50 protein-coding genes and 1 tRNA gene (1 of these 51 running past the window's edge) are annotated in these 56,504 nt (G+C 67.6%); 18 read left to right on the top strand and 33 right to left on the bottom strand.

The features are described from left to right. Together ACYQ2W_RS07750 and ACYQ2W_RS07745 are read left to right on the top strand one after the other, a co-directional pair. On the top strand, positions 1-1,114 hold the 3' portion of the coding sequence (locus ACYQ2W_RS07750) for a GspE/PulE family protein (protein WP_459864969.1). Its footprint begins 1,466 nt before the window's first position; only the last 1,114 of its 2,580 coding nucleotides appear in the window; the start codon falls outside the window, past its left edge; it ends in the stop codon at positions 1,112-1,114. Positions 1,115-1,271: 157 nt separating this feature from the next. Continuing rightward, complete coding sequence (locus tag ACYQ2W_RS07745; RefSeq protein ID WP_459864967.1) at positions 1,272-3,494, top strand: CHASE2 domain-containing protein; 2,223 nt, start codon at positions 1,272-1,274, stop codon at positions 3,492-3,494. Positions 3,495-3,971: 477 nt separating this feature from the next. On the opposite strand, the gene ACYQ2W_RS07740 is transcribed toward ACYQ2W_RS07745, so the two are convergent. From ACYQ2W_RS07740 to ACYQ2W_RS07720, 5 genes are all read right to left on the bottom strand, one after another. Then, positions 3,972-5,324: a TolC family outer membrane protein gene (locus ACYQ2W_RS07740; protein ID WP_459864966.1), complete on the bottom strand. Its 1,353-nt coding sequence runs from the start codon at positions 5,322-5,324 to the stop codon at positions 3,972-3,974. Positions 5,325-5,359: 35 nt separating this feature from the next. Beyond that, positions 5,360-9,145 (bottom strand): Ig-like domain-containing protein, encoded by a 3,786-nt coding sequence (locus tag ACYQ2W_RS07735; RefSeq protein WP_459864964.1) that lies wholly within the window; start codon positions 9,143-9,145, stop codon positions 5,360-5,362. Positions 9,146-9,556: 411 nt separating this feature from the next. After that, the gene (locus tag ACYQ2W_RS07730) at positions 9,557-10,864 is read right to left on the bottom strand and encodes an HlyD family type I secretion periplasmic adaptor subunit (RefSeq protein ID WP_459864962.1); all 1,308 of its coding nucleotides are present in this window, start codon (positions 10,862-10,864) and stop codon (positions 9,557-9,559) included. Next, entirely contained in the window at positions 10,861-12,984 is a 2,124-nt protein-coding gene (locus ACYQ2W_RS07725) for a type I secretion system permease/ATPase (protein WP_459864960.1), read from the bottom strand. Before ACYQ2W_RS07725 ends, ACYQ2W_RS07730 begins: the two co-directional genes overlap by 4 nt. Positions 12,985-12,990: 6 nt before the next feature. Next, complete coding sequence (locus ACYQ2W_RS07720; protein ID WP_459864958.1) at positions 12,991-13,563, bottom strand: tetratricopeptide repeat protein; 573 nt, start codon at positions 13,561-13,563, stop codon at positions 12,991-12,993. Positions 13,564-13,866: 303 nt separating this feature from the next. Between ACYQ2W_RS07720 and ACYQ2W_RS07715 the strand changes: the two genes are divergently transcribed. After that, positions 13,867-15,576 (top strand): hypothetical protein, encoded by a 1,710-nt coding sequence (locus ACYQ2W_RS07715; RefSeq protein WP_459864956.1) that lies wholly within the window; start codon positions 13,867-13,869, stop codon positions 15,574-15,576. Positions 15,577-15,746: 170 nt separating this feature from the next. On the opposite strand, the gene ACYQ2W_RS07710 is transcribed toward ACYQ2W_RS07715, so the two are convergent. The 4 genes from ACYQ2W_RS07710 to nfo all read right to left on the bottom strand — a co-directional run bounded on the left by ACYQ2W_RS07710 (position 15,747) and on the right by nfo (position 19,379). Beyond that, positions 15,747-16,766 carry a CDP-6-deoxy-delta-3,4-glucoseen reductase gene (locus ACYQ2W_RS07710; RefSeq protein ID WP_459864954.1) on the bottom strand — a complete coding sequence of 340 codons (1,020 nt, stop codon included), beginning with the start codon at positions 16,764-16,766 and terminating at the stop codon, positions 15,747-15,749. 358 nt (positions 16,767-17,124) lie between these two features. After that, positions 17,125-17,940, bottom strand: coding sequence for an adenosylmethionine decarboxylase (gene speD / locus ACYQ2W_RS07705; protein WP_459864952.1), 816 nt, complete (start codon positions 17,938-17,940; stop codon positions 17,125-17,127). A 99-nt stretch (positions 17,941-18,039) separates the two neighbouring features. Beyond that, positions 18,040-18,459 (bottom strand): OsmC family protein, encoded by a 420-nt coding sequence (locus ACYQ2W_RS07700; protein ID WP_459864950.1) that lies wholly within the window; start codon positions 18,457-18,459, stop codon positions 18,040-18,042. A 74-nt stretch (positions 18,460-18,533) separates the two neighbouring features. Then, a complete protein-coding gene (nfo, locus tag ACYQ2W_RS07695; RefSeq protein ID WP_459864948.1) occupies positions 18,534-19,379 on the bottom strand; it encodes a deoxyribonuclease IV in 846 nt (281 codons plus the stop codon). Positions 19,380-19,508: 129 nt separating this feature from the next. Here nfo and ACYQ2W_RS07690 point away from each other — a divergent pair, with 129 nt between their 5' ends. Beyond that, complete coding sequence (locus tag ACYQ2W_RS07690; RefSeq protein ID WP_459864946.1) at positions 19,509-20,174, top strand: protein-L-isoaspartate(D-aspartate) O-methyltransferase; 666 nt, start codon at positions 19,509-19,511, stop codon at positions 20,172-20,174. Between the two features lie 144 nt (positions 20,175-20,318). On the opposite strand, the gene ACYQ2W_RS07685 is transcribed toward ACYQ2W_RS07690, so the two are convergent. The 9 genes from ACYQ2W_RS07685 to rpe all read right to left on the bottom strand — a co-directional run bounded on the left by ACYQ2W_RS07685 (position 20,319) and on the right by rpe (position 28,804). Further along, on the bottom strand, positions 20,319-20,714 hold the full coding sequence (locus tag ACYQ2W_RS07685; RefSeq protein ID WP_459864944.1) for a bacteriohemerythrin: 396 nt from the start codon (positions 20,712-20,714) through the stop codon (positions 20,319-20,321). A gap of 159 nt (positions 20,715-20,873) precedes the next feature. Then, positions 20,874-21,680, bottom strand: coding sequence for an indole-3-glycerol phosphate synthase TrpC (trpC, locus tag ACYQ2W_RS07680; RefSeq protein ID WP_459864942.1), 807 nt, complete (start codon positions 21,678-21,680; stop codon positions 20,874-20,876). Between the two features lie 79 nt (positions 21,681-21,759). Continuing rightward, complete coding sequence (locus ACYQ2W_RS07675) at positions 21,760-23,100, bottom strand: AsmA family protein (RefSeq protein WP_459864940.1); 1,341 nt, start codon at positions 23,098-23,100, stop codon at positions 21,760-21,762. 156 nt (positions 23,101-23,256) lie between these two features. Beyond that, the gene (gene trpD, locus ACYQ2W_RS07670; protein ID WP_459864938.1) at positions 23,257-24,276 is read right to left on the bottom strand and encodes an anthranilate phosphoribosyltransferase; all 1,020 of its coding nucleotides are present in this window, start codon (positions 24,274-24,276) and stop codon (positions 23,257-23,259) included. Positions 24,277-24,409: 133 nt separating this feature from the next. Next, positions 24,410-24,988: an aminodeoxychorismate/anthranilate synthase component II gene (locus ACYQ2W_RS07665; protein WP_459864936.1), complete on the bottom strand. Its 579-nt coding sequence runs from the start codon at positions 24,986-24,988 to the stop codon at positions 24,410-24,412. Between the two features lie 57 nt (positions 24,989-25,045). Next, positions 25,046-25,423, bottom strand: coding sequence for a GxxExxY protein (locus ACYQ2W_RS07660; protein ID WP_459864934.1), 378 nt, complete (start codon positions 25,421-25,423; stop codon positions 25,046-25,048). 96 nt (positions 25,424-25,519) lie between these two features. Further along, the gene (gene trpE, locus ACYQ2W_RS07655; RefSeq protein WP_459864932.1) at positions 25,520-27,016 is read right to left on the bottom strand and encodes an anthranilate synthase component I; all 1,497 of its coding nucleotides are present in this window, start codon (positions 27,014-27,016) and stop codon (positions 25,520-25,522) included. 270 nt (positions 27,017-27,286) lie between these two features. Beyond that, positions 27,287-27,955: a phosphoglycolate phosphatase gene (locus ACYQ2W_RS07650; RefSeq protein WP_459864930.1), complete on the bottom strand. Its 669-nt coding sequence runs from the start codon at positions 27,953-27,955 to the stop codon at positions 27,287-27,289. Between the two features lie 156 nt (positions 27,956-28,111). After that, positions 28,112-28,804, bottom strand: coding sequence for a ribulose-phosphate 3-epimerase (rpe, locus tag ACYQ2W_RS07645; RefSeq protein WP_459864928.1), 693 nt, complete (start codon positions 28,802-28,804; stop codon positions 28,112-28,114). A 145-nt stretch (positions 28,805-28,949) separates the two neighbouring features. Here rpe and ACYQ2W_RS07640 point away from each other — a divergent pair, with 145 nt between their 5' ends. The 3 genes from ACYQ2W_RS07640 (at position 28,950) to ACYQ2W_RS07630 (ending at position 32,151) form a co-directional block, all read left to right on the top strand. Further along, positions 28,950-30,032 (top strand): DUF3530 family protein, encoded by a 1,083-nt coding sequence (locus tag ACYQ2W_RS07640; protein ID WP_459864926.1) that lies wholly within the window; start codon positions 28,950-28,952, stop codon positions 30,030-30,032. A 131-nt stretch (positions 30,033-30,163) separates the two neighbouring features. Further along, complete coding sequence (locus tag ACYQ2W_RS07635) at positions 30,164-30,619, top strand: CopD family protein (protein ID WP_459864924.1); 456 nt, start codon at positions 30,164-30,166, stop codon at positions 30,617-30,619. Positions 30,620-30,795: 176 nt separating this feature from the next. Then, entirely contained in the window at positions 30,796-32,151 is a 1,356-nt protein-coding gene (locus ACYQ2W_RS07630) for a DegQ family serine endoprotease (protein ID WP_459864922.1), read from the top strand. A gap of 198 nt (positions 32,152-32,349) precedes the next feature. Here ACYQ2W_RS07630 and rfaD read toward each other — a convergent pair whose 3' ends face one another. The 6 genes from rfaD to ACYQ2W_RS07600 all read right to left on the bottom strand — a co-directional run bounded on the left by rfaD (position 32,350) and on the right by ACYQ2W_RS07600 (position 38,529). After that, positions 32,350-33,294, bottom strand: a complete 945-nt coding sequence (gene rfaD / locus ACYQ2W_RS07625) for an ADP-glyceromanno-heptose 6-epimerase (RefSeq protein WP_459864920.1) — start codon at positions 33,292-33,294, stop codon at positions 32,350-32,352. Positions 33,295-33,328: 34 nt separating this feature from the next. Beyond that, positions 33,329-34,756 carry a bifunctional D-glycero-beta-D-manno-heptose-7-phosphate kinase/D-glycero-beta-D-manno-heptose 1-phosphate adenylyltransferase HldE gene (gene hldE, locus ACYQ2W_RS07620; protein WP_459865000.1) on the bottom strand — a complete coding sequence of 476 codons (1,428 nt, stop codon included), beginning with the start codon at positions 34,754-34,756 and terminating at the stop codon, positions 33,329-33,331. A gap of 9 nt (positions 34,757-34,765) precedes the next feature. After that, a complete protein-coding gene (locus tag ACYQ2W_RS07615; protein ID WP_459864917.1) occupies positions 34,766-35,383 on the bottom strand; it encodes an SPOR domain-containing protein in 618 nt (205 codons plus the stop codon). 6 nt (positions 35,384-35,389) lie between these two features. Beyond that, the gene (gene argS, locus ACYQ2W_RS07610; protein ID WP_459864915.1) at positions 35,390-37,150 is read right to left on the bottom strand and encodes an arginine--tRNA ligase; all 1,761 of its coding nucleotides are present in this window, start codon (positions 37,148-37,150) and stop codon (positions 35,390-35,392) included. Between the two features lie 214 nt (positions 37,151-37,364). Beyond that, a complete protein-coding gene (locus ACYQ2W_RS07605; protein WP_459864998.1) occupies positions 37,365-38,024 on the bottom strand; it encodes an energy-coupling factor ABC transporter permease in 660 nt (219 codons plus the stop codon). Positions 38,025-38,292: 268 nt separating this feature from the next. Beyond that, positions 38,293-38,529, bottom strand: a complete 237-nt coding sequence (locus tag ACYQ2W_RS07600) for a DUF1289 domain-containing protein (RefSeq protein ID WP_459864912.1) — start codon at positions 38,527-38,529, stop codon at positions 38,293-38,295. 224 nt (positions 38,530-38,753) lie between these two features. Between ACYQ2W_RS07600 and ACYQ2W_RS07595 the strand changes: the two genes are divergently transcribed. From ACYQ2W_RS07595 to ACYQ2W_RS07560, 8 genes are all read left to right on the top strand, one after another. Next, a complete protein-coding gene (locus tag ACYQ2W_RS07595; protein ID WP_459864910.1) occupies positions 38,754-40,016 on the top strand; it encodes a sensor histidine kinase in 1,263 nt (420 codons plus the stop codon). 22 nt (positions 40,017-40,038) lie between these two features. After that, a complete protein-coding gene (locus ACYQ2W_RS07590) occupies positions 40,039-41,412 on the top strand; it encodes a PP2C family protein-serine/threonine phosphatase (RefSeq protein ID WP_459864908.1) in 1,374 nt (457 codons plus the stop codon). Positions 41,413-41,741: 329 nt separating this feature from the next. Next, complete coding sequence (rtcA, locus tag ACYQ2W_RS07585; RefSeq protein WP_459864906.1) at positions 41,742-42,779, top strand: RNA 3'-terminal phosphate cyclase; 1,038 nt, start codon at positions 41,742-41,744, stop codon at positions 42,777-42,779. Between the two features lie 475 nt (positions 42,780-43,254). Beyond that, positions 43,255-44,139, top strand: coding sequence for a phosphoribosylaminoimidazolesuccinocarboxamide synthase (locus ACYQ2W_RS07580; protein WP_459864904.1), 885 nt, complete (start codon positions 43,255-43,257; stop codon positions 44,137-44,139). A gap of 9 nt (positions 44,140-44,148) precedes the next feature. After that, a complete protein-coding gene (locus tag ACYQ2W_RS07575; protein WP_459864995.1) occupies positions 44,149-44,343 on the top strand; it encodes a type II toxin-antitoxin system HicA family toxin in 195 nt (64 codons plus the stop codon). A 5-nt stretch (positions 44,344-44,348) separates the two neighbouring features. Continuing rightward, on the top strand, positions 44,349-44,672 hold the full coding sequence (locus ACYQ2W_RS07570) for a type II toxin-antitoxin system HicB family antitoxin (RefSeq protein ID WP_459864993.1): 324 nt from the start codon (positions 44,349-44,351) through the stop codon (positions 44,670-44,672). 263 nt (positions 44,673-44,935) lie between these two features. Further along, complete coding sequence (locus ACYQ2W_RS07565; protein ID WP_459864902.1) at positions 44,936-45,148, top strand: hypothetical protein; 213 nt, start codon at positions 44,936-44,938, stop codon at positions 45,146-45,148. Next, positions 45,138-45,527, top strand: a complete 390-nt coding sequence (locus tag ACYQ2W_RS07560; RefSeq protein ID WP_459864900.1) for a type II toxin-antitoxin system death-on-curing family toxin — start codon at positions 45,138-45,140, stop codon at positions 45,525-45,527. The genes ACYQ2W_RS07565 and ACYQ2W_RS07560 overlap by 11 nt, the downstream gene beginning before the upstream one ends. 276 nt (positions 45,528-45,803) lie before the next feature. On the opposite strand, the gene ACYQ2W_RS07555 is transcribed toward ACYQ2W_RS07560, so the two are convergent. After that, positions 45,804-45,998, bottom strand: a complete 195-nt coding sequence (locus ACYQ2W_RS07555; RefSeq protein ID WP_459864898.1) for a hypothetical protein — start codon at positions 45,996-45,998, stop codon at positions 45,804-45,806. Between the two features lie 366 nt (positions 45,999-46,364). Here ACYQ2W_RS07555 and ACYQ2W_RS07550 point away from each other — a divergent pair, with 366 nt between their 5' ends. Further along, positions 46,365-46,799: a type II toxin-antitoxin system HicB family antitoxin gene (locus ACYQ2W_RS07550; RefSeq protein WP_459864895.1), complete on the top strand. Its 435-nt coding sequence runs from the start codon at positions 46,365-46,367 to the stop codon at positions 46,797-46,799. A gap of 204 nt (positions 46,800-47,003) precedes the next feature. Here ACYQ2W_RS07550 and ACYQ2W_RS07545 read toward each other — a convergent pair whose 3' ends face one another. After that, positions 47,004-47,456 carry a hypothetical protein gene (locus tag ACYQ2W_RS07545; RefSeq protein WP_459864893.1) on the bottom strand — a complete coding sequence of 151 codons (453 nt, stop codon included), beginning with the start codon at positions 47,454-47,456 and terminating at the stop codon, positions 47,004-47,006. Between the two features lie 327 nt (positions 47,457-47,783). Further along, positions 47,784-47,978: a hypothetical protein gene (locus tag ACYQ2W_RS07540; protein WP_459864891.1), complete on the bottom strand. Its 195-nt coding sequence runs from the start codon at positions 47,976-47,978 to the stop codon at positions 47,784-47,786. A gap of 140 nt (positions 47,979-48,118) precedes the next feature. On the opposite strand from ACYQ2W_RS07540, the gene ACYQ2W_RS07535 reads away from it, so the two are divergent. After that, entirely contained in the window at positions 48,119-48,403 is a 285-nt protein-coding gene (locus ACYQ2W_RS07535) for a helix-turn-helix domain-containing protein (protein ID WP_459864889.1), read from the top strand. A 246-nt stretch (positions 48,404-48,649) separates the two neighbouring features. On the opposite strand, the gene ACYQ2W_RS07530 is transcribed toward ACYQ2W_RS07535, so the two are convergent. The 6 genes from ACYQ2W_RS07530 to rpsU all read right to left on the bottom strand — a co-directional run bounded on the left by ACYQ2W_RS07530 (position 48,650) and on the right by rpsU (position 54,989). Further along, positions 48,650-49,381 carry a 16S rRNA (uracil(1498)-N(3))-methyltransferase gene (locus ACYQ2W_RS07530; RefSeq protein ID WP_459864886.1) on the bottom strand — a complete coding sequence of 244 codons (732 nt, stop codon included), beginning with the start codon at positions 49,379-49,381 and terminating at the stop codon, positions 48,650-48,652. Positions 49,382-49,734: 353 nt separating this feature from the next. Further along, positions 49,735-49,811, bottom strand: a tRNA-Ile gene (locus ACYQ2W_RS07525). A gap of 279 nt (positions 49,812-50,090) precedes the next feature. Further along, the gene (gene rpoD / locus ACYQ2W_RS07520; protein WP_459864883.1) at positions 50,091-51,911 is read right to left on the bottom strand and encodes an RNA polymerase sigma factor RpoD; all 1,821 of its coding nucleotides are present in this window, start codon (positions 51,909-51,911) and stop codon (positions 50,091-50,093) included. A gap of 297 nt (positions 51,912-52,208) precedes the next feature. Next, on the bottom strand, positions 52,209-54,038 hold the full coding sequence (gene dnaG, locus ACYQ2W_RS07515; RefSeq protein ID WP_459864880.1) for a DNA primase: 1,830 nt from the start codon (positions 54,036-54,038) through the stop codon (positions 52,209-52,211). 255 nt (positions 54,039-54,293) lie between these two features. Next, positions 54,294-54,746: a GatB/YqeY domain-containing protein gene (locus ACYQ2W_RS07510; protein ID WP_459864877.1), complete on the bottom strand. Its 453-nt coding sequence runs from the start codon at positions 54,744-54,746 to the stop codon at positions 54,294-54,296. Between the two features lie 15 nt (positions 54,747-54,761). After that, a complete protein-coding gene (gene rpsU, locus ACYQ2W_RS07505) occupies positions 54,762-54,989 on the bottom strand; it encodes a 30S ribosomal protein S21 (RefSeq protein WP_459864874.1) in 228 nt (75 codons plus the stop codon). 340 nt (positions 54,990-55,329) lie between these two features. Here rpsU and tsaD point away from each other — a divergent pair, with 340 nt between their 5' ends. After that, positions 55,330-56,346, top strand: a complete 1,017-nt coding sequence (gene tsaD / locus ACYQ2W_RS07500; protein WP_459864871.1) for a tRNA (adenosine(37)-N6)-threonylcarbamoyltransferase complex transferase subunit TsaD — start codon at positions 55,330-55,332, stop codon at positions 56,344-56,346. The last annotated feature ends 158 nt before the right edge of the window (positions 56,347-56,504 follow it).

The following is a 56,504-nucleotide window of genomic DNA, read 5'->3' as shown; positions in this document are numbered from 1 at the left end:
CAACCGGCTGACCCACGACCTCACCTCCCACCCCCACGGCATCTTCCTGGTGGTCGGCCCCACCGGTTCGGGCAAGACCACCACCCTGCACGCGGTGCTCGGCAACATCAACGACCCGGGGCGCAAGATCTGGACCGCCGAGGATCCGGTGGAGATCACCCAGCCGGGTCTCCAGCAGGTGCAGGTGCTGCCGAAGATCGGTTTCACCTTCGCCGCCGCGTTGCGCTCTTTTCTCCGCGCGGACCCCGACGTGATCATGATCGGTGAGATGCGCGACAAGGAGACCGCCCACGCCGGCGTCGAGGCCTCGCTCACCGGCCACCTGGTCTTCTCCACCCTGCACACCAACTCCGCCCCGGAAACCGTCACCCGTCTGCTCGACATGGAGATCGACCCGATCTCCTTCGCCGACGCCCTGCTCGGGGTGCTCGCCCAGCGCCTCATGCGCACGCTGTGCAAGGAGTGCAAGAGCCCCTACCACGGCAGCGCGGAGGAGCACCGCTTCCTCAAGCTCCATTACGGCGAGCAGCACTGGGACGAACTGCATATCGTCGACCCCACGCCGGGCGCCGAGGGGCAACTGGTCAGCGAGGAGGAGATGAAGCAGGAACTCGCCAAGCTGGCGATCCTCAAGGAGATCCGCGAGGCGCTGGCCGAGGGGAAGGTGCTGGTCGAGGATGCCAACGGCAAGCGGGTGGCGCTACGCCCGGACGAATTGGAGAAGGTGAAGGGGCAGGTGACGCCGGTGGACCCGCGTCTGACCTTCATCCTGCACAAGGGCACCGGCATCAAGGGGGGCAGGCCGTGCGAGAAGTGCGGCGGCAGCGGCAGGGTCGGCAAGGAGGAGTGTTCCGCCTGCGCGGGACATGGCGTCACCGGCGGCAGCTCCTGCCCCAATTGCGGCGGCAGCGGCTACAAGGGACGTATGGGCATCCACGAGCTGCTCGAAAACAACCAGCACATGCGCGAGATGATCTACCGCAAGGCCACCGCCGCCGAGATCCAGGCCCAGGCGATGTCCGACGGCATGCGCACCCTGATGCAGGACGGCATCGCCAAGGTGCTCCAGGGGATGAGCGATTTCGAACAACTGCAGCGGGTGGTGGCCGGGTAGCCTTCACGAACCGATGTCACCGCCGGGCGAGTTTTCCAACCGCAGATTTACGCAGATGTGCGCAGATTGGTCTCTCAATTAATCTGCGTACATCTGCGGTTCACACTCTTTGTAAAGCAGTTGCCGGGCCCACCGCCCCTCAACGGAGACCCTCCCCGTGTTTCGACGCCACATCGTCCGCATCGGCCTGAGCCTGCTGGTCACCCTGCTGGTGATCGCCGCCGACATCTTCTACCAGTTGCCGATCCTCCAGCGCCTGGAGCACATCGCCTACGACACCCGGCTCAAGCTGACCCTGCCCGGCGGGGTCGATAAGCGGGTGGTGATCGCCGACATCGACGAGCGCAGCCTCGCCGTCGAGGGGCGCTGGCCCTGGCCGCGCAACCGCCTGGCCAGGCTCCTCGACCAGCTCTTCGACCACTACGGCATCGCCGTGCTCGGCTTCGACGTGGTGTTCGGCGACGAGGACACCGGCACCGCCCTCGGGGTGCTCGACCAACTGGCCGGCGGCCCGCTCAAGGACGACCCGCAGTTCATCGACCAGTTCCAGCGCATCCGCCCCTCGCTGGAGTACGAACGGCTTTTCGCCGAGGCGATCAAGGACCGGCCGGTGGTGATGGGCTACTACTTCCAGACCCGCATCCGCCCGCAGGACGCCACCACCGGCGGCAAGCTCCCGGAGTCGCTGCTCACCCTCGACGGCTCCGGCCTGGAGCGCATCCCCTTCGTCCAGGCCCAGGGCTACGGCGCCAACCTGGGCATCCTGCAGGAGGCCGCCATCACCGCCGGCTTCTTCGACAACCCGCTGGTGGACGACGACGGCGTCTACCGCCGGGTGCCGCTGCTCACCCAATACCATGGCCAGCTCTACCAATCCCTGGCCCTGGCGGTGACCCGCCTCTACACCGGCAACGAGATCGTCGAGCCGCTGGTCTACTTCGACGACACCGGCACCCGCGCCGAAGGGCTGGAGGGGGTCCGCCTGGACAACCTGACCATCCCGCTGGACTACCGCGCCGCCGCCCTGGTGCCCTACCGCGGCGGCCAGGGCAGCTTCCCCTACGTCTCGCTCACCGACATCCTCGACGGCACCGCCGACCCCAAGGTGCTGGAAGGAGCGATCGTGCTGCTCGGCGCCTCCGCCCCCGGCCTCCAGGATCTGCGTTCCACCCCCGTGCAGAACGTCTACTCCGGGGTAGAGGTGCACGCCAACCTGGTCGCCGGCATGCTCGACGGCTCGATCAAGAGCCAGCCCGGCTACGTGCTCGGTGTCGAATTCGTGCTGATGCTGGGGATCGGCCTGGCGATGACCCTGCTGCTGCCGGTGCTCAGCGCGGCGTGGTCGACGCTGTTCAGCCTGTTCCTCGCCGCCGGCGCCATCGCCATCAACCTGGTCGCCTGGAACGCCAACGTGGTGATCCCTCTCGCCCCCACCCTGCTGCTGGTGCTGCTGCTGTTCCTGTTGCAGATGTCCTACGGTTTCTTCGTCGAGGGCCGCGGCAAGCGCCAGCTGACGCGCATGTTCGGCCAATACGTGCCGCCCGAGCTGGTCGACGAGATGAGCCTCAACCCGGATGAGCTGGGTGTCGGCGGCGAGTCGCGCGAGATGACCGTGCTGTTCTCCGACGTGCGCAGCTTCACCACCATCTCCGAGGGGCTCAAGCCGCAAGAGCTGACCCAGCTGATGAACGAGATGCTCACCCCGATGACGCGGATCATCCACCAGCATCGCGGCACCATCGACAAGTACATGGGCGACGCCATCATGGCCTTCTGGGGCGCACCCCTGCAGGACCCCGAGCACGCCCGCAACGCGCTCAAGGCGGGGCTGGCGATGCTCGCCGAACTGCCGCAGATCCAGCGCGACTTCGAGGCCAAGGGGTGGCCGCCGATCCGCATCGGCGTCGGCCTCAACACCGGCATGATGAACGTCGGCAACATGGGCTCCGAGTTCCGCATGGCCTACACCGTGCTGGGCGACGCGGTGAACCTCGGCTCCCGTCTGGAGGGACTGACCAAGCAGTACGGCATCTCGATCATGGTCAGCGAATACACCAAGGCGGCGGTGCCCAATTTCGCCTACCGCGAGCTGGACATCGTGCGGGTGAAGGGCAAGGACGAGCCGGTGGCGATCTTCGAGCCGATCGGCCCGGCCGACGAACTCTCGCCGGAGGAGGCGAAGAACCTCAAGCTCTACGAAGAGACGCTGAAGCTGTTCCGCGCCCAGCACTGGGACCAGGCGGAGATGCAGCTGATCAACCTCAAGCAGGCCGAACCGGCGCGCAAGCTCTACGACGTCTATCTGGAGCGCATCCAGCACTATCGGGAGAGTCCGCCGGGGGCGGATTGGGACGGCGTCTTCACCCACACCACGAAATAGACCTCGGGCGGGCTCTAGCGAGCCCGCCCGAGGTCTATTTCGTAATTGGGTGTTGATGGTGGACGATGGCACGCCGCCGATGCAGAGGCGTAGGTCGGCGCTACCGGGCCGACGCGAACGAGGGCAGCAGACTCATCGCCACGATGACCGTTCCGATCGGTGGTGAACGGTGAGGAACCGTTCAAGATCCAGCCACCCCACTTGGCCCTGCCAATAGACCATCGCTTGGCAGCTACCGACCTTGCCCTTCCCGGATGGAACGTGTACCCGAGACCCTTGCCGTCGACGCCCACCCGGCGTCCCGCTCGGAAAGGACGGACCACCCCAGACGACGGTGCCTCCGTTTGCGTCGCCGCAGTAGCGGCGACCTACGCGCAATTTACCGCCCCGCCATGACGAAGGGCATGAATCCCTTCATGCCCTTCGTTCCCCTTCGCCTTCCCTTCATGGTGAAGGGCTTCGGCGTTCAAACGAGCGTCAGCTCTCGCCGCCCTCCCACGTCGGCGGCGTCAGCCCCTCGACGTCGAGCAGCTGGCTGGTGGCGCCGAGCACCCGGTAGACGCCGAACGCCTCGGTGTAGACCCCGGTGAGCAGCTGGGTCCGCGCATCGAACAGCTCGCGTTCGGAGTCGAGCAGGTCGAGCAGGGTGCGCTGGCCGAGGGTGAACTGCTCGCGGTAGGAGTCGCGCACCTCGATCGAGGACTTCACCCGGGCGCGCAGGTCGGCGAGGCGGTCGCGGGCGTTCATCAGCGCGTTCCAGGAGAGCCGCAGGTTCTCCTCGACGGCGCGCCGGGTGCGCTCGATCACCTGCTTGGCGCGGCTGATGTTGTAGGCCGCCTCCTGGCGGCGGGCGACGTCGGCGGAGCCACGATAGGCGTTGTAACGCAGCCGCAGCATCGCCGAGAGGTCGGCGTTGCGGCCGGCGACGCCGTCGATGTTCTGGTTGTCGGTGGCCCCCACCTCCAGGTCGAGGCGCGGCATGAAGGCGGCCGAGGTGGCCTTGTAGGCCGCCTTCGAGGCGGCCAGCTGGGCCTCCACGGCGTACAGTGCGGTGTTGTTGGCGACCGCCCGCTGCAGCCCCTCCTCCTCGTTGGTGGGGAGCAGGTCAGCCGGGCTCTGCGCCTTCTCCAGGTGGCCGGGCTTGGCGCCCACCACGCGGGCGAAGCGCGCCTCGGCATCCTTCAACTTGCCCTGCAGCTGGGTCAGGTTGGAGCGCGCCTGGGCCAGCCGGCTCTCGGACTGCTGCACGTCGGCCTTGCGCCCGGCCCCCTGTTCGTAGGAGAGGCGGGTCTGCTCCAGCACCTTTTCGTGGGTCTTCAGGTTCTCCTCGCCAAGGGCCACCAGCTCCTGGTGGCGCAGCACGTCGAGGTAGACCTCGACGCCGCGCAGCACGGTCACCTCGGTGGTCTGGGCGAGTTGCGCCTGGCGGTAGCGCACCAGGGAGGCGCGCTGGTCGACGGCCCCCGAGGTGGCGAAGCCGTCGAAGATCATCTGGCTGAGGTTGAGGCTCACCTCCTCGCGATCTAGCCACAGGCTGTTGTAGCCGGCGGCGCGGGTGGTGGAGTTGTCGCTCTCCTCGCGCCCCTTGCCGAGCGCGACGTCGATGGTCGGCAGGTAGCCGGCGCGGGCCTGGCGCAGCCGTTCGCCGGCAGCAGCCCCCTCCCACTTGTTCACCTGGATGTCCGGGTTGCTGCGGATCACCTCCTCCAGCACCGCCTTCATCCCCTGGGCGGTGGCGGGACCGGCGGCCAAAGTGGTGGCCAGCGCGGCGACCAATCCGAAGATGGGCGCGGCCTTCGGCCGCACCCTCCAGTTCGGGCCTCTTCTCATGTTCTTCCCCATTTGCGTGGTCTTGTTCTTGGTGGTCAGGCGATGTTCAGCGAGACGGTGGCCGTGGCGGTGTGGCCGAAGCCGTCGTCGATGGTGTAGCTGAAGCTGTCGGTGCCGCTGTAGCCGGCGGCCGGCAGGTAGTTCATCTCGCCGTTGTTGGCGATGGTCAACGTGCCATGGGCCGGCTGGCTGAAGCCGATGACGTCGAGCAGGTCGCCGTTCGGGTCGTGGTCGTTGTCGAGCACGTTGGCGATGATCGGGACGTCCACCGCACCGATGTAGAGGTCGTCGCCGGCGTGGGGCGCGACGTTGGTGGTGGGGGCGGTGGCGTCGACGAGGAGGTGGACGGTGGCGATGGTGCTCCCCCCCTGCCCGTCGTCGACCTGGTACTGGAAGGCGTCCTCGCCGCTGAAGCCGTCCAGCGGGGTGTAGGTGAATTGGCCGTCGGCGGTCAGCGCGAGATTGCCCAGCGGATTGCTGACCAGGGTCACGCTCAACGGGTCGCCGTTGGGATCCTGGTCGTTGGTCAACACGTTGCCGCTGAGTGGGGTGCCGGTGAGCACGGAGAAGTTGTCGTCGCCGGCCACCGGCGGGCTGTTGCCGCCGTCGGCAGGCGTGGCGGTGCCGCCACCCACCTCGATCTCCACCCACTCCACCTGGATGCCGCCGCGGCCATCCTCGGCGGTGTAGCTGAAGAAGTCGTTGCCGACGAAGCCGGCCTCGGGGGCGTAGGTGAAGTCGCCGCCGGTGGTGAGGATCGCCAGCCCGTGGTTGGGCAGTTGCTGGAGCTGGGCGGTGAGGGGATCGCCGTCGGGGTCGGTGTCGTTGCCCAGCACGTTGCCGCTTGCCTGGGTGCCCCGGGCCACGCTGTAGAAGTCGTAGCCGGTGACCGGCAGGTTGTTGGCGGGGTCGGCGCCGGGTTGGACGCCGCCCACGTCGATGGTGACCTGGGCGGTGTGTTGGGCGCCCAAGCCGTCGTCGACCACGTAGGTGAAGGTGTCGACCCCGCTGAAGGCGGCGTTGGGGGTGTAGGCGAAGCTGCCGTCGTCGTTGACCACCACGGCGCCGCCGGCCGGCTGGGTGTAGCTGATCAGGGTGAGCGAACCGCCCGCCGGCAGCAGCATCCGGTCGTTGTCGAACAGGTTGCCGCCGAGGGGGGTGGCGAGCGGCGTGGCGTAGAGGTCATCGCCGCCGGCAGCGTTGACGCCGGCCCCCACATCGATGTCGACGTAGGCGTCGTAGTGGCCGCCGAGACCGTCGTCGACGCTGTAAATGAAGTAGTCGTGACCGCTGAATCCGGGCTCGGGGGTGTAGGTGAACTGGCCGTCTGCGGCCGCTTGCAGGGTGCCGGCCAGGGGTTGGCCGAAGGTCACGCTGGGGGTGGCACCGGCGGCGAGCAGCGCGCCGTCGTTGTCCAGGACGTTGGCGCTCAGCGCGGTGCCGCCGTCGATCTGATAGACGTCGCCCACCTCGGCGGGGGCCTGGCCGCTGCCGCCGATGTCGAACCCGACGAAGGAGGTGAGCGAGCCGCCGAGACCGTCGTCGACGACGTAGGAGAAGCCGTCGCTGCCGACGAAGCCCGCCTCGGGGGTGTAGGTGAAGGTGCCGTCCGCGGCCACCACCACGCTGCCGTGGCTCGGCTCGTCGTGACCGGTCACCCGGGGGTTGGCGCCCGCCGCGGCGACGGCCTGGTCGTTCTCCAGCAGGTCGCCCTGCAACGGGGTGTCGGCGGTGACCTGGTAGTACTCGTCGAGCCCCGCATTGGTGACCGCTTCCGCCTCCACGTCGATCGTCACCTGGGCGGTGTAGCGGCCGCCGAGGCCGTCGTCGGCGGTGTAGCTGAAGGTGTCGATGCCGCTGAAGCCGTCGCCGGGGGTGTAGGTGAAGTCCCCGTTCTGCGCCACCTGCACCGCCCCGCCGACCGGTTGGGTGTAGTCCACCACCGTCGGGGTCGCCCCCGCCGGCAGTGCGCCACCGTCGTTGCTCAGCAGGTTGCCACTGGTCGGGTGTCCCGCATCGGTATGGGCGAAATCGTCGATGCTCCCCGGCGGCGTCGGGTTCCCTCGCCCCACCTCGATCTCCACCTCCGCCGGGAAGTGGCCGCCGAGCCCATCGGAGAGCACGTAAGTGAAGCGGTCGGTGCCCTGGAATCCGGCCTCGGGGGTGTAGACGAAGTCGCCGTCACGCTCCACCTCCAGGGTTCCATGGGCCGGTGCGGTGTGGCCGAGGATGAAGGGGTGAACCCGGTCGGGAGCGTGGTTGAGGTCGTTGTCCAGCACGTTGCCGCTGACCACCTCGCCCGCGGCCGTGTCGAACTCGTCGTCCACCGCGGCGAGGGTCTCGGTGAGCGGCTGTACGACGTCGCTCTCCTCGACCGCTTCGGGACGTTCGACGGCGTCGGCCAGCGGATGGTTTTCGAGCAGTTCCGCCATGGGCTCCTGCGCCGCCGCGGCCGCCCCGGGGAGGCCGACCAGGGGCGGGGGAGGTCCCTCCTCCTCCTCGCCCCCGGGAACGGCCCGCCCATCCAGGGGGGCGAGCCCCTCGACCCCGGCGAAGGCGCGTGGCCCCTCCAGCTCCGGCCCGTCCCCGTGGCCGTCGCCCCCCTCCCGGGCCACCTGGAAAAGCGGCCGCCCCGCCGCATCCAGCAGCAGGCCCTCGCCCTCTTCGCCGCCGGGGGGGCCGTCGCGCTCCTCCGCGGTGTCGCCCTCCTCCCCCCTGCGCTCGCCGCGAGCGGCTCGCTCGCCCTCGTTGCCTTCGCCCCGGCCCTCGCCCTCCGGCTCGGCCGCGCGCCCTTCAGCGCCCCTCTCTCCGGCGGGCCCGCCATGCCCCGGGGCGGCGGGCGCCTTGCCCTCGCCGTGGGTGGCGGCGGGGATCTCGCCGGTGGGCGGCTCCTGACCCTGCGGCGTCTCGCCGTTGCTCGGCGGCGGCAGGCTCTCCTGGAAGCGCTGGATCATCTCCGGCGGCGCCTCGAAGATCGCCGCCACCCCCTCGGGGCTGACCAGGGTGGCGGTGCCGGGTTCGAGCAGGGTGACCATGCCGAGGCCGTTGATGTCGGCCACGTCGATGATGCCCGAGTGGTGGACCAGGGTGGTGTTGCCCTGCGCGTCCACCTCGCCCTCGATGTCGCTGCCGCGGATGCCGATGGTGGCGGTGGGGGTCTTGATGGTGGCGTAGGGGTGGTCGTCGTGACCGAGTTTGCCCAGCTTGCCGCTGATGTAACGGAAGAAACCGAGGGTAACGCTGGCGGCGAAGGAGCCGAGGCCTGCCTCCGGCTGGTAGACGTAGCCGTCGATCACCGCACGGGCGTTGCGGCCGAGGAAGAAGGCGGTACCGTCATCGAAGAGGATGCGCAGGAAGGCGCCGTCGGCGGTCTGCACGGTGTCGTTGAGGTAGATCGGGTCCCCCTCCGCGAGGGGTCGTACCTGCCCATCTGCCCCCTTGGCGGTGGCGACGCCGCGCAGGCTCTTGACGCTGCCGATGGCCTCGGCGGCGGGGGGCGGGCCGGCCACCATCAGCGGCGCGCCGTAGCCGGCGGCGTGGGCGCCTACCAGCTTGGCGACGGTGTCGAAGGTGAGCCCGGCGCCGCCGGGGGCGTAGAGGGTGGGGTGGCTGGCGCCGGCGAAGTAGCCCTCCACCGTGTGGCCGATGCCGTCCGGTCCGGTGATCCGCAGGTCGTCGCCGTCACGGCTGTAGTCGCCGCGCAGCAGCAGCCCGGCGTCGGGCAGGGTCACCCCGTCCGGCCGATCGGCGGAGGTTCCGCTTTCGGCGATCCGCTCCAGATAGTGGCCGTCGTCCTCACGCGCAGTTGATTGCATGGTCATCGCCCGCTCCTCCCGCGGTGGCGGCACGGCCCCGTGGGACGGGGCGTCTCGCACGGGGTCGCCGGATGGGGGTGGCCCCGAAAATTTTTAACGAAAAACGAATAATTGATGAAAAAGTGTACTCGACCCCACGGGGAATGGGGAGGCCACCGGGCAGACAAAGTGCTGCGTCGATCCGGCCCGGCGTAGGCCTCGAGGCGCGTGCCCGGCTTGTTGCCCACGAACGTCGAGCGCAGGGCGGACTAGCGGTAGCGTAATCCGCCGGGAACGAAGGCGCCTTCGCCGGCGGCAGCTCCGATGCGGCGGATTACGCTATCGCTAATCCGCCCTACGAAGAGGCCGCGTCATACCTTAACGACGTGATGCTTAAATCTCCCTTATGAGCGACGCACCCGAAAGGGTGGGGGCCCCTCAGCGCTCGCGCAGCGCCTCGCGGTGGGCGCGCAGGATCGGCTTGAGCAGGTAGTCGAGCACCGTCTTGTGGCCGGTGAGGATGTCCACCGTGGTGGTCATCCCGGGGATGATCGGCAGCGGCTCCTCGTCCGTGCCGAAGCGGGCGCGCACGGTGCGCACGCGGATGCGGTAGAAGCTCTCGCCCTGCTCGTCGACCAGGGTGTCGGCGCTGATCTGCTCCAGTTTCCCCTCCAGGCCCCCGTAGATCGAGAAGTCGTAGGCGGTGAACTTGACCATCGCCCGCTGGCCGGGGTGGAGGAAGGCGATGTCCTTGGGGCGGATGTGCGCCTCCACCAGCAGGCTCTCCTCCTCGGGGACGATCTCGACGATCCCCTCCCCCGGTTGCACTACCCCACCGAGGGTCTTCACCCGCAGCGTCTTGACGATGCCGGTGACCGGCGAGCGGACCGTGGCGCGGGTGACGCGGTCCTCGCTGCCACGGTTGAGCGCCTGCGCCCGGTCCAACTCCCCCTGAAGGGCGTTGAGGTCGGCCAGGGCCTCGCCGCGGTAGGAGGCCTTGTACTCCTCCACCTTGCGCCCGACCTCGCCGAGCGCCGCCTGCGCCCCCTCGATGTTGAGCAGGGTGCTGCCCAGCTCGCCATCGAGGTCGTTCACCTCGCGTTCCAGGCGCAGCAGCTCCACCTCCGAGATCACCCCCCGCTCAGCCAGCGGCCGGGTGATCTTCAGCTCCCTGCGCGCCAGTTCGAGGCTGCGCCGGAGCTTGCCCTGGCGGTTCTCCAGCTCCCTCAGCGCCTGGCGCCGCTGAGTGGTCTGCTGGTCGAGGATCGCCAGCGCCGAGGCGTATTCACGCTTGCGCGACTCGAACAGCGCGCGCTCGCCGGCCACCAGCTGCGGCTGGCGCTCGCTGACCTCCTTGGGCGGGACGAAATCGGTGCCGTCGACCTCGGCGCGCAACCGCGCCACCCGCGCGGTGAGCTCCAGATACTGCAACCGCCCCTCCTCGAAGGTGGAGGCGTAGCGGGTATCGTCGATGCGCAGCAGTACCTGCCCCTCCGTCACCCGGTCCCCTTCGGCCACCAGGATCTCGCGAACGATGCCGCCGTCGATGTTCTGCACCACCTGCACGTGACGCGAGGGGATCACCTTGCCCTGGCCGCTGGTCACCTCGTCGAGGGTCGCCCAGTGGGCCCAGGCCAGGCCGCAGACGACAAACGCGACCACCGCCGCGAGCAGCAGGTGGGCGCCGACCCGCGGCCCCTCCAGGGCGAGCCGCTCGCTCTCCGACCAGTCGCGGGAGGCCTTCATCCGCGCCCCTCACCGCCGCCGGCGCTCAGCTTGCGCAGCACCTGCTCCTTCGGCCCGTCGGCGGTGACCCGGCCGTGGTCGATGACGATCAGCCGCTCGACCAGCGACAAGACCGACGCGCGGTGGCTCACCAGGAGCACCGTCTTGCCCCAGGTGCTCTCCGCCAGCCGGCGCTTCAGCCGCTCTTCGGCGGCGCTGTCCATACTGGAAGTCGGCTCGTCGAGCAGCAGCAGCGGCGGGTCGCGGAGCACGGCGCGGGCGACCGCCACCGCCTGGCGCTGGCCGCCGGAGAGCAGCCGGCCGCCCTCGCCCACCTCCAGCGCGAAACCCGCCGGATGCTCGTTGACGAAGGCGCTCACCCCGGCCGTCTCCGCGGCGGCGAGCACCGCCTCGTCGTCCGCCCACGGCGTGCCGAAGCGGATGTTGTCGCGCACCGAACCGGCCATCAGTTCCACCTCCTGGGGCACCGCGCCGATGTTGCGGCGCAGCTCCGCCGGATCGAGCTGGCGCAGGTCGACCCCGTCGATCAGCACTGCCCCCTGGTCGGCGTGGTAGAGCCCCTGGATCAGCCGCAGCACGGTGCTCTTGCCGCAGCCCAGCGGTCCGACGATACCGACCCGCTCCCCTGGGCGGATGGTGAAGGAGACCCCGTCGAGGGTCGCCATCGGCTGCTCCGGATAGCTGAAACGCACCTCGCGGAACTCCACCCCGCCAGCGAGCTTTGGCCGGTGCAGCGGCCGCGTGCCCTCCGGGCGCTCGGTGGGTTGGGCGAAGATGCGGTCCAGCGCGTGCAGCGAGGCCACCGACTGGTGATAGCGGGTGAGCAGGCCGGCGACCTGACCGAGCGGCCCGAGGGCGCGGCCGGTGAGCAGGGTGCAGGCGATCAGCGCGCCGACGCTCATCTCCCCCGCGGTGATCCGGTAGACGCCGTAGAGCACCACGCCGAGCACCGCGAACTGCTGGCTGAGCAGCGCGAAGTGGAGCGCCACGGCCTGCACGAAGCGGGTGCGCAGGCCGGTGCGCGCCAGCTCTGCGGAGACCGCCTCCCAGCGCGCCTGCACCTGCCCCTCGGCGCCCAGCGCCTTGATCGTCGGCAGCGCGCCGAGGCTCTCGATGAGCACCGCGTGGCGGTCCGCCGCGCCGCGGTAGCCGCGCTCCACCAGCCGACGTAACGGCGGTTGCAGCGCAAGCCCTCCGAGGATCACCAAGGGCGCGGCGACCGCTGGCACCAGCGCCACCGGCCCCGCCACCCAGCCGATCACCGCCAGGAAGAGCAACACGAAGGGGAGGTCGATCAGCGTGGTGAGGGTCGCCGAAGTGACGAAGTCGCGCAGCGCCTCGAACTCGTGGAAGTGGTTGGCGAAGGCCCCCACCGAACGGGGTTGCCCCTTCAGCGGGGTGTGCAGGATGTGGGCGAACAGCTTGGCGCCGAGGATCACATCCGCCCGCTTGCCGGCCGAGTCGATGAAGTGGACCCGCAGGGTGCGGATCAGCACGTCGAAGAGGAACACCAGGGCGAGCCCGCTGGCCAGCACCCAGAGGGTCTCCACCGCGTGGTTGGGCACCACCCGGTCGTAGACGTTCATGATGAAGTAGGGGGTGGCCAGGGTGAACAGGTTGACCAGCAGCGAGGCGACCACCACCTCCACGTAGAGCGGCCAGGAGCGGACCAGCACCCGCCACAGCCAGTGGCCGGTGCGCTTCTCCTTGTGCTCCGCGCTGCGCTCATCGAATTCGTATGCCGGGCGCGCTCTCAAGGCGCGCCCGGCATACGAATTCGACAGTTGGGTGATCGGGTGGGCCTGATCACCCTGACCAGGGCGGTGGAGGGTGGCCTCACCGTCGTCCACAGAAAGGAGGACGGCGGCCTCGCCCTGGTCGAGGAGAAGGATCGCCGGGAGGTCGACCGGGTGGAGCTTCTCCAGCGGGGTTTCCACCCACTCCGCCTCGATGCCGGCGCGTTCGGCGGCGCGCAGCGCCAGCTCCGGGGTGAGACGGTGATCCTCCGCCAGCGGCAGGCCGGCGGTGAGGGCGGCGGGGGTGGTCGGGCGATCGAAACGGCGCGCCAGGAAGAGCAGGCACTCCAGCAGCGGATCGGTGGGGGCGGAGGGCGCGGCCATGGGCGATCAGTGACGCCCCCCGACGTCCCCTTCCAGCGCCTCCAGCATCCGCCGTGCCCCCTCCTGGTTCGGCTCCAGCGCCAGCGAGCGGCGCAACGCCGCCGCCGCCTCCTCGCGCCGCCCGAGGGCGGCGAGCGTGTTGCCCAGGTTGTTGAACGCCGCGGCGTTGCCGGCATCCACTGCCAGCGCCTGGCGATAGACGCTCACCGCCTCCTCCAATCGCCCCTGCGCCTTCAGCGCATTGCCGTAGTTGCTCAGGGTCGCCCCGTTCTCCGGCGCCAGCGCCAGCGACCGCCGGTAGAGCGCCACCGCCTCGTCCAACCGTCCGACGGCAGTCAACACGTTGCCCAGACTGCCGAGGGTCATCGGATCATCGGGCCCCACCGCCAGCGCCCGCCGCAGCAGCTCTTCGGCGCGCTCGAACTCCTGCGCCCGCGCCGCGATCACCCCGCTCAGGTGGAGTGCACCGAGATGCCTCGGCAGCGCCGCCAGGATCTTCCCGCAGATCGCCGCCGCCGCCTCGTCGCGTCCGCTGCGATGGCGCTCCACCGCCAGCCTGTAGGCATCCTGAACGTTCACCGGACTCCGCAATCACACGATTTATCAAGGAGGGGCAAGATAGCGCGTTTGCCATGGGGGTGCCATGGACGACCTTTCACGCGGAAGAGTGGCCCTCGGCGGCTACGTGGAGGCACGGCGACCGATCCCACCGCCGTCGCCGGCTCACGGGCGATCGCTGCTTTCGTTGCCGCCGCTGGCCGCCGCCAAAATCGCCCTTCATCACCCGGCTTCGACGCGGTGCCGGGATTGCTCCTCCCAGCGACACGGAGATGAATCCGATACACTCGTTGGCCGTTTGCCCCCGGACCTGATCGTACCCCTATGATGGAACCCGCCCTCCCCCTCCGTCCCCACCCCGGCCGCCGCGAGGTGCTCTCCCTCGGCGCGGTGCTGCTCGCCGCCTGGGTCGCCCTCACCGCCCTCTACGGGGTACTCGGCTACCTGGACGACCTGGACAACCGGGTACGCGGCGCCGACAGCGTCTACTACTACATCTACCTGCCGTCGCTGTTCGAGGACGGCGACCTCGACCTGGCCAACAACCTGCGCGACGTCTACGGCCCCGACTTCCAGCCGGAGCTGCTGCCCAACGGGCGGGCGCGCAATGTCTTCTCGGTGGGCCCGGCGCTGTTCTGGTCGCCCTTCTACCTGCTCGCCAAGGGGGCGGCCGCCCTCGGCCTCGACGGCGGCCTCCAGGTCACCCGGCTCGCGGTCTATCTGAGCAACAGCCTCTACGGCCTGCTCGGCCTGTGGCTGTGCGGCATCCTGGCACTCCACTTCGTCGCCCTGCGTCCGGCGCTGATCGCCACCCTGGGGCTGTTCTGGGCCTCCCAGGAGACCTATTACCTGTGGTCGTTCACCGCCATGTCGCACAACGTCAGCCTGTTCGCCGCGGCGCTGTTCCTGCTGGCGTGGGTGCGCTGGGGGGTGCGCCCGTGGGTGGGGGTGGCGGCGGGGGCGATGATCCTGGCGCGCTGGCAGAACGCGCTGCTGCTGCTGCCGGCGATGGCGGTGGCGCTCGGTCCGCTGTTGCGCGGTGGCGAGCCGCCGATGGCCTGGCTGCGCCGCCACCTGCCGTTCGTCGTTGCGCTGCTCGCCACCCTGCTGCCGCAGTTCATCGCCTGGCAGCTGATCTACGACCGGCCGCTGCTGATCCCCCAGGGCGGGGGCTTCATCGACTTCGGCGACCTGCCGCTGGGCGGACTGCTGTTCGGCACCCGCCACGGCCTGTTCAGTTGGCACCCGCTGTTGCTGGCCGCTCTTCTCGGCCTGGCGCTGCTGTGGCGACCGCGTCGCCTGCTGCTGCTGGGCATCGTCGCGGCGCTCGCCGCCCAGACCCTGCTCAACGCGGCGGTGAGCGACTGGTGGGCCGGCTGGTCCTTCGGCCAGCGCCGCTTCATCAGCTTGCTGCCGCTGTTCGGCGTCGGCCTCGCGCTGGCCCTCGCCTGGCTCGAGACGCGCCTCCCGCCCCGCCGCGCGGCGGCCGGCGCAGCACTCCTGGTGGCCCTGCTCGGGGGGTGGAACCTGCTCTTCGTCCACCAGTACCAGGAGGCGCTGATCTTCCGCTCCCTGCCGCTGACCTGGGGGGAGATGACCATCGACAAGTTCCGCCTGTCCCGGGTGAGCGAGGCGCGGGACCTCGCCCAGCGGGCGACGCAGACCATGGGCCAGGACCTGGCGGCTGCCGAACGGCTCGCCGACCGCGCCTACCGGCTGGCGCCGGACCAGCCGATCAGCGCGCCGGTCTATGCCTTCGTGCTGCTGGTCAACGGCAAGGACCGGGAGGCGATCGAGCCGTTGCGCGCGTTGCTCGCCCGCCATCCCGACTACCCCTTTCTGCGCTGGGGCCTAGCCCACGCCCTGGCCCGCAGCGGCGCAGGCGACGAGGCGCTGGCGCTGCTCCGCGCCGCCCCCGCCGCCCCCTGGCGGGAGCGGGCGGAACAGCGCCTGACGAGCGGCGCCCCTTCGCTGCTCGACGACGATTTCCTCGGGCTCTACAACGGCTTCCTGCGGCATCTCACGCTGGAGTAGGCGACCGGACGGCGGTGCCCCGATCCATGCGGAAACCCCTTCGTTCGACACGGCGCGCGCGGCGCGCCCTATGGATCGGTCGGCGCCCGCCGCGATCGCTCCGCCGACACCTTAGCGCGGAAAAAAAACGCGCCCCGAAGGGCGCGTTTTCACTCCGCGAGGGAGGAGGCTCAGGCCGCCTTGGCGTCGGCGGCGAATTCGAAGGCGTCGGAGAAGATCCGCTCCTCCGGCAGTCCATGGGCGAGGAACAGTTTCTTCGCCGCATCGATCATCGCCGGTGGACCGCTCATGTAGACGTCGAAGCCGGAGAGGTCGGGGTGATCGGCCACCACCGCCTCGTGGACCCAGCCACTACGCCCATGCCACCCCTGCTCTTCGCCGGCCCGCGAGAGCACCGGGACGTAGTGGAAGTGGACGTTGATCGCCGCCCAGCTCCTCGGCAGCTCGTCCAGGTAGAGGTCCTTCTCCTCGCGCGCGCCCCAATAGAGGGTCATCGCGTTGTCCACCCCCTCGGCGAAGGCGTGCTCGACAATCCCCTTGAGCGGCGCGAAGCCAGTGCCTCCGCCCACCAGGAGAATCGGCCGGTCGGAATCCTCGCGCAGGTGGAACGTGCCCAGCGGCCCCTCGAAGGCGATCTCCTCCCCCACCTGCATGCCGTCGAAGACGTAACCGGTGAACTCGCCGCCCTCCACATGGCGGACGTGCAGCTCCAGCATCTCGTCACAGTGGGGGGCGTTGGCCAGGGAGAAGGCGCGCTTGCGGCCGTCGTTCATGATCAGGTCGATGTACTGACCGGCACGGAACTGCAACCGATCGCTCTCCGACAGGGCCAGCCCCAGCCGCATCACGTCGTCGGCCAGCCGCTCCAGCTTCACCACTTTGCCGTTGAAACGCTCCGGCTTGATCTCCTCGGCGGTCAGCTCCTCCACCTCGATGGTGAGATCGCCCTCGGGACGCGCCTTGCAGAAGAATGCGTGCCCCGCGGCCTGCTCCTGCTCGCTCAGCCCGCCGGGCACCTCCTCGTAGCTCACCTTGCCGCTCACCACCTTGCCCTTGCAGGCGCCGCAGAAACCGTTGCGACAGCCGTAGGGGAGACCGATCCCGTGGCGCAGGGCGGCGTCGAGGACCGACTCGCCGGGATCGACGGTGAACTGATGATCGGTGGACTGGACGGTTACTTTGCAGCTCATGGTGAATGCTTCCCGCGAAGGTTGATTGATCGTTGTCGTACCGGCCCCATTATCCATGGGAGCACTCCGGGCCTCAAAGGGGCCATCGATGGCGACCCGCCGCTTCCCGCACCCGGCAAAAAAACGGCCACGCGATCAGGGGGGATGCGTGGCCGAATGCGCAGATGCGCGGCTTGGAAGTCAACCAATGCCTTACCGACCCGCAGCGCGGGTGGCCGGCCCGGAGGGGCCCGTCCCTCTTACCCGACCAATTCAGTAAGCCATGTTGTTGAGTATATTGATCGGGAATTGAATGTCAACCAAATGCATTCGGGGGAAGGAAAAAGGAGAGGGGGAGGGGGAGGGGGCGGACGGGCCGTTACAGCTTCAATCCCCTGGCGATGTTCTGGCCGTAGAAGATCTCCGCCATTTCGCGCTTGAGCAGTTGCTTGATGTTGCGCGACTCGCGTGGCGGCAGGTCGTCGGCGTCGACGCCGAACAGGTAGTTGTCGAGGTCGAACTCCTTGAGAATCATCTTGGTGTGGAAGATGTTCTCCTGATAGACGTTGACGTCGATCATCTGGTAGCGGTTGCGGGTGTCCTTGGCCAGGTAGTTCTGGATCGAGTTGATGCGGTGGTCGATGAAGTGCTTCTTGCCCTGCACGTCGCGGGTGAAGCCGCGCACCCGGTAGTCCATGATCACGATGTCCGACTCGAAGGAGTGGATCAGGTAGTTCAACGCCTTCAGCGGCGAGATGCGCCCGCAGGTGGAGACGTCGATGTCGGCGCGGAAGGTGGAGATGCCGTGATCGGGATGGCTCTCCGGGTAGGTGTGCACCGTGATGTGGGACTTGTCCAGGTGGGCCACCACCGCATCGGGCAGCGGACCCGGCGCCTCGGTGTTGGATAGCTGCTCGGCGGCCACCGGCTCCTCGGAGATCAACATGGTGACGCTGGCCCCCTGGGGATCGTAGTCCTGGTGGGCGATGTTGAGGATGTTGGCACCGATGATGTTGGCCACGTCGGTGAGGATCTGGGTCAGGCGCTCGGCGTTGTAGGCCTCGTCGATGTACTCGATGTAGCTGCCCACCTGCTCCGACGTCTGCGCGTAGCAGATGTCGTAGATGTTGAAGCTGAGGCTCTTGGTGAGGTTGTTGAAGCCGTGGAGCTTCAAGCGCTTCTGGTGTTTGGTCAACGCAGGACCTCCCGCTGATGGGGTAATGGGGGGATATCACCGGCGATTATCGCCGATATTGCATGACGGGAGGAGGACAATCTCCCCCTTTCGAGCGCCCTAAGGGGCCTCGACGATCTCGAAATCGTGCGTGATCTCGGCCACCTTGCCGAGCATGATCGAGGCCGAGCAGTATTTCTCCGCCGACAGCGACACCGCGCGGCCCACCCGCTTTTCGTCGAGCTCGCGGCCGGTGACCACGAAATGGACGTGGATCTTGGTGAACACCTTGGGATCGGTGTCGGCCCGCTCGGCCTCGATCTCGGCGACGCAGTCGCTGATCGGCTGGCGGGACTTCTTCAGGATGCTGACCACGTCGAAGGCGGTGCAGCCGCCCATGCCGAGCAGCAGCATCTCCATCGGGCGCACCCCGAGGTTGCGGCCGCCGTGGTCCGGCGGGCCGTCCATCACCACCGCGTGCCCGCTGCCCGCCTCCCCCAGGAAGGTCGCCTGCTCGACCCACTTCACCCGTGCCTTCATGCGCCGCTCCTCACTTCAATTGGCGAAACGGCGGATTCTACCCCCAACCGGGAAATCAGAACGACTCCTTCACGTCAATCGTCCACCAGCGCATAGAGCTGGGCGATCTCCCGGTCCCAGATGGTGTCGTCGATGGTCTCCAGCACCATCGGGATCTCCTCGAAGCGCGGGTCGTTCATGATGAAGCGGAACACCTCCCAGCCGAGCTTGCCCTCGCCCAGGCTGTGGTGACGATCGACCCGCGCGCCGAGGTCGGGCTTGGAGTCGTTGAGGTGCATGCCGCGCAGGTAGTGACAACCCACCACCCGGTCCAGTTCCGCGAAGGTGGCCGCGCAGGCCTCCGCGGTGCGCAGGTCGTAGCCGGAGACGAAGGTGTGGCAGGTGTCGATGCAGATCCCCACCCGGTCCTTGTCCTCCACCCGGTCGATGATCTGCGCCAGGTGCTCGAAGCGGTAGCCCAGGTTGGAGCCCTGGCCGGCGGTGTTCTCGATCACCGCGGTGACCCCCGCGGTCTGCTCCAGGGCGCGGTTGATCGACTCGGCGACGGTATCCAGGCTCTGCTCCTCGCTCACCTGGTTGAGGTGGCTGCCGGGGTGGAAGTTGAGCAGGGTGAGACCGAGCTGCTCGCAGCGGCGCATCTCGTCGAGGAAGGCGTCGCGGGACTTGGCGAGCGCCTCGGGGTCGGGGTGGCCGAGGTTGATCAGGTAGCTGTCGTGGGGCAGTACGTGTCGGGGCTCGATGCCGATGCGCTCCAGGTTCGCCTGGAAGGCGTCGATGCTCTTGGCGGTCAACGGCTTGGCGACCCACTGGCGCTGGTTTTTGGTGAACAGCGCGAAGGCGCGGGCGCCGATCTTCTGCGCGTTGAGCGGGGCGTTCTCCACGCCGCCGGAGGCGCTGACGTGGGCACCAACTCGTTTCATGGCGAAATCCTCGAAAATTCTGTGGGTTGACTGCGATGCAAGAGGGCCATTGTAGCGGATACCCGGCGCGGAGCCTCAACCCAACGGGCGGGTGCTAATTTTGATAGGGGGGGTGGCGGAGATCGCGGCATGTCACGGGAAACGGAACGGGCGCGGATGGTGGAGGTGATCCGCGAGGAGGTGGCGGCGACGCGCACCTACACCCGGCGGGATCACCTGTCGCCGGCGGTGCTGGCGGCGCTGGCGGAGGTGCCGCGCCACCGCTTCGTGCCGGCGGAGATGGCGCCCTTCGCCTATCAGGACGGGCCGTTGCAGATCGGCCTCGGCCAGACCATCTCGCAGCCCTACATCGTCGCCCTGATGAGCGACCTGCTGGAGCTGGGACCCGCGGCGCGGGTGCTGGAGATCGGCACCGGCTCCGGCTACCAGAGCGCGGTGCTCTCGCGGCTGGTGGCGCGGGTCTACACCGTGGAGCGGCTGGAGGCGCTGGCCGAAGCGGCGTGGGCGCGGCTGCGCGAGCTGGGCTACGACAACGTCGAGGGGCGGGTCGGCGACGGCTACCTCGGCTGGCCGGAGGAGGGCCCGTTCGACGGCATCATCGTCACCGCCGGAGCGGCGAACCTGCCGCCTCCGCTGCTGGAGCAGCTGCGGCCGGGAGGGCGGCTGGTGATCCCGCTGGATACCCGCTGGCTGCGCCAGGAGCTGACGGTGGTGCAGCGCGACGAGGCGGGGAACTACACGGCGCGGTCGATCCTGCCGGTGGCCTTCGTGCCACTGATCCATCGGGAGCGGTAAACGATCCGAGCGGTGGCTCCGTTGCGCACGGCGGGCGCAGCCCGCCCTATAGGGCGCGCGGTGCGCGCCTTGCCGAACGAGGGCTGCATCCCGGCAAGCGCGGGAGGCGATCGCCGAACGTGCCCCGACACCCGGCCCGCGAACTCATCCTGCGGGATGCCCCCGCAACAGCCGCCGGTCCTCATGGATGGTGTGTCCGGCGAACCACTCGATCAGGAAGACGACGAAATCATCCACCGAGATGGCGCCCGCCTCGACCTCCGCCACGTGACGCCCGATCTCCGCCAGGATCTCCCGGTGGCGCTCGCGATGCTCGGCGAGCAGCGGCGCGTTCATCGCCTCGGCGACGTTCTCCTCCGAAAGGAAGTGGAACTCGGCGTACTTCACCAGTTCCAGCAGCAGGCGCTCCCGCGTCTCGGGGCGTTCGGACTCGTTGAGGGCGTGGGCGACGCGGTTGATGGTGTCGACGAAGTAGTGATGCTGAAGATCGACCACCTCGATGCCGGTAGCGAAGTTGTCCGACCAGTGCAGATCCTTCATTTCACACCTCCGGTTCCCCCGACAAAAAGCATAGGTCCGGGCCGGGGGAAAGCGGAACGGCACCCAACCTACGTACTCCCCCGCCCCCACGGCCATCGCCCCCCAATGACTTTTTTTCGCCCGCTGAAAATCCCGCAGGCCGCAGGCCGAGCGGGATTTTCAGCGGGGGAAAAAAAGTTGGGAGAGCTTGTCGCCGGGGCTGTCGGCGCGCATGAACGACTCGCCCACCAGGAAGGTGTCGACCCGATGATCGCGCATGCGCTGGACGTCCTCGGGGGTGTGGATGCCGCTCTCGGTGACCACGATGCGGTCGTCGGGAATCCGTTCGAGCAGCTCCAGGGTGTGGTCGAGGGAGACCTCGAAGGTGCGCAGATTACGGTTGTTGATCCCCACCAGCCGGTTGGGGAGCTTGAGCATCCGCTCCAGCTCATGGCCGTCGTGAACCTCCACCAGCACGTCCATGCCCAGCTCGTGGGCGAGGGTGTTGAGTTCCGCCATGCGCCCGTCGTCGAGGGCGGCGGCGATCAGCAGGATGCAGTCGGCGCCGAGGGCGCGGGCCTCGACCACCTGATAGGGATCGATGATGAAGTCCTTGCGGATCACCGGCAGGGCGCAGGCGGCGCGGGCCGCCACCAGATAGTCGTTGCAACCCTGGAAGAAGTCTACGTCGGTGAGCACCGAGAGGCAGGTGGCGCCGCCCCGCTGGTAGTCGCGGGCGATCGCCGCCGGGTCGAACCGCTCGCGGATCACCCCCTTGCTCGGCGAGGCCCGCTTCGCCTCGGCGATCACCGCCGAACGACCGGCGGCCAGCGCGCGCTCGATGGCGGCGACGAAACCGCGCGGGGCATCGGCCCCGCGCGCGCGCTCGGCCAGCCGCTCCAGCGGCTCGCGGGCCATGCCCTCGGCGATCTCCTCCTCCTTGCGGCGGAGGATCTTCTGCAGGATGTCGGGTAGTTCGTTGCTCATGAAATCAGGTCCGCAAATGAAATGTAAAAGGTCCGCAAATGAACGCGAATGAAGAGAGAAACCTCTTCTTTATTCGCGTTCATTTGCGGACCTCTTTCTCTTCCTCTTCCCCGCCGCCGAGGGCGCGGGTGAGGCCCTTGACCAGCTGGCCGGCCTTGATGCCGACGGCGGTGCCGATGCCGGGCCCGAGAATGGCACTCCCGGCACCCGCTCCGGCAATCGCCTCGTTGGTCAGCCGCAGGCTCGGCTCGGCCACGGTGCCGCCGACGTGCAGCGGGATGCTGGCGATCATCGCCGCCCCCTTGAGGCCGACGTCGATCTCCCCCTCCAGCTCGTTCAGCCCGCGCACCTTCACCCCGCCGGCCGCCTCCAGCGCGGTGGATGCAATGGTGAGCCCGCCGAGGGCGAGGTCGCCACCGCGTAGCGCGAGGTGCCCGGCGCAGCGTTCGAAGGGGGTCTCGCCCCCCTTCTGCTCCTCGGCCACCAGGTTGCGCGCCGCCTGCTCCAGGTCGGCGTTGTGCAGCACCCCCTGATGGATGACGAAATCGGCGTCCAGCTCGGGATGATGAAACAGCCGCGCGGGGTCGTCGGCGGAGAGGGCGAGGTTGCCGTCGGCGTCGAGCCGGCCGGAGAGCCGCCGCGGCTCGCCGAGGGCCTTGAGCAGCGGCTCCAGCGCCACCCCCTTCAGGTTGAAGCGGTGGGCGAGGCGCCAGCCCTCGCCCCAGCTCAGCTCCCCACCCCCGCCGAGGGTGCCGCCGTAGGCCGCCCCCTCCAGGGCGGAGAGGGTGATGCGCCCCTCGTGAAGCACCCCCTCGGCGCGCAGCCGGTCGATGACCAGCCGCGGCGGCAACGGCGAGTGCCAGTGATCGAGGACGAGGGTGAGCTGGATCCCCTCCGGGGTGGGGAGCAGGTGCAGGCTCAGGGAGCCGTCGTTCTGGTGGATCTCGCTGCGATGGAAGCCGACCTCGCCGCCCAGCGGGATGTCGGCGGCGAAGGGGCCGAGCTGCGCCTCGCCGTGGCGCAGGGTGAGATTGCGCAGGCGCAGCTCGCGCACCCCCACCCCGCCGCCGCCGGCATCCCGCGCAGCGATGCCAACCAGCGCCCGCAGGGGCAGCTCACCGCCGGTCACCCGCAGGGAGGGGATCTCGACGCGCCCGTGGAGCAGCGCGCCGAGGTCCAGCGGGACGTCGACCCGGTCGAGCCGCCCGCCGTCGGCGAAAGCGATCCCCTCGACGGTGACGCCGGTCACCGGCAGCAGCGAGGGTCGCAGCGAGGCCACCGTCACCGGCTGGCCGAAGCGCTCGGTGAGCCGTTGCGCCAGCTCCTGGCGGTAGCCGTCCATGGGGATCACGAAGGGCAGGCCGACCAGCACCACCAGGCTGAGCAGGGCGACGAGACCGAGGCGGGAGGTCTTGTTCATGGCGAGGAGCTCGGCCAGTTGTGGCTGTTGCGAATGCGCATATCTTTAACCGCAGATTTCGCAGATCAACGCAGGTTTAGAGGACAACATCTGTGTCGATCTGCGAAATCTGCGGTTCACTGAATTTTCGAGCAGGGCGCGGAAACGCCCCTACGATTAGGCCAGCCGCCGGCTCACCTCCGCCAGCTGTTCCAGCCTGGCCCGCGCCGCGCCCCCGGCGATCACCTCGCCCGCCTTGGCCACACCGGCCTCCAGGGTCTCGGCGAGGCCGGCACAGTAGAGGGCGGCCCCGGCGTTGAGCTGGACGATGTCGCGGGCCGGCCCCGGCCGGTTGTCGAATACCCCGTGGATCACCTCCAGGGAGTGGCCCGCATCGCGGACCTGGAGCGGCTCCAGGCTGGCACGCGGGAGGCCGAACTGCTCGGGGGCGATGGTGTAGGCGAAGACCTCGCCCTCCTTCAACTCCGCCACCCGGGTGGGGGCGGCGATGCTGATCTCGTCGAGGCCGTCCTCGGAGTGGACCACCAAGGCGTGGTGGGCACCGTTGCGCTGGAGTACCCGGGCCAGCGGCTCCACCCACTGTTCGGCGAACACCCCGAGCAGCAGGTTGGGGACGCCGGCGGGGTTGGTCAGCGGGCCGAGCAGGTTGAAGAGGGTGCGCACCCCCATCTCGCGGCGCGGGCCGATGGTGTGTTTCATCGCGCCATGGTGTTTCGGCGCGAACATGAAGCCGACCCCCACCTCCTCGACGCAGCGGGCCACCGCCTCCGGGCCGAGGTCGAGGTTGACCCCGGCCGCCTCCAGCAGGTCGGCGCTGCCCGACTTGCTGGAGACCGAGCGGTTGCCGTGCTTAGCCACCCGTCCGCCGGCGGCGGCGACCACGAAGGTGCAGGCGGTGGAGATGTTGAAGGTGCTCATGCCGTCGCCGCCGGTGCCGACGATGTCCACCAGGTGCTCGCCGGAGACCGCCACCGGGGTGGCCAGCTCGCGCATCACGGAAGCCGCGGCGGCGATCTCCTCGACCGTCTCGCCCTTCATCCGCAGACCGACCAGGAAGCCGCCGATCTGCGCCGGGGTCGCCTCACCGCCCATGATCAGCCCCATCACCGCGGTCATCTCGGCGGCGCTCAGATCGCGCCGCTCGGTCACCGCCTTGATCGCCCCTTGCATGTCCATCTTCTTATCCCATATCGGTTGATTGACGCGGAGAACGCAAAGACGCAGAGAACGCGGAGAAGAAGAGAATGAAAACTCTGCGCTCTCTGCGTCTTTGCGTTCTCTGCGTCCTATTGACCGTGTCTGAAAGAAACTAGCTGTTGAGGAAGTTGCGCAGGAGGTCGTGGCCGACCTTGGTGAGGATCGACTCGGGGTGGAACTGCACTCCCTCGACCTTCAGCTCACGGTGGCGCACGCCCATGATCTCGTCGACGCTGCCGTCCTCGTGTTCGGTCCACGCGGTCATCTCCAGGCAGTCGGGGAGGCTTTCCTTCTCGATCACCAGCGAGTGGTAGCGGGTCGCCTCGAACGGGTTGGGCAGACCGGCGAAGACGCCGACGTCCCGGTGATGGATCATCGAGGTCTTGCCGTGCATGATCTCGCGCGCATGGACGACCTTGCCGCCGAAGGCCTGGCCGATGGACTGGTGGCCGAGGCAGATGCCCAGCAGCGGCACCTTGCCCGCGAAGTGACGGATCGCCTCCACCGAGACCCCCGCCTCGTTGGGTGTGCAGGGGCCCGGAGAGACGACGATCCGCTCCGGCACCATCTCCTCGATCTGGTCGACGGTGAGCTCGTCGTTACGGTAGACCCGCACATCCGCCCCCAGCTCGCCCAGATACTGCACCACGTTGTAGGTAAACGAGTCGTAGTTGTCGATCATTAACAGCATTGTTCGAGTCCAGCAGTAAAACGCAGAGAACGCAAAGACGCAGAGAACGCGGAGTGTCTATAGTTTGTTGACGATCCGGTGTATGCCCTTCTTCAGCATGACTGCGTTGAAGTTGATCAATAAACCCAGTTTCAGACCGGAGAGGCGCAGATAGGTGAGCAACTGAGCCTTGTGGACGGGCTGGACGGCATCGACGGCCTTGAGTTCGACGACCACCCGATTGGCAACGATCAAATCGGAACGATAGGCGTGTTGTACGACGATCCCCTTGTAGGCGACAGGCATCACCACTTCGCACTCATGAGGAATCTTCCGCAAGCCGAGTTCATGACTCAAACAGTCCTGGTATGCGGACTCCAGCAGACCGGGGCCGAGCATCCGATGAACCTCGATGGCCGCCCCGATAACGTCGCTCGCCACCTGATTCTCGTCCATTCAGCCACTGCCTCTTACCCAAAAGCGCTAACCCTCTTCTCCGCGATCTCTGCGTCTCTGCGTTCTCCGCGTTACCAGTGCCCAAGCCCGGAAAGACTACCGATGCCCGGCGTCCAGCCCGGCCTCGGCGAGGGTGACGGCGCGGAAGATGGCGCGGCCCTTGTTCATGGTCTCCTTCCACTCCAGCCGGGGAATGGAGTCGTAGACGATGCCGGCGCCGGCCTGGATGTGCAGGGTGCGGTCCTTGATCACCGCGGTGCGGATGGCGATCGCGGTGTCCATGTTGCCGTTCCACGACAGATAACCCACCGCGCCCGCGTAGACCCCGCGCTTGACCGGCTCCATCTCGTCGATGATCTCCATCGCTCGAATCTTCGGCGCGCCGCTCACCGTGCCGGCGGGGAAGGTGGCGCGCAGCACGTCCATCGCCGAGAAGCCGGGCTTCAGCTTGCCCTCGACGTTGGAGACGATGTGCATGACGTGGGAGTAGCGCTCGATCACCATCCGGTCGGTGAGTTCCACCGTGCCGGTCCGGGCGATGCGCCCGACGTCGTTGCGCCCCAGATCGATCAGCATCAGGTGTTCGGCGCGCTCCTTGGGGTCGGCGAGCAGCTCGCGCTCCAGCGCCTGGTCCTCCTCCTCGCTCATGCCGCGGCGACGGGTGCCGGCGATCGGGCGGACGGTGACCACGCCGTCCTCCAGCCGGGTGAGGATCTCCGGCGAGGAGCCGACGATGTGGAAACCGCCGAGATCCAGGTAGTACATGTATGGCGAGGGGTTGAGCCCGCGCAGCGCCCGGTAGAGATCCAGCGGTCGCGAGTGGAATGGGATCGACAGGCGCTGGGAGAGCACCACCTGCATGATGTCGCCGTCGATGATGTACTGCTTGCTCTGCTCCACCGCCTGCTTGAACCCCTCCTCGGTGAAGCCGGAGACGAAGTCCTCCTCGGCCACCCGGGTGGAGCGCTCCACCGGCTGCTCCGGGGTCGGGCCGCGCAGCTTGCGCTGAAGTTCGCCGAGGCGGGTCTCGGCCTTCTTCAGCGCGTTGGCCTCGGCGGGGTCGGCATGGACGATGAGATAGAGCCGGCCGCGCAGGTTGTCGAAGACCACCACCTCCTCGGAGAGCAGCAGCAGGATATCGGGGCTGCCCAGCGGGTCGGGGTTGGGACACCCGTTGGGACCGTGCGCCAGCCGCGGCTCGATGTAGCGCACGGTGTCGTAGCCGAAGTAGCCGACCAGGCCGCCGGTGAATTTCGGCAGCCCCTCCACCGGGGCGACCCGGTAGCGCGCCTGGAACGCCTCGATCCAGGCCAGCGGATCGTCCGCCTCGGCGGTCTCCACCACCTGGCTGTCGCTCTCCACGGTGATCGCGTGGCCGCGCACGCTGAGCTGGGTGCGGCAAGGCAGGCCGATGATCGAGTAGCGGCCCCACTTCTCGCCGCCCTGCACCGATTCGAGCAGGAAGGAGCGGGGGCCGGCGGCCAGCTTGAGGTAGGTGGAGAGCGGGGTGTCGAGGTCGGCGAGGACCTCGCGCATCACGGGAATACGGTTGTGGCCTTGCGCGGCCAGCTCGGCGAACTGTTCGGGCGTCATGTTCTTCTCCCGGGGGGGATGCGGACAAAGAGTGAGCAAAAGGGTGTGTGGGCGAGGCGAGCCTCACCATCGCGTGCCGGGTTTGCCTTTCGCCGCGTTCTCCGCATTGAGGAACATCGTTCGTTCGCCTTGGTTCTTTTTGGGCTTTAAGAAATGGACAGGATTAACAGGATTTTTCAGGATTTACAGGTTTAAGAGGAGGAAAAGCATTTTCCTTTCTGACCTGTAAATCCTGAAAAATCCTGTTAATCCTGTCCATCTCTTCAATTGTCAGTCGAGCAGGTTCTCGATCTCGGTCAGGGCATCGATCACCGCGTCGGGTCCCGCCGCGCGGATGTCCTGGCCGTGATTATAACCATAACTCATGCAGACGATGGAGAAGCCGGCGGCGCGCGCCGCCTTCACGTCGCTCACCGAGTCGCCGATCATCAGCGACTTCGCGGGGTCGGCGCCGAGCCGCTCCGCCGCGTGCAGCAGCGGCAGCGGATCGGGCTTCTTGCGCGCCAGGGTGTCGCCGCTGATGACGATGGCGAAGTCGTCGAAGACGCCGAGGGTCTTCAACAGCGGGTGGGTGAACTGCTCGGCCTTGTTGGTGACGCAGCCGAGGCGGTAGCCCTGCGCCTTCAGCCAGTCGAGCCCCTCGCGCACACCGGGGTAGAGATGGGTCCGCACCGCGGTGTTCTCGGCATAGAGTTCGAGGAAGATCGGGTAGGCGCGCTGGAAGAGCGTCTCGTCGGGCTCGCCGTCGAGCCGGCCGATCAGCGCCCGCCGGGTGAGCCGCTCGACGCCGTTGCCGACCCAGTCGCGTACCCGCTCCTCGCCGTGGGGTGCCATGCCGAGACGCCGCATCATCTCGTCGACGCAGAAGGCCAGGTCCGGCACGCTGTCCACCAGCGTCCCGTCCACGTCGATCAACACCATCTCCGGATTACGGATCATTTTTGAGCTCCGGTGCTGAAAACGCGGAGAACGCAGAGGCGCAGAGAACGCAAAGGAAGAGTCGTAAGGCTGACCACTGGCCAACCCAATCATTCTTCTCTGCGTTCTCTGCGTCTCCGCGTTCTTTGCGTTTTTTCTCGGGACGTCGAAAAGGACTCAGGAACCGACCTTGGCCAGCTCGTCGCGGAACTGCTGGACGATGGTGTCGTAGCGGTTGGCATCGGCGTCGTTGGCGCCGCCGAAGATGCCGGAGCCGGCGACGAAGGTGTCGGCGCCCGCCTCGGCGATCTCGCGGATGTTGCTCGCCTTCACCCCGCCGTCGATCTCCAGGCGGATGTCGCGGCCGGAGGCATCGATGATCTTACGCGCCTGGCGCAGCTTCTCCAGGGTCGCCGGGATGAAGCTCTGGCCGCCGAAGCCGGGGTTGACCGACATCAGCAGCACCATGTCGACCTTGTCGATCACCCACTCCAGGCAATCGAGCGGGGTGGCGGGATTGAACACCAGACCGGACTTGCAGCCCTCGCCCTGGATCAGCTGCAGGGTGCGGTCGACGTGGCGCGAGGCCTCGGGGTGGAAGGTGATGTAGCTGGCGCCGGCCTTGGCGAAGTCGGGCACCAGCGCGTCCACCGGCTCGATCATCAGGTGGACGTCGATCGGCGCGGTGACGCCGTGCTTGCGCAGCGCGTCGCAGACCAGCGGGCCGATGGTCAGGTTCGGCACGTAGTGGTTGTCCATCACGTCGAAGTGGACGATGTCGCAACCGGAGGCGAGGACGTTGTCCACCTCCTCTCCCAGCTTGGCGAAGTTGGCGGAGAGGATGGAGGGGGCGAGCTGGAAGTCGGCCATGTCGATGACTCCTGAATTTCGATTATGATCTTGTCCAGGGAGCCGTCACGACCCCCCCGTATCCCAAGCGCCCGGTGGGCGCGGGCGAAAGAGCCCGGAACTCTACCGGAACCGCGCCTATTCGGCAATCGCGCCAAAAACCAACTTGAATTCAATCCGCTACGTGAAGCTTTCCACCCTCTTCCTGGTGCTGCTGACGATCCTCGCCGGGAATGCCGGGGCCGCCGGCGAACGCTGGGCGGACCGCCTCAACGCGGCCGAGGGGGAGACGCTGCTATGGTTGGAAGCGGACGTGGTGCCCGAGGAGAGCCCCGCCGCCGAGCCCGCGCCGACCGCCGGCGCGGCGGCGGAACCGTCGCCGGCCACATCACCGGGCCCCGCGCAGGCGACACCGGCCGCCAGCCCGACGCCGAGCCCGACTGAAAGCCTCTCACCTTCCCCGTCCCCATCGCCCGACACGGGGGCCGAATCCCCCCCCAAGGACCGCTTCGCCGCCCTGGCTCTCCCTTTCCTCACCCCGCAGCCTGAGGGCGGAGTGATCCTGATCCACGACCGCGGCGGCCACCCCGACTGGCCCGGAGTGATCGCGCCGTTGCGCCGCAGCCTGCCCAACCACGGCTGGGCCACCCTCTCCATCGAGTATCCCAACGGGACCCCCGGATTCGAACGCCGCATCGCCCGGGCGGTGAAGCGGATCGAGGCGGCGCTGCGCTTCTACAATGAGCGCCAGCTGTTCAACGTGGTGCTGGTGGGCCACGGCGAGGGGGCGCTGGCCGCCGCCGCCTACCTCGCCGACAACCCGCGCTCCGGGATCAGCGGCTTCGTCGCGGCGAGCCTGCCGACGCCCCCCGCCTCCGTGGGAGGACTGGTACTATTGGAGGGGATCCAGGTGCCGATGCTGGAGCTCTATGGCGAGCGGGACCGCTTCGAGGTGGTCGACGGCGCCCGCGAACGCTCCCGGGCGGTACTGCGTGGCGGCAACGCCCAGTACCGCCAACGGCTGGTGGCGGGGGCCGACCACTTCTTCTCCGCCATGGAGCCGACCCTGGTGGAGGCGGTGCGGCGGTGGCTGAAACGCTACTGCTCCGGCAAGAAGATGGAGTTGAGCAGCCTCGAGGGGCGGGCGATCCGCAAGTCCCTCGGGCGGGTCGACGCCTCGCCAGCCGCCGACGACGGCGCACCGCCGGTGGAAGAGGGGAGCAAACCACTCCCCGACGACGCCCCCTGAGCATCGTTACGCTACCACCGGGCGGAACAAACGACCGTTCCGACCGATGAAACTTCCGGCCGCCGTCTAGCCCCTTTTCATCCGCCTCCGGCCGGGGCAAAATGGCCGGCTCGCGAACAGGGAACCAATTGATGTCCATTGCGCTAACGCTCCACCTTTTGGCGACCGTGATCTGGGTCGGCGGTATGTTTTTCGCCCACGTGGCGATGCGTCCGGTGGCCGCCCAGCTGCTGGCGCCGCCGCAGCGGCTGCCGCTGCTGGCAGGGGTGTTCAAGCGCTTCTTCCTGTGGGTGTGGATCGCGGTGATCGTGCTGCCGGTGAGCGGCTACTGGATGGTCTTCGCGGTGCTCGGCGGGATGGGCGCCGTGGGCATCCATATCCACATCATGAGCGCCCTCGGCCTGGTGATGATCGGGCTGTTCGTCTTCCTCTATCTGCTCCCCTTCCGCGCCATGCGCGCGGCGCTCACCCGTGATGACTTCCGCGAGGCGGGACGGCGGCTGGCGCTGATCCGCGGGATCGTCGCCACCAACCTGGTGCTGGGGCTCACCGTCACCGTCATCGCCGTCGCCGGCAAATTTTTCTGAGCGGGAAACGGATGCGTTGGGGGCTGCGCCCCCGCATCCGTTTCCCGATCAGAAAAATTTGTGCGTGGGTGTGAAGGCGGGTGGCTGCGACGGCGCCTTCACCGCACCCCTCGGAACTTTTTTTGCTGCGATCCGTTCTTAACGGGTGGTTTGCATAACTTCCGAAGGAGCTGCCCATGAGCCGTCTCTCCCGTCTTGTCCGCCCGCTGGTGGCGGCACTCTTCATCGCCGCCTCCCCGATCGTCTCCGCCGCCCTGCCCCTGGCGGTGGACGGCGAGCCGTTGCCGACCCTCGCGCCGATGCTCGAGCGGATCACCCCGGCGGTGGTCAACATCGCCACCTACACCCGGGTACGGGTCTCCAATCCGCTGATGGAGGACCCCTTCTTCCGCCGCTTCTTCTCGCTGCCCGCCCCCCAGGAGCGGCGCTCGCGGGCCGCCGGTTCCGGCGTGGTGGTGGACGCCGAACGCGGCTATATCGTCACCAACCACCACGTGGTCGACAACGCCGAGGAGGTGGTGGTCACCCTGCGCGACGGACGCACCCTCGACGCCCAGGTGGTGGGCAGCGATCCGGAGACCGACGTGGCGGTGATCCAGGTGCCAGCCGAACACCTCACCGCCATCCCGATGGCCGACTCGGACAAGCTGCGGGTGGGCGATTTCGTGGTCGCCATCGGCAACCCCTTCGCCCTCGGCCAGACCGTCACCTCCGGCATCGTCTCGGCGCTGGGCCGCTCCGGCCTCGGCATCGAGGGCTACGAGGACTTCATCCAGACCGACGCCTCGATCAACCCCGGCAACTCCGGCGGCGCTCTGGTCAACCTGCGCGGCGAACTGACCGGCATCAACACCGCGATTCTCTCCAAGAGTGGCGGCAACGTCGGCATCGGCTTCGCCATCCCCACCAACATGGTGCGCCAGGTGCTCGACCAGTTGGTTAGCCACGGCCGGGTGGAGCGCGGCCGCCTCGGCATCACCGCCCAGGACCTCACCCCGGAGCTGGCCGCCGCCTTCGGCATCGACGAGCGCGGCGGCGCGGTGGTCGCCCAGGTGACCCCCGACTCGCCGGCCGCCAACGCCGGCGTCCAGGTGGGGGACGTGATCGTCTCGGTCAACGGCCACGCGGTGCGCGATGCCGCCGGGGTGCGCAACGCCGTCGGTCTGTTGCGGGTGGGGAGCGAGGTGGAGATGAAGGCGCTGCGCAGCGGCCAGCGGCTGACGCTCAAGGCGAAGGTGGAGAACGTCGCCCGCGACACCCTGGAGGGCGAGCGTCTCGACCCGCGACTGGCCGGCGCGCTGTTCAAGCTGATGGGTGAGCCGGGGAACGACCACGGAGTGGCGATCGCGCGGATCGAGCCCGGTTCGCCGGCGGCCCGCGCCGGCCTGCGCCGCGGCGACCTGATCGCCAGCGTCAACCGCCGCCCGATCACCTCCATCGAGGAGCTGGAGGCCGCGGTGGGCAACGGCAACGGCCCGCTGCTGCTCAACATCCACCGTGGACGCGAGGCGCAGTTCCTGCTGTTGCGGTGATCCTTTCAGGGCCGTTGCGTTTCGACCATGAAGGAGGCGAGAAGGGGTTATAGGGCGCCCCGCGGGCGCCGCGGCCGATCCGAACGGAAGGCGGTTTCGTTCGGCACGGCCCCCGCGGGGCGCCCTATACCCCTTGGTACGCTTCGTTCCTCTTCATGCCCTTGATGGTGAAATCATCCACCGTCCGAAAAGGATGACTCAGCGATTGAGCCACTCCAGGTATTCGCGCACGCCCTCTTCGACGGTCTTGAACGGCCGGTCGTAGCCCGCCTCGCGGAGCAGCGTGATATCCGCCTGGGTGAAGCTCTGGTAGCGCCCCTTGAGGTGGTCGGGGAAGGGGATGTACTCGATCTCGCCCTTGCCGTGATAGGCGATCACCGCGCGGGCGACGTCGTTGAAGCTCTGCGCGCGGCCGGTGCCGACGTTGAAGATGCCGGAGACCCGCGGGTTGTCGAGCAGCCACAGGTTCACCGCCACCGCGTCGCCGACGTAGATGAAGTCGCGGCTCTGGCCGCCGTTCTCATAGCCGTCGCAGCCCTCGAAGAGCTTCGGGTTCTGGCCGGCCAGCACCTGGGTGTTGAGGTGGAAGGCGACGGAGGACATGGTCCCCTTGTGCTGCTCGCGGGGGCCGTAGACGTTGAAGTAGCGCAGCCCGCACACCTGGGTGCCAATCTCGGGCATCAGCCGGCGCACGTAGTTGTCGAACTGGAACTTGGAGTAACCGTACATGTTGAGCGGCTCCTCGAACTCCGGCGACTCCTTGAAGGTGGTGCCGCCGCCGTAGACCGAGGCGCTGGAGGCGTAGATGAAGGCCGCGCCGCGCTCCAGGCAGTAGTGGAGCAGCGCCTTCGAGTACTCGTAGTTGACGTCCATGATGAACTTGCCGTTCCACTCGGTGGTCGACGAGCAGGCGCCCTCGTGGAAGATCGCCTCCACCGGCTCGGGGAACTCCTCGTCGTCGGCCACCCACTGGATGAAGTCGTCCTTGTCCATGTAGTCGAGGATGCGGCAGTCGACGAGGTTCTTGAATTTGGTGCCGTCCTCCAGGTCGTCCACCACCAGGATGTCGTCGCGCCCGCGCGCGTTGAGCGCCTTGACGATGTTGGAGCCGATAAAGCCGGCGCCGCCGGTGACAATGATCATTCGCCTTCCTCCGCGTTGGATGTTCGGTTTGCCGCTACCGGCCGCCGCGCAGGCGCTCGATCAGGCCGGTGGTGGAGAGGCCGTCGACGAAGCCGAGGATCGCCACTTCGCCGCCGTGGGCCTTGACGCACTTCGCGCCGGCCACCTCGTCCGGGCGGTAGTCGCCGCCCTTCACCAGCACGTCGGGGAGCACCCGGCAGTAGAGCCGTTCGGGGGTGTCCTCGGCGAAGGGGACCACCCAGTCGACGCACTCCAGGGCGGCGAGCAGCGCCATGCGCTGTTCGATCGGGTTGATCGGCCGCTCCTCGCCCTTCAGCCGGCGCACCGAGTCGTCGTCGTTGACCGCCACCACCAGCCGGTCGCCGAGGCGTCGCGCCTCCTCCAGGTAGGTGACGTGGCCGTGGTGCAGCAGGTCGAAGCAGCCGTTGGTCATCACCACCCGTTCGCCGTGGGCGCGGGCGTCGGCCACCGCCTCCACCAGGCGGTCCTCGCCGACCACCCCGCGGGCATCGTCGTGCTCCTCGTGCAGGGCGCGGCGCAGCTCGGCGGCGGTGACCGTGGCGGTGCCCACCTTGCCCACCACCAGGCCGGCGGCGAGGTTGGCCAGGATGGTCGCCTCGGGCCAGTCGTCGCCGGCGGCCAGGGCCGCGGCGAGCACCGAGATGACGGTGTCGCCGGCACCGGTGACGTCGTAGACCTCGCGGGCACGGGTCGGCAGGTGGAGCACGTCGCAGTCGCGGCGAAACAGGCTCATGCCGTGCTCACCGCGGGTCACCAGCACCCCCTCCAGCTCGAAGCGCTCGAGCAGTTCGCTGCCGCGTTCGACCAGCGCCTCGTCGTCGCGGCAATGACCCACCACCGCCTCGAACTCCCCCAGGTTGGGGGTGATCAGGCTGGCCCCGCGGTAGCGGCCGAAGTCGCGCCCCTTGGGGTCCACCAGCACCGGGCGGCCGGCCGCGCGGGCCAGCTCGATCAGCCGCGGGGCGTCGCGTAGCGCCCCTTTGGCATAGTCGGAGAGCAGCACCACGTCGCAACGTTCGAGCCCGGTCGAGAACGGTTCGATCAACGAGCTCTCGTCGCCGTCGTGGAAGGCGTCCTCGAAGTCGAGGCGGATCAGCTGCTGGTGGCGCGAGAGCACCCGCAGCTTGGTGATGGTGGGGGCCCCTTCCACCACGCGGAAGGCGCAGCGCACCCCGGCGGACTCCAGCCGGCGGCCGAGGACCTCGGCCGCCTCGTCGCGGCCGGTGAGGCCGACCAGCTCCACCGAACCGCCCAGCGCCGCGATGTTCAGCGCCACGTTGGCCGCCCCGCCGGGGCGCTCCTCGCGGCTCTCCACCCGCACCACCGGCACCGGCGCCTCGGGCGAGATGCGCGAGGTGGCGCCGTGGTAGTAGCGGTCGAGCATCACGTCGCCGGCCACCAGCACGCGGGCGCGATCGAAGGGGGGGAGGGCGCTCTTCAGCATCGGCAGTCACTTCTTCGTTTGGGCCACTTTCAACAGCAGGGCGTCGATGTGCTGCTGCTTGAGCTTGGCGCGCGCCTCGTTGAGCACGGCCAGGTCGCTGAACGGCCCCAGGCGCACCCGGTGCCAGGTCTCGTTGCCGGAGGTGGTCACCTTCTGGATCTCGGCGGAGAGACCGAGGAAGGCGATCTTCGCCTTCAGCTGGTCGGCCTGCTCGTTGGTGCGGAAGGAGCCGGCCTGGAGCATGTAGGTGCCGGGGGCCTTCACCTGGGGCACCCCCTCCTTCACCTCGGCGGAGAGCTCCTGGGGCGGCACCACCGTCTCCATCTCCGAGAGGATGGTGTAGAACTCGAACTTCGGCTTCTCCGGCGCCTTCTTCGCCTCCGCGGTGGGGGTCGGCCGGGGCTTCGGCTGGGGCTTCGGCGTCTCCTTGGGGGGCGGCGGCGATGGCTTCGGCGTCACCTTCACCGCGTGTTCCGGGGCTCCCGCCGGTTGGGTGGCCAACCAGGCGAGCGCCGCGATGAACAGTCCCACCACCAGCCCGGTGGTCAGCATCAGCCACGCCGGGGCGACGGTGCGCTCCGGCTTCTTGTTGCGGGAGGTGGTGTTCTTGTAGTCGCGGGACATGGTGGACTACATGGTCTCCGGAGCGGAGACCCCGAGCAGGCGCAGGCCGTTGGCCAGCACCTGGCGGGTCGCCTCGATCAGGTTGAGGCGGGCGTCGCGCAGCTCCACGTCGTCGACCAGGAAGGGGTGGGCGTTGTAGTAGGCGTGGAAGTCGTTGGCCAGTTCGCGCAGGTAGTGGGCGACCTGGTGGGGCTCGTGGTTGAGCGCGGCGGCCTCCACCACCTCGGGGTACTTGGCGAGGCTGGTGAACAGCGCCTCCTCGTGGGACTCGTCGAGCCGGCCGAGGCCGGCCGCGCCGCGGGCGTGGTCGCGGTCGAGCCCCTTCTCGCCGAGCTGGCGCATCACGCTGCACACCCGGGCGTGGGCGTACTGGATGTAGTACATCGGGTTGTCGTTGGACTGCGACTTGGCCAGATCCAGGTCGAAGTCGAGGTGCTGCTCGCACTTGCGCATGACGTAGAAGAAGCGGGCGGCGTCGCTGCCCACCTCGTCGCGCAGCTCGCGCAGGGTGACGAACTCGCCGGAGCGGGTCGACATCTGCGCCTTCTCGCCGCCGCGGTAGAGGATCGCGAACTGCACCAGCAGCACGTCGAGCTTGGCGGGGTCGCCGCCCATCGCCTCGATCGCCGCCTTCACCCGCGGCACGTAGCCGTGGTGGTCGGCGCCCCAGATGTCGATCAGCCGGTCGAAGCCGCGCTCCAGCTTGTGCATGTGGTAGGCGATGTCGGAGGCGAAGTAGGTCTTGGCGCCGTTGTCGCGCACCACCACCCGGTCCTTCTCGTCGCCGAAGGCGGTGGAGCGGAACCACAGCGCCCCCTCCTGCTCGTAGATGTGGCCGGCGGCCTGGAGCTTCTCGATGGCGCGGTCGACGGTGCCGTCCTCGGTCAGCGAGCGCTCGGAGAACCACTCCTGATAGGTGACGCCGAACTCGCCGAGGTCCTGGCGGATGTCGCCGAGGATGTCGTCGAGGGCCAGATCGAACACCTTGCGGTAGGTCACCGGCCCGAGCAGCTCCTTGGCGCGCGCGATCAGGCCGTCGATGTGCGCCTCCTTGTCGCCGCCCACCGGCTCGTCGTCGGGCACCCCCTCGAACAGCACCGCCTCGGGGTGGCGGTACTCATCGCCGTTCTCCCGGTGCAGGGTGGCGGCGATGTCCCAGATGTAGTCGCCCTTGTAACCGTTGGCGGGGAAGGCGAAGGCCTCACCGGCCAGCTCCAGGTAGCGCAGCCAGACGCTGGTGGCGAGGATGTCCATCTGCCGGCCGGCGTCGTTGACGTAGTACTCGCGATGCACCTCGAAACCGGCCGCCTCCAGCAGGTCGGAGACCACCGCACCATAGGCCGCGCCGCGGCCGTGGCCGACGTGGAGCGGACCGGTGGGGTTGGCGGAGACGAACTCCACCATCACCTTCTGCCCCTTGCCGACCGTCGAGCGACCGTAGGCCTCACCGGCGGCGAGGATGTCGCCGACGATGGCGCGGGCCGCTTCGGCGGTCATGTGGAAATTGATGAAGCCGGGTCCTGCGATCTCCACCTTGGCCACCCGTTCGGAGGCGGGCAAGCTGCCTACGATCAGCTCGGCGATGTCGCGGGGCTTCCTGCGGGCGGGCTTGGCCAGCAGCATCGCCACGTTGCAGGCGAAGTCGCCGTGCTTCTTGTCGCGGGTCCGTTCGATGGTCAGGCTGGACGGGGGGGCGCACTCCAGGGTGCCGCCGGCGCGCAGGGACTCCAGCGCCCCCAGCAGCAGGGATTCGAGATGGCGTTTCAAGGTGTTGGGTTCCGGCTCGGTGGATCGGAGAACCGGCAATTCTACCCTTTGGCGATGACGGACGGAACCGGGCGTGCGAGGGAGCCGAGCGGCGGCGTTTCAACCACGGAGGATCACTGGGCGAAAGAGGGGGGATGGCGCCGGCACGTCCGCTGCCGCCGGGTCGAAGGCGGCACTTCGACCCGGCGGCAGGGCGCCTTGCTTGGCGCCCGAATCATTTCCCGGCAATGTAGCGCCGATCGTCGAAGGTGTGTACCCACTCCGGCCGGAACCCCACCAGCACCGCGGTCACCATGCCGTTGAGGAACCCCTCCGGGACCATCATCAGGGGGAAGAAGGGAAGGTACTCGTAGGAGAGCCGCGACATCGGATAGGTGCCGCTGAGCAGCAGCACCAGGACGGTGACGGTGGCCGACAGCGCCACCGCCAGCCCCGCGCCGAAAAAACCGTTGCCGAGTACGTAGATGAAGAAGTTGAGCGGCAGCCGCCGCTCCAGCTGGCCGCGCAGCCAGTGGCTGAAGAGGATCGGCACCGCTCCCATCAGCAGGATGTTCACCGGGAAGGTGTGCCAGCCGGCCCCGCCGTTGAGGGTGATACCGAAGAGCACCAGGGAGGCGCCGATCAGCGCCATCTGCCAGCCGAACATCAGGGTCAGGGTGGTCATCCCCAGGTAGTGGAAGCTCATCCCCGGGGAGATGCCGGCGCGCATCGACCAGATCACCAGCAGCACCACGCAGGCGCCGAGGAAGGTGTTGAAGGTGGCCGGCTCCAGCATCCGCTTCCACGGGGCGTGGCGGATCGCCCGGTACATCAGGTAGAGGTAGATCAGCAGCGCCATGCCGATCCACTCGATCGGCAACAGCCCGTCGGGCATGTCCACGGAACGGCTCCTCGGGGTGCGGCCGGCGATCGCCCGGTGCCGGCGGCACGGCCCCTGTGGGCTGCGGCCCTCCCGGCCGCGATGGTTCAGAGTGCCGGACCCGACGCAACCGTCGATCCGGGTATCCTGCAATAATAACCTTTGACCGTAGAAACCCCTACTCTACCCTCGTCGCTCCGCCTATTCGAGCAAATCGAAGGCGGTAAATTCGATCGTGGCAGCTTCGTTTTCGATGGGCACGCTACGCTTTGCCCATCCTACGTTACCCCTCGGCCGCCTCCTCCGCCGCCTTCTTCCGCCGGTAGCGCACCTTCTTCAGGCTCTTCGAACCGACGTAGCCGATGAACTCCTCGAAGTTCTCGAAGCGGTCGGCCAGCGCCGAGACCGTCTCCACCAGGGCGCGGGTCTCCGCGATCTCCTCGTGGCTGCGCCCGCAGGCGCGGCAGTGGGTCCCCTCTTCGGAGCAGTGCTCCTTGCCGATGCAGGGTACGAATTTCAACCAAGCCTCCTCCCCGTGTCGGGTTCATCACAAACAATCGCGCAAAAAAACAGCCAGTTAGCCGCCCATCTTCCAGTAACTTGCAAAAATGCAGCCACCTTGGCCCGGGACTCAGGAATTCACGCAGGTGTCATCGGCCGTTGGAAGAATACTCCTCCCCTGGAAGGGAGCCCGGCGCCGGCGCCCCGACGGAGCCGCCAATCCACTGCTGGAGCCCTGGCTTGATGATGCACCTGCCGCCCCTCCACTGCGCCTCGACCCTCGGCGAACTGCCCGCCTTCGATGAGACGGTGGGCAGCGAGACGCCGGGGGAGGAGGTGGCGCGCCGGCTGCGCAGCCGCGAGGAGCTGCCGGGGGTGATGGTGACCCACGAAGGCCACCTCGCCGGCGTGATCTCGCGGCGCGGCTTCCTGGAGACCATGTCCCAGCGCTACGGCCTGGAGATCTACCTCCAGCGGCCGGTACGGATGCTCCTGGAGGCGCTGCCCACCCCGCCGCTGCGGCTGCCCGCCGAGCTCTCGGTGCACCACGCCGCCGCCCGCGCCCTGGAACGCCCGGAGGCCGAGCTCTACGAACCGGTGGCGGTGGACAGCGGAGGCCGCCCGCGGCTGGTCGACGTCCACACCCTGCTGCGCGCCCAGTCGCGCATCCTGGAGCTGGCCCACGCCGAGACCGCCCGCGCCCTGGACGAGCTGCGCGACACCCAGGAGGACCTGCTGGAGGCGCGCAAGATGGCCGCCCTGGGCCAACTGGTGGCGGGCATCGCCCACGAGATCAACACCCCGGTGGGGGTCAGCCTCACCGCCGCCACCCACTGGCGGGAGGAGGCGGCGCGGCTTCGTAGTGCTTTCGAGGGGGGCGGACTGAAACGCTCCGAGCTGAAGCGCTTCCTCTCCCATGGCGACGAATCGGCGGGGCTGGTGATCACCAATCTGCAGCGGGCCGCCGAGCTGATCCGCGGCTTCAAGCAAGTGGCGGTGGACCAGAGCGTGGAGACCCGCCGCCCGTTCAAGCTGCGCAGCTATTTGAAGACGGTGCTGCACAGCCTGCGCCCGCGGCTCAAGCAGACCCCCCACGTGGTGGAGGTGGAGTGTCCCAAGCGGCTCACCCTCGACAGCTACCCCGGCGCGCTGTGGCAGGTGATCACCAACCTCACCATCAACGCGCTGACCCACGCCTTCGAAGAGGGCGCCAAGGGATTGGTCCGGATCGACGTCCATGAACGCGACGAGCGGGTCCTGATCGACTTCCGCGACAACGGCCGCGGCGTACCCAAGGCGCACCAGGAGCGGCTCTTCGAACCCTTCTTCACCACCCGCCGCGGCCGCGGCGGCACCGGCCTCGGACTGCACATCACCTACAACCTGGTGACCCGCCGCCTCGGCGGCGAGATCCACTGCGAGAGCCCCACCCCCGCGGGTCCGGGCACCCGCTTTCTCATCGACATCCCGGCGGTCGCGCCCGACGCCGACCGCTCCACGACGTAGCGCCCCCAATCCGGAGGTTCCCATGAACTTCGACCGATTCTCGCAACTGCTGGCCAGCGACGGCATCTCCGCCGACACCCGCCACGGCGACCTGTTCCGCGTCGACGGAGGTGAGGAGGACGAACTGCTGCTGCTCGACGACGAGGAGGTGACCCCCCACGACAGCGCCGATGCCTGGAAGGTGTTGATCGTCGACGACGACGAAGAGGTGCACCAGGTGACCCGGCTGGTGCTCTCCGATCTCTCCTTCGACGACCGCCCGGCGCAGTTCGTCAGCGCCTTTTCCGGCCACCAGGCCCGCGCCATGCTTGCCGAACACCCCGACGTGGCGCTGGTGCTGCTCGACGTGGTGATGGAGCGCGACGACGCCGGCCTGCGCCTGGTGCGCCACATCCGCGATGAACTGCACAACGCCAACACCCGGATCATCCTGCGCACCGGCCAGCCGGGCCGCGCCCCGGAGCGCCACGTGATCCTCCACTACGACATCAACGACTACCGGGAAAAGGGCGAACTGACCGCCCAGCAGCTCTACACCAGCGTCATCTCCTCGCTGCGCACCTACCAGGCGATCCGCGAGCTGGAGGCGATGAACAGCGAACTGGAGGCGCGGGTGGAGGCGCGCACCCACGAACTGCGCGAAGCCAACGAGGCGCTGGCCCGCGCCCGCGACCGCCTCCAGCTGGAGCACGATCTGGCCAAGGAGGTGTTCCGCAAGGCGGTCAAGCCCGGCTCCCTCGACCACCCCCGCCTGCGCCACTGGCGCGCACCGATGGACGTGGTCAGCGGCGACCTGCTGCTCGCCGCCCGCCGTCCCGGCGGCGGCCAGTACCTGCTGATGGGCGACTTCACCGGCCACGGCCTCTCCGCCGCCCTCGGCGCCCTGCCCATCGCCCAGCTCTTCTACCGCGAGTGCCGCCGCGGCCACGACGTGGCGCGCATCGTCGTCGCCCTCAACGAACTGCTCGAACAATCGCTGCCCACCGGCTTCTTCCTCGCCGCCTGCCTGGTGGAGGACGACGGCGAGGGTCACGCGCGGATCTGGAACGGCGGCGCACCCGACGCCCTGCTGCTCGACCGCGACGGCCGCGTGGTCCGGCGCTTCCCCTCCGGCGACCTGGCGCTCGGCATCGTCCACAGCGACCATCTGGAACTGGCGATCCAAGCGATCCACCATGGCGAGGCGACCCGGCTGCTCCTCTACACCGACGGCGTCATCGAGGCGCGCAACGAGGCGGGAGAGATCTTCGGTGAGGAGCGCCTGCTGGCCGCCCTGGAGAGCGAAGAGGACGCGGTGGAGCGGGTTCGCCACCACCTCGAAACCTTCCGCGGCGACGCCTCGCAGACCGACGACATCACCCTGGTGGAGCTCCTCCACCCCGAGGCGGCCGGATAACCACGAAGCGTTTCGCCGCGAGGCGCACCGGTCGGAGCGTGGTGCGCCTCGTACCTCGGCACACCCTACGGTCGCGTGCGCATCTCCGCGTACTTTCGAATGCGGCGCCCCCCCGACGCGACGCCCCCCGCGGTGCCAAGGGCCCGCGAAAGAATAACCCCCTGTTTGGGGAGGCCGATCCGCTTCCCCCGGCGGCGTTGCGCAAAGGGTTACCTACAACGCGTATGCGCCCCTTTGCGCGCCTTGCCGGAGGGGCGTCTCGACGCCACAAAACAGGGTGTTATTCTTTCGCGGGCCCTGAGCCCCATCCGACACGGGAAACAACAAGAATGATCGAGATCGACGGCAGCCGCGGCGAGGGGGGCGGACAGATCCTGCGCAGCGCCCTCACCCTGTCGCTGATCACCGGCCACCCCTTCACCCTCCGCGACATCCGCGCCCGCCGCGCCAAGGCCGGCCTCGCGCCGCAACACCTCGCCGCCGTCCAGCTCGCCGCCGCCATCGGCCAGGCCGAGGTGGAGGGCGACCGCATCGGCGCCCACGAACTCACCTTCCGCCCCCACACCCTGCGCGCCGACCACTACCACCAGGACGTCGGCACCGCCGGCGCCACCCCGCTGCTCGCCCAGACCGCCCTGCTCCCCCTGGCGCTCGCCCGCCACGCCTCGCGCCTCACCCTCAGCGGCGGCACCCACGTGCGCTGGTCCCCCTGCGCCCACTATCTGGAGTGGCAGTGGCTCCCCTACCTGCGCGAGATGGGCGTCGAGACCACCTTCCGCCTGGAGCGCGCCGGCTTCTATCCCCGGGGCAACGGCGCCATCGAGCTCACCGTCGAACCGGCCGAGCGCCTGCTGCCGCTGCACCTCACCCGCAGCGGCGCCCTGCTCGGCGTGCGCGGCCTGAGCGCGGTGGCCGATCTCCCGCGGGAGATCGCCGAACGGCAGGCGCGGCGCGCCGACCACCTGCTCCACGGCATCACCCCCGAGAGCGCGGTGGAGGTAGCCGAACTCCCCGCCGGCTCCCCCGGCACCCTGCTCATCCTGCTCGCCGAATTCGAATACAGCCGCGCCTGCTTCTTCGCCCTGGGCGAACGGGGCAAGCGCGCCGAACAGGTGGCCGACGAAGCGGTCGACGCCCTGCGCGAATTCCTCGCCACCGACGCCGCCATCGACCCCTGGCTCGCCGACCAGCTGCTCCTCCCGCTGGCGCTCGCCGACGGCGAATCCCAACTGCGCACCCCCGCGGTCACCGGCCACCTGCGCACCAACCTCGAAGTGATCGAAGCCTTCCTCCCCGATACCGTCACCCTCGAAGGCGCCGACGACGCCCCCGGCGACCTCTACATCCACGGCCACGGCCTGCCGTAGTTCTTTTCAGCGCTCGTGAACAACGCGGAGGACGCAGAGACGCAGAGAACGCGGAGAAGAGTAATTGGGGCGAAAAAAAAGCTGGCGCCGGAGAGGGAGTTGTCCACGGAAACTACCAACTCTGCCGCGGCCTGCTGCTTTCGTCTCATTCTTCTTTGCGCTCTCTGCGTTCTCCGCGTTACCCCTCCCACCGCCAAACAGCCGCCCTCCCCGCCCCTCCCGCCGGCCGAAACAAGCCACTGCCCAACGCCCGCGCTCAACGCAGAGAACGCGGAGACGCAGAGAACGCAAAGAAGAAAAGGGCGAGAACACAAACCCAGCACCAATCCGACCGCCAGCCCCCTCTTCTCCGCGTACTCCGCGTCTCTGCGCCCTCCGCGTCCATCATCCGCCCCACAACAACGTGCTTGCCCGCCACCAACGACCCTCCGTACAATGCGCGGTTTCCTTTCGAACACCAGAGGCAGCGACCGTCATGGCCGACGTACTCCACACCTCCGAACTGAAGAGCCTGAAGCTCCTGAACCGCGGCAAGGTGCGCGACATCTACGGGATCGACGAGCGTCATCTGCTGATCATCACCACCGACCGCCTCTCCGCCTTCGACGTAATCCTCCCCACCGCCATCCCCGGCAAGGGGCGGATGCTCACCGAGATCTCCAACTTCTGGTTCGAGCGCACCCGACACCTGCTGCCCAACCACCTCGCCGGAATCCCCCTGGAGCAGGTCCTGCCCGACGCCGCCGAGCGCGCCCAAGTGGAAGGCCGTGCCATCGTGGTCAAACGCCTCAAGCCCCTGCCGGTGGAGGCGATCGTCCGCGGCTACCTCGTCGGCTCCGGCTGGAAGGACTACCGGAAGAGCGGCCAGGTCTGCGGCATCGACCTCCCCGCCGGCCTGCAACTGGCCGACAAACTGGAACAGCCCCTCTACACCCCCTCGACCAAGGCGGAGGTGGGCGAACACGACGAAAACGTCGACTACGCCCACACCGTCGGCCTGCTCGGCGAGTCGCTGGCCGCCCAAGTCCGCGACATGAGCCTGAAGATCTACAGCGAGGCCCGCGACTACGCAGCCGGCCGCGGCATCATCATCGCCGACACCAAATTCGAGTTCGGCGTCGACGAGGCCGGCACCCTGCACCTGATCGACGAGGCCCTGACCCCCGACTCCAGCCGCTTCTGGCCGATGGACCAGTACCGGCCCGGCACCAACCCGCCGAGCTTCGACAAGCAGTATGTGCGCGACTGGCTGGAGACGCTGGATTGGGACAAGAAGGCGCCGGGGCCGGAGCTGCCGCCGGAGGTGGCGCAGCGAACCGCCTACAAGTACGCCGAGGCGCTGAAGCGGTTGAAGGGCTAGCCTGCAACAATCGAGTGGCGACGAATAGAGTTATTACTCCTAGCCGTCGGTTGCCGCGCGATTGAAGGGGCGGGCTCTTCCATTACCTTCGAGAAGGATGGTTTACGCGCCACCTTCCATCGGCCCCATCCACACAAGGAGGCACTGCGCTACCGCGTAAAGGATGTTCGGCGCTTTTTGCAGATGCTTGGAGTCACACCGTGAACAGCATGAGCTACAAGGGTTATTCAGCCCGCATCGAATTCGACGCTGAAGATCGGGTTTTCGTCGGCCATATCGCCGGAATACGCGACATCGTCAGCTTTCACGGCAGCACGGTGGACGAGTTGGAAGAGGCCTTCCATCAGGCCACCGACGATTACCTCACGGCCTGCGAGGAGCTCGGTCAATCACCCAACAAGCCCTACTCCGGCAAGCTCATGCTGCGAGTCCCACCGGAAACCCACGCCGCCGTAGCGACCGCCGCGGAACTCAACGGGAAAAGTATCAACCAGTGGGCCACAGACATTCTGGACAAGGCGGCTCACGGCTGACCAGTAACGCGCTGAACGGGCATCCGGCAACGCTTGATACAAGGTCTATTGCGACCCCCCCGACGAGCGCACCACATCTCATCAATGAGGCACCGCTCCCGACCCCAACCATTTCCGGCAAATAGAGGGACACCCACCCGGCAAATAGAGGGACACCCACCCAAATTCGGGCCGGGGCTGCATGTAAACCCAAACGAGCTTGATATCGAGGTCTTCCCCTCGTATCTTGACATATCATGACGTCACGCATCCGGTGCATCCCAATGACCGCCATCAAGATCAGCTCCAAAGTGGAAGAGGCGACCTGGAACGAGTTCCGCGCCTTCGCTCGCGACTCCCACCGCAACATCTCCGGCCTGCTCACCGAGGCGTTGCAGGACTACCTGACCCGCCACAAGGTGCGGCCGGACGTTCTCCAGCACCTGGAGGAGTCCATGGACGAGCACCAAGAGCTGGGGCGGCTCCTTGCCAAGTGAGGCGGTCCGCTTTCTGAGCCTGGATGAGGTCCTCGCCATCCACGAGCGGCTGATCGCCCGCTTCGGTGGCGCACCGGGGTTGCGCGACCCCGGGCTGCTCGACAGCGCGCTCTATCGCCCTCGGAGCGGCTACTACGACGACATCGCCCAGATGGCTGCCGCGCTCTTCGAATCGCTGATCAACAACCACCCGTTCGTCGACGGCAACAAGCGGGTCGCCTTCTTCGTCTCCGACGTCTTTCTGCGGCTGAACGGCTGGAAACTCGATGTGGAGGACGTTCAGGCCTACCGATTCCTCATCGGGCTATTGGAGGCCGGTGAGTGCGACTACGCCCACCTCCTTCCCTGGATTCGGCGATCGCTATGCCGTCATCCGTAGGCTACTCGTGCCGGTTCGGGCTACAGGACTCCCCGTACATCGCTGAGGAGACCAGTGTACTGGTTTGAATTTTGGGCAGTATTCGGCGAGTACACCGGTCGGTAAGGGCGTCGGTTAACCCATTCGGCGGGTGGTTCCGTTGAGCACGGCGGGCGCGGCCCGCCCTATAGGGCGCGCTGTGCGCGCCGTGTCAAACGAGGGCACCAGCCGGGAAGGACGCGGGAGAACCTGTTCGAGCGGCAAAACCGTTTTACCAGGGCGCGGGAATTCGACGCATCAATCGCTTGGCAGAGGGTGCTGGAGCACCCGGCGAGCCGCTTCGATCTCCCCCACCACCTCCGCCAGGATCAGGTGCAGCCCGGTCAGTTCGTCCGGGCTGAGGGCGAGGCGGTCGGTGCGCTCTTCGGCCAGTCCGGCGATCAGGGCAAGCAACGCCTTCAGTTTCCATTCGGCGGGAGGATAGGGGGACACCCACCCGCGGGAGGATAGGGGGACACCCACCCGTAGCGGAGGATAGGGGGACACCCACCCGCAGCCACCAGCCTCCCGTCCCCCCAACCAATGAAAATCTCCCCCTCCCTGCAAAACGGACATCATTGCCCGACACTTGTCGCCATGAACGGAAACGAACTCCTTAAAAGGCTGAAAAGGATCGCCAAGGAACGTGGGTGACGGCTGGAGATCCTCTCCACTCGCGGAATAGGGAGTCACGCAACCGTGCTGCTCGGTGAGCATCGCACCACATTGAAAGACCGGACCAAGGAGATTGGCCCCGGCCTCCTTGGCGCCATGCTCAAAACAGCGGGGTCTGGAGAAAACCGACATCGAGTAACCGCCATGACCGAACGATTCATCTATCCCGCAACCCTGACGTCTGACCAAGAGGGCCACCTCACCGTCGCCTTCCGCGATCTGCCGGAGGCGCTTACTGAGGGCGCCGACCACGCCGAAGCGCTGGAGGAGGCCCGCGACTGTCTGGAGGAGGCGATCGCCTACCGAATCGTGGCCAACGAGGCGATTCCCGAACCGTCCGCAAGGGGACGCGATGAGGTGGCGGTCAGCCTGCCGGCGCAGATGGCGGCGAAGGCGGCGCTCTATCTGGCGGCCCGCGAGGCGGGGATCAGCAAGGTGGAATTGGCCAATCGTCTCGGCTGCGACGAGAAGGAGGTGCGCCGGATGCTGGACCCCAGGCACCCCACCAAGCTCCCGCGGATCGAGGCGGCGCTGGCCGCTCTGGGCAAGCGGCTGGTGGTGCAGGTTCAGGCCGCGTGAACTCCTCCGCCTCCGGGATGGGTGGACAGTAGTCGGCGAGTACACCGGTCGGTAAGGGAGTCGGTTAACCCATTCGGCAGGTGATTCCGCTGAGCGCGGCGGGCGCGCCGTGCGCGCCATGCCAAACGAACGCACCCATCGGACAGGACGAAGGAAAACGGACCGAGAACGACCATTTCGTTCGGCACGGTTGCCCTTTGGCGATCAGCGGCGGATCACCGCGTGGATCTTCTCCTCGGTCAGCTCCTCCACGGAACTGAGTCGATCGATCTCGTCCCGCGCCTCGTCGATCACCCGATCGTAGAAGGTGACGATCTCCGGGTCGATGTCGTGCTTCTCCTCCGCCCGCACGCGGAACAGCACCATCTTGTTGAGGAAGTTGTTGAGGATGTGGTGGACCGCGCTGATGGTGGCGGTGAACAGCTCCGCCTTCTCCCGCTCCTTGCGTTCAAGGGCGAGGTAGTCGATGCGGATCAGCAGGAAGAGGAGCAGGCTGGTGATGGCGACATAGAACCACCCCTTGAAGGTCTGGAGCACGCCGAGCAGTTGGCGGTCGCTGACCAGGATGTCCAGCAGGCGGTCGGAGAAGAAGATCCAGAGCACGCCGAACAGGGCGTAGAGCGCGGTTACTTTGTAGTAGACGGGGACCTTGGACATGGGCAGGGCCTCGGCGGAGAGGGTAGCGCCGTTCCGCCTGCCCTCCTGTGGATCATTGGAGGAAACATAGCACCGGCCGACCCCGCCGTCAGAATGAGGCCCGGCCACGACGGAAAGATGGCAACCCCTTCCCCCCCCCTGGTTACGACGCTCCGCGTCGTAACCGGCCACCTTGGACGCTCTGCGTCCGATTTCGACCACCGCAGCTCTACCCAAAAGGGCGTCGACGCGGAGCGTCCAGGCGGAGACCTCCCTGCCGTGGAGGGCGGGTGGTGGGCGGGTTACCACGCAGAGCGTGGTAACCAGGAGGGGCAGGCATTCGACTCGTCAGTCGTTAGGGAACGGGCGCTGGAGCGCTTGGCGGGCCGCTTCGATCTCCCCCACCACCTCCGCCAGGATGAGGTGCAGCCCGGTCAGTTCGTCCGGGCTGAGGGCGAGGCGGTCGGTGCGCTCTTCGGCCAGTCCGGCGATCAGTGCCAATAGCGCCTTCAGTTTCCACTCGGCGTGACTTAGCTTATCCAAAGAACCCTCTCCACCATCCTTCGCTCGCTCGACGTTCAAAGCCCCACTCCCTTACTAACAGCGACAACCACATGCACTAACAGCCATTTTGATGACTATAGTCACTCGTTGCAAGGGAGATGTGACGGCATGGTTCGCACATGGAGCAGAACCAAAAGGCGAGCGATGAACGCAAGGCCGAGCGAGCGCGCAACCGTCGCCGCACGGCTGCCGCGTTCGGCGACCTGCTCCGCCAACTGCGCAACGAACGCGGACTCTCCCAGTTGGATCTCGCCCTGGAGGCGGACCTGGACCAATCCTACGTCGCGCTGATGGAACGGGGCGCCCGCCAGCCCACACTCCATACCCTGCTCTCCCTCGCCCGCGCGCTGGAACGTCCGGTGGTGGAGTTGATCGAGCCCGTGGAGCGGCGATTGCGGCGCTGACCCGATTGCCGCCATGAACGCGGCGGGCGCAGTCAGGGCCTTGCCTGTAGGAGCGGCCCCAGGCCGCGATGGTTCGGAGTGGCGGGCCTCCCGCGACTTGTGGAGGCCGGCGGACAGGGCGCCATCGCGGCCTTGGGGGCCGCTCCTACAGGGGGCGTCGAGAGGTTGTACGAATTTTCGGCAAAGGGGTGCAGTTCCTGTTGGTGTGCCTCCTATCGTCGGTACACCCTACCCAGACTTCATCGCCTACCGAAGATCTCCCCACAACAGCTGCACCGCGGTCAGCGCGGCGGCGGCGGCGGTCTCGGTGCGCAGCACCCGCGGGCCGAGGAGGACGCCGTGGTAGCCGGCCTTTTCGGCCAGCCGTAGCTCCTGGTCGGTGAGCCCCCCCTCCGGGCCGATCAGGATGCTGACCGAGCCGACGGGCGGCGGCAGTGCGGCCAACGGGCGGCCGGCGCGCGGATCGAGGGTAAGACCGAACCCCTCCGCGGGACGGCCGAGGAGGTCGCCGATGCGTTGCGCCTCGGCGATCTGCGGAATGCGGTTGCGGCCGCTCTGTTCGCAGGCGGCCACCGCGATCCCGCGCCAGTGGGCCAGCCGCTTCTCCAGCCGCTCGCCCTTCAGCTCCACAGCGGAGCGCTCGGTGAACAGCGGTACGATGCGCGCGGCACCCAGCTCCACCGCCTTCTGCACCGCATAGTCCATGCGCTCCCCCTTGGAGATTCCCTGCAGCAGGGTCACCGCCAGCGGTGACTCCACCTCCAACGGCTCGAAGGCGGCGATGCGCACGGTGACCCGGCGACGCTCCACCACCGCCAGCTCCGCCGCGTATTGCCCCCCTTCGCCGGTGAACAGCAACAGCGGCGCACCGCCCTTGAGGCGCAGCACCTTGGCGACATGCTGGGCGGCCCGGGGTTCCAGTTCAAGCTCGTCGCCCTCCTGGATCGGGGCCGGGTGATGGATGCGGGGGATTCTCATGAGCTCTCGGCGATGCGGAAAAGGCGGATTATCTCAAAATCGCGCCGGATCGTGATCGCCCGGAATCCAACGGCTTCTTCCCCTCCAACTCGCGAACGGGTCATCGATTGCGCTGATCCTGCAATTGGTGCTGGCAGTCGAGGGGCTGGTGTATCGGGTTGTTCGGGCTTTGCGGGCTGCTGCTGCCGGCCACCCGGCCAGTCAGGTGGAACGGGGCGAACGATGGCCAGGGGGGCAAGAAGAAGGGAAGTGGCCGATCTGCGTTTTGGTCGAATGTGCTAACAAGACGCTACCAAGCCTGATGTTTCACGAAGCGGGAGGCTTGGCGGTGGCGTTCAACATGCTGATTTTATTGGTGGGCCCACTAGGACTCGAACCTAGGACCAAGGGATTATGAGTCCCCTGCTCTAACCGACTGAGCTATAGGCCCGGAAAACCCGCGTAAGTATAGCGAACGGGGTCGCCGTTCGTCACCAGAACGATCGTTTGGTTTCTGCCGGTTGCTCGGAGTTCGCGGGGCGGGCGCGCTTCCGCTGTACCGATGTGCCAATCCGGGTACTTCGCAACCAGGGTCGTGGTGCCGCCAAGGGGTGCAGTTCCGCTCACCGTGGCGGGCGCGGCTCGCTCGATAAGGCACATAGGCGCTTCTTCGCCCCCAAACGAAAAGGCCCGCATTCGCGGGCCTTTTCGTTTGGGGGCGAAGAAGCGCTTAGTCGAGGAAGCTACGCAACTGTTCCGACCGCGTCGGGTGGCGCAGCTTGCGCAGCGCCTTCGCCTCGATCTGGCGGATGCGCTCGCGGGTGACGTCGAACTGCTTGCCCACCTCTTCCAGGGTGTGGTCGGTGTTCATGTCGATGCCGAAGCGCATGCGCAGCACCTTCGCTTCCCGCGGAGTGAGCGAGTGGAGCACCGACTGGGTGGCCTCGCGCAGCCCCTCGCCGGTGGCGGCGTCGATCGGCGAGAGCACCGCGGAGTCCTCGATGAAGTCGCCCAGGTGGCTGTCCTCGTCGTCGCCGATCGGGGTCTCCATGGAGATCGGCTCTTTCGCGATCTTGAGCACCTTGCGGATCTTGTCCTCGGGCATCTCCATGCGCTCGGCCAGCTCCTCCGGGGTGGCTTCGCGGCCCATCTCCTGCAGCATCTGGCGGGAGATGCGGTTGAGCTTGTTGATGGTCTCGATCATATGCACCGGGATGCGGATGGTGCGCGCCTGGTCGGCGATGGAGCGGGTGATCGCCTGGCGGATCCACCAAGTGGCGTAGGTGGAGAACTTGTAGCCGCGGCGGTATTCGAACTTGTCCACCGCCTTCATCAGGCCGATGTTGCCCTCCTGGATCAGGTCGAGGAACTGCAGGCCGCGGTTGGTGTACTTCTTGGCAATGGAGATCACCAGTCGCAGGTTGGCCTCCACCATCTCCTTCTTGGCGCGGCGGGCCTTGGCTTCGCCGATCGACATCTGACGGTTGATCTCCTTGATCTCGCCGATGGAGAGCCCGGTCTCCTCCTCAAGGGAGGCGAGCTTGCCCTGGATCCGCTTGATCTCGTCGGCGTGTTCGTTGAGGCGGGCGACGAAGGCCTTCTTGCCCTTCAGGTGGCCGTCGAGCCAGGCGAGGTTGGTCTCGTTGTCGGGGAAGCTGCTGATAAAGTCCTTGCGCGGCATCTGCGCCCGCTGGACGCAGAGGGTCATCACCTGGCGCTCGTGGCCGCGGATGCGCTCGATGGTCTGGCGCAGGTTGTCCACCAGGGAGTCCACCACCCGGGCGACGAACTTGAACTCGAGGAACTGGGCGGCCATCTGATCGCGCAGCTTCTGGGTGCGGGGCGCACGACTGCCATGCTTCTCGGCCGAGGCCATCGCCTTCTCGTAGAGCTTGCGCAGCTCCTGGAAGCGGCTGCGCGCCTCCTCCGGGTCGGGGCCGGTGTCCACCGGCTCGTCGCTGCTCTCGTCGTCGCTGTCGTCGCTGTCGGCCTGCTGGGCGCTGGCGGGGGTGGGAGTGGGGATCTCCTCCTCGGCGGCATTGGGGTCGACGAAGCCGTTGAGGACGTCGGTGAGACGGGTGTCGCCGGCCTCCACCGCGTCGAACTCGCGCAGCACCATGGCGATCGATTCCGGGTACTCGGCGATGGTGGAGAGGACTTGGTTCATCCCCTCCTCGATGCGCTTGGCGATCTTGATTTCGCCTTCGCGGGTGAGCAGCTCGACGGTGCCCATCTCGCACATGTACATGCGCACCGGGTCGGTGGTGCGACCGAACTCGGAGTCGACAGTGGCCAGCGCGGCCGCGGCCTCCTCGGCGGCATCCTCGTCGGCCACCGAGCTGCCGGTGATCAACAGGCTGTCGGCATCCGGGGCCACCTCGTGGACCTGGATCCCCATGTCGTTGATCATGCTGATGATGTCTTCGATCTGTTCGGGATCGACGATCTCATCGGGCAGGTGATCATTCACTTCCGCATAGGTGAGATAGCCCTGCTCTTTGCCTCGGGCGATCAGACTCTTCAGACGCGACTCTTGCTGTTGCTGATCCATGACGCCTTTACGTGCTCCGAATTGGGTCGATATGGGTTGAACCGGCCATTATAGCGGTTTGCCGTCGATTCGTCATACTCCATATGTGAATGGCTGCGTTGTACAAATTCCATGCCACGCTCAGGGCTAAAAAATAGCAGAGATTGCCGATTGCACTAGGGGGAGATACGAAATAGAGGGGTTCTAATGGGTTGAATCCGCGAACGATCCGCGCTTCCGTCCCCATGGGGATGGACGCCAAATGTGTTATGGCAAATTTTTCTGCCGGGGCAAGCGCGAAGGAGCGAAAAATTGCGGCTACGCCGTTCCCCTCAGGGCCCGTTCGAGCTCGCGAAGCTCCATTTTCTCCTCTTCGTCCAGGCTGCCGATGTTGCGCCACAGCGCCTCGCGCCGACGGATGCGGCGCTGGTGGTCCATCCGTTCCAGGGCGTCGAGGAATTCCCGGTCGATGGCCTCCTCCGCGGCCAACTCCACCGAGCCGAGCAGTTCCCACAGCAGCGGCGCCTGCTCCCGGTCGCGCCACCGCTCGAGCAGCGCGCCGGTATGACTCGCCGGCTCCAGCGTCAGTTGGTTGAGCAACTCCACCAGCAGACGGACGCCGGGCATCTCCAGCTCGAGGAAACGGTTGGGATCCCCCGCCTCGGCCGCCAGTTGCGGGCGCAACAGCAGGCGGGCGGCGGCCTGTTCGGCCAGCGAACGGGTGGCGTAGGCCGCGGTACGTGGCCGCGCAGCCGGGGGGCGGCGGGAAGGAAAGGGCGCATGAGCACCGCTGGGGTATCGCGGGCCGGCAGATGGTGGTGGCCGGGTGGTGACCCGCAGGCCGAGGGCCTCGCCCAGCCGCTCCGGCTCCATCCGGGTGCGGTCGGCGAGGCGCAGCAACAGGTTTTCACGAAATGCCCCCTTGGGCATCCGGGCGAGTAGCGGGCGCGCCAGCTCCACCAACCGTGCGGGGCCCTCCACGGAGTTCATGTCGGCGCGCCCCGCGAGGGTCTCCAGCAGATAGTCGGTGATCGAGGGCGCGTGGCCGATGCGCGCCTCGAACGCCTCGCGCCCCTCGCTGCGTACCATCGAATCGGGATCCTCGCCCTCGGGAAGGAAGAGGAAGCGGATGCGCCGTTCGCTGCCCAGCGCCGGCAGGGCGTTGTCCAGGGCTCGCCAGGCGGCGTCGCGGCCGGCGCGGTCGCCGTCGAAACAGAAGACCACTTCGGGGGCGGCGCGGAAGAGTCGGTCGAGGTGATCCGGGGTGGTGGCGGTACCCAGCGTCGCCACTGCGTAGCGGATGCCGAACTGGGCCAGCGCCACCACGTCCATGTAGCCCTCCACCACCAGCAATCGCTCGAAGCTGCGCAGCGCCTGCTGTGCCTCCCACAGGCCGTAGAGCTCCTTTCCTTTGTGAAAGACCGGGGTTTCCGGGGAGTTGAGGTACTTGGGCTCGCCGGCACCGAGCACCCGACCACCGAAGCCGATCACCCGGCCGCGACGGTCGCGGATCGGAAACATCACCCGTTCACGGAAACGGTCGTAGCAGTGGTCACCCCCCTCCTTTTCGGTGAGCAGGCCGGCGAGCAGCAGCCTCTTCTCCTTCTCCGGATTGCCACCCAACGCCTTGCGCAGATTGTCCCACCCGGAGGGGGCATAGCCGATGCCGAAGGCCTTGGCGATCTCGCCGGTGAGGCCGCGTCCTTTCAGGTACTCCACCGCGAGTGGGGCCTCCGGGTGGCGCCGGAGATTGGCCTGGAAGAGCTGCGAGGCCTGCTCCAGCAGGTCGTAGAGGTCGGGCGCCGCGCGCCGCGCCTCCTGCTGGGCGGGACTGAGGGGGCGGCCCTGCTCCCGCTCCACCTCGACGCCCACCTCACGCGCCAGCTCCTCCACCGCTTCGACGAAGCTGAGGTGGTCGTACTCCATGAGGAAGCCGATGGCGGTGCCGTGAGCCCCGCAGCCGAAGCAGTGGTAGAACTGTTTGTCGGGGATGACGTAGAAGGAGGGGGTCTTCTCGTTGTGGAAGGGGCAGCACGCCTTGTATTCACGCCCGGCCTTTTTCAGTTCGACGCGGCTGTTGACCACGTCGACGATGTCGACGCGATTGACCAGATCGTCGATGAAGTGCTGGGGAATACGGCCTGCCATCTGTGATGGGGTGTTGAGCGCTTAGTGTTGAGTGTTTAGTGGGAGAGGGGCGCTTCGCGCGCAGATGGACCTGCTGCAAGGCGGCAGGTCCATTAAACATCAGTCGGGGATGGGGCGAAACGAAAAATCGCGCCGGTCGGCGCGATCATGGAGGGGGGCGTGGGGCGTGCCTCCCTCTTCCATTAAACACTAAACGTTCAACACTAAACGCTGGCGCAAAGATGGCACCAGCCAAGCGGTTGGCAGCGGGCTTGCCTAAGAGAGCCGGGCCTTGATTTTACCACTCACCGCGCCCATGTCGGCGCGCCCCTGGAGTTGAGGCTTGAGCTTGCCCATGACCTTGCCCATGTCCTGCATGGAGGTGGCGCCGGTTTCGGCGATCGCCGCCTCGATCAGAGCGCCGATCTCCTCCTCGGAGAGGGCGGCGGGGAGGAACTCCTGAAGTACCGCGACCTCGGCCGCCTCCTTCTCCGCCAGCTCGGGGCGTCCGCCCTTTTCATACTGGGCGATCGACTCGCGGCGCTGCTTGACCATCTTGTCGAGCACCGCGATCACCGCCGCGTCGTCCAGCTCGCTACGGCTGTCCACCTCCACCTGCTTGATGGCGGCGTTGGCCATGCGGATGACGCCCAGGCGATCCTTGTCGCCGGCGCGCATGGCGTCCTTCATGGCGGCCGTGAGGCGCGCCTTGAGGGTCTCGTCACTCATCGTGGGAGGAGCGGATCAGTAGCGGCGGTTGGGACGGCCCTCGCGGCGCATGCGCTCGCGGGCGACCTTCTTGGCATGACGCTTCACCGCGGCGGCCAGCTTGCGCTTGCGCTCGGCGGTGGGTTTTTCGTAGAACTCGCGGCGACGGATCTCGGTCAGGATACCGGCCTTCTCGCAGGAGCGCTTGAAACGGCGCAGGGCGACCTCAAAGGGCTCGTTCTCTCGTACGCGGACGTTAGGCATTTAAAAAACCACCTTGGTTTACGTCTTTGCCAGGGCAAATGAATTAAAGGGTCTAGAGGGCCGCGCATTCTACGCGGGTCTGACGGGAAAGGCAAAGGGTTGTTTTGGGGGATTAAGAAATGGACAGGATTAACAGGATTTTTCAGGATCAACAGGTTTGATGCTACGGACGGCGGGTACTGGAGGCCGTGTTTCCGAAGCCAACTCGATTTTTCGAGTTGAAGCTCCGATGCCGAGCACGACCAACAACCTGTTAATCCTGAAAAATCCTGTTAATCCTGTCCATTTTTCAACGCTCGTTTGTGCTGCGGACGGCCCGAACGGGTTAGAATCCGCGCCCATGCTGGTCCTCGGAATCGAAACCTCCTGCGACGAGACCGGTGTCGCCCTCTACGACACCGGCCGCGGTCTGCTCGCCCACGCCCTGCACAGCCAGGTGGCACTGCATGCCGAGTACGGCGGGGTGGTGCCGGAGCTGGCCTCCCGCGACCACGTGCGCAAGGTGCTGCCGCTGACCCGCCAGGTGCTCGCCGACGCCGGGGTGGCGGCCGGCCAGGTGGAGGGGGTCGCCTACACCATGGGGCCCGGTCTGGTGGGGGCGCTGCTGGTGGGGGCGGCGGTGGGGCGCTCCCTGGCCTGGAGCTGGGGGGTGCCGGCGGTGGGTGTCCATCATATGGAGGGGCACCTGCTGGCGCCGATGCTGGAGGAGGAGCCGCCCGCCTTTCCCTTCGTCGCCCTGCTGGTCTCCGGCGGCCACACCCAGCTGGTGCTGGTGGCGGGGATCGGCCGCTACACCACCCTCGGCGAGACCCTCGACGATGCCGCGGGCGAGGCCTTCGACAAGACCGCCAAGCTGCTCGGTCTCGGTTATCCCGGCGGCCCCGCCCTGGCGGCGCTGGCCGCGCAGGGGACCCCCGGGCGTTTCACCTTCCCGCGACCGATGACCGACCGCCCCGGCCTCGATTTCAGTTTCTCCGGGCTGAAGACCTTCGCCCTCAATACCATCAAGGCGCTGGGGGACGATCCGCAGGGTCGTGCCGACGTCGCCTACGCCTTCCAGGAGGCGGTGGTGGAGACCCTGGCGATCAAGTGCCGGCGGGCGCTGCGCGAGAGCGGGGTGAAGCGGCTGGTGATCGCCGGCGGAGTGGGTGCCAACCGGGCGCTGCGCGAGCGCCTCGCCGAGGTGGCGGAGCGCGAGGGCGGCCGGGTCTACTATCCGCGGCTCGAGTTCTGCACCGACAACGGCGCGATGATCGCCCAGGTGGGCGCGCTGCGCCTGGCCGCTGGCGAGCACCTCGCCGAGCCGACCTTCGATGCCAGGCCGCGTTGGGCGCTGGAGTCCCTTCCTCCGATCTGATCCGGGTCGCTCGACGCGGAGAACGCAAAGACGCAGAGATCGCGGAGAAGAAAAAACAAGGCTTTTCTTTGCGTTCTCTGCGTTCCACTTCCCCACCCCAAGGGCCCGCGAAAGAATAACTTCCTGTTTTGGGGCGTCGAGACGCCCGTCCGGCAAGG

The organism is Endothiovibrio diazotrophicus, assembly GCF_054657215.1.
This window is presented reverse-complemented; position numbering and strand designations above follow the sequence as displayed.

What these genes read in the sequence shown, in the direction of transcription:
- ACYQ2W_RS07510 (WP_459864877.1), bottom strand. Translation starts at nt 54,746, where the DNA reads ATGAGTGACGAGACCCTCAAGGCGCGCCTCACGGCCGCCATGAAGGAC.
- ACYQ2W_RS07730 (WP_459864962.1), bottom strand. Translation starts at nt 10,864, where the DNA reads ATGAAGGCCTCCCGCGACTGGTCGGAGAGCGAGCGGCTCGCCCTGGAG.
- ACYQ2W_RS07570 (WP_459864993.1), top strand. Translation starts at nt 44,349, where the DNA reads ATGAGCTACAAGGGTTATTCAGCCCGCATCGAATTCGACGCTGAAGAT.
- ACYQ2W_RS07580 (WP_459864904.1), top strand. Translation starts at nt 43,255, where the DNA reads ATGGCCGACGTACTCCACACCTCCGAACTGAAGAGCCTGAAGCTCCTG.
- ACYQ2W_RS07740 (WP_459864966.1), bottom strand. Translation starts at nt 5,324, where the DNA reads ATGAGAAGAGGCCCGAACTGGAGGGTGCGGCCGAAGGCCGCGCCCATC.
- ACYQ2W_RS07700 (WP_459864950.1), bottom strand. Translation starts at nt 18,459, where the DNA reads ATGAAGGCACGGGTGAAGTGGGTCGAGCAGGCGACCTTCCTGGGGGAG.
- trpC (WP_459864942.1), bottom strand. Translation starts at nt 21,680, where the DNA reads ATGAGCAACGAACTACCCGACATCCTGCAGAAGATCCTCCGCCGCAAG.
- trpE (WP_459864932.1), bottom strand. Translation starts at nt 27,016, where the DNA reads ATGACGCCCGAACAGTTCGCCGAGCTGGCCGCGCAAGGCCACAACCGT.
- ACYQ2W_RS07650 (WP_459864930.1), bottom strand. Translation starts at nt 27,955, where the DNA reads ATGATCCGTAATCCGGAGATGGTGTTGATCGACGTGGACGGGACGCTG.
- ACYQ2W_RS07685 (WP_459864944.1), bottom strand. Translation starts at nt 20,714, where the DNA reads ATGAAGGATCTGCACTGGTCGGACAACTTCGCTACCGGCATCGAGGTG.
- ACYQ2W_RS07565 (WP_459864902.1), top strand. Translation starts at nt 44,936, where the DNA reads ATGACCGCCATCAAGATCAGCTCCAAAGTGGAAGAGGCGACCTGGAAC.
- ACYQ2W_RS07725 (WP_459864960.1), bottom strand. Translation starts at nt 12,984, where the DNA reads ATGGCCGCGCCCTCCGCCCCCACCGATCCGCTGCTGGAGTGCCTGCTC.
- ACYQ2W_RS07710 (WP_459864954.1), bottom strand. Translation starts at nt 16,766, where the DNA reads ATGAGCTGCAAAGTAACCGTCCAGTCCACCGATCATCAGTTCACCGTC.
- ACYQ2W_RS07590 (WP_459864908.1), top strand. Translation starts at nt 40,039, where the DNA reads ATGAACTTCGACCGATTCTCGCAACTGCTGGCCAGCGACGGCATCTCC.
- rpoD (WP_459864883.1), bottom strand. Translation starts at nt 51,911, where the DNA reads ATGGATCAGCAACAGCAAGAGTCGCGTCTGAAGAGTCTGATCGCCCGA.
- rtcA (WP_459864906.1), top strand. Translation starts at nt 41,742, where the DNA reads ATGATCGAGATCGACGGCAGCCGCGGCGAGGGGGGCGGACAGATCCTG.
- nfo (WP_459864948.1), bottom strand. Translation starts at nt 19,379, where the DNA reads ATGAAACGAGTTGGTGCCCACGTCAGCGCCTCCGGCGGCGTGGAGAAC.
- ACYQ2W_RS07715 (WP_459864956.1), top strand. Translation starts at nt 13,867, where the DNA reads ATGATGGAACCCGCCCTCCCCCTCCGTCCCCACCCCGGCCGCCGCGAG.
- ACYQ2W_RS07660 (WP_459864934.1), bottom strand. Translation starts at nt 25,423, where the DNA reads ATGGACGAGAATCAGGTGGCGAGCGACGTTATCGGGGCGGCCATCGAG.
- ACYQ2W_RS07530 (WP_459864886.1), bottom strand. Translation starts at nt 49,381, where the DNA reads ATGAGAATCCCCCGCATCCATCACCCGGCCCCGATCCAGGAGGGCGAC.
- ACYQ2W_RS07675 (WP_459864940.1), bottom strand. Translation starts at nt 23,100, where the DNA reads ATGAACAAGACCTCCCGCCTCGGTCTCGTCGCCCTGCTCAGCCTGGTG.
- ACYQ2W_RS07630 (WP_459864922.1), top strand. Translation starts at nt 30,796, where the DNA reads ATGAGCCGTCTCTCCCGTCTTGTCCGCCCGCTGGTGGCGGCACTCTTC.
- ACYQ2W_RS07690 (WP_459864946.1), top strand. Translation starts at nt 19,509, where the DNA reads ATGTCACGGGAAACGGAACGGGCGCGGATGGTGGAGGTGATCCGCGAG.
- ACYQ2W_RS07595 (WP_459864910.1), top strand. Translation starts at nt 38,754, where the DNA reads ATGATGCACCTGCCGCCCCTCCACTGCGCCTCGACCCTCGGCGAACTG.
- ACYQ2W_RS07665 (WP_459864936.1), bottom strand. Translation starts at nt 24,988, where the DNA reads ATGCTGTTAATGATCGACAACTACGACTCGTTTACCTACAACGTGGTG.
- ACYQ2W_RS07550 (WP_459864895.1), top strand. Translation starts at nt 46,365, where the DNA reads ATGACCGAACGATTCATCTATCCCGCAACCCTGACGTCTGACCAAGAG.
- trpD (WP_459864938.1), bottom strand. Translation starts at nt 24,276, where the DNA reads ATGGACATGCAAGGGGCGATCAAGGCGGTGACCGAGCGGCGCGATCTG.
- ACYQ2W_RS07605 (WP_459864998.1), bottom strand. Translation starts at nt 38,024, where the DNA reads ATGCCCGACGGGCTGTTGCCGATCGAGTGGATCGGCATGGCGCTGCTG.
- dnaG (WP_459864880.1), bottom strand. Translation starts at nt 54,038, where the DNA reads ATGGCAGGCCGTATTCCCCAGCACTTCATCGACGATCTGGTCAATCGC.
- ACYQ2W_RS07535 (WP_459864889.1), top strand. Translation starts at nt 48,119, where the DNA reads ATGGAGCAGAACCAAAAGGCGAGCGATGAACGCAAGGCCGAGCGAGCG.
- ACYQ2W_RS07545 (WP_459864893.1), bottom strand. Translation starts at nt 47,456, where the DNA reads ATGTCCAAGGTCCCCGTCTACTACAAAGTAACCGCGCTCTACGCCCTG.
- ACYQ2W_RS07615 (WP_459864917.1), bottom strand. Translation starts at nt 35,383, where the DNA reads ATGTCCCGCGACTACAAGAACACCACCTCCCGCAACAAGAAGCCGGAG.
- ACYQ2W_RS07735 (WP_459864964.1), bottom strand. Translation starts at nt 9,145, where the DNA reads ATGACCATGCAATCAACTGCGCGTGAGGACGACGGCCACTATCTGGAG.
- tsaD (WP_459864871.1), top strand. Translation starts at nt 55,330, where the DNA reads ATGCTGGTCCTCGGAATCGAAACCTCCTGCGACGAGACCGGTGTCGCC.
- rpe (WP_459864928.1), bottom strand. Translation starts at nt 28,804, where the DNA reads ATGGCCGACTTCCAGCTCGCCCCCTCCATCCTCTCCGCCAACTTCGCC.
- ACYQ2W_RS07635 (WP_459864924.1), top strand. Translation starts at nt 30,164, where the DNA reads ATGTCCATTGCGCTAACGCTCCACCTTTTGGCGACCGTGATCTGGGTC.
- rpsU (WP_459864874.1), bottom strand. Translation starts at nt 54,989, where the DNA reads ATGCCTAACGTCCGCGTACGAGAGAACGAGCCCTTTGAGGTCGCCCTG.
- rfaD (WP_459864920.1), bottom strand. Translation starts at nt 33,294, where the DNA reads ATGATCATTGTCACCGGCGGCGCCGGCTTTATCGGCTCCAACATCGTC.